Below are 55,532 nucleotides of genomic sequence, written 5' to 3'. Positions count from 1 at the left end.
CTGGGTCGGATTCGACGAACTCGTCGCCGACTGCGATCTCGGACTGCTCGTCGTCGCCCGGTTCCTCGCGCTGCTCGAGCTCTACCGCGAACGTGCCGTCACCTTCGAACAACCCGACCCACTCGGACATCTGCAGGTCGCGTGGACAGGGGAGACCGACGGGGAGGCCATCGATTTCGAGGAGGACTACGGGTGAACGACGACACCGTTGCGCGGGAGCACGCGGACGACACCGTCGCGCGGGAGCACGCGGACGACGCTGCGCCCGAGAGTGACGCTGCGCCCGAGAGTGACGCTGCGCCGGGGAGCGCGGACCACACCGCGCGGGAACGTGACGAAGACGCTGCTGCGCCGGAACGCGCGTGGGACGGTGAACTTCTCGAGATCGCCGCCGACGAACTCACTGCGGCACTCGAGGCACTGTTGCTCGTCGTCGACACCCCCGCGCCGACAGAGCAGCTCGCGACCGCCATCGGGGTCACCGCCGACCACGCCGAGGCCGCACTGCGGCGTCTCGCACAGGACCTCACCGCGCGCGGATCCGGCATCGACCTGCGGTTCGCGGGCGACGGCTGGCGCTTCTACACGCGCCGCGATTTCGCGCCCTACGTCGAGAAGCTGCTGCAGGGTGGCGCGCGCACCAAGCTCACCCGCGCCGCACTCGAGACGCTCGCCGTGATCGCCTACCGGCAACCGGTCACGCGCAGCCGTGTCCGTGCCGTGCGTGGCGTCAACGTCGACGGGGTGATGCGCACCCTGCTCGCGCGGGATCTGATCGCCGAGGCGGGCACCGATCCGGAGACCGGCGGCACGCTCTACGTCACCACGGAGCTGTTCCTCGAACGCCTCGGCCTGGCATCTCTGCAGGATCTGCCGCCCGTTGCGCCGCTTCTGCCCGATGTCGATGTGATCGACGACATCGCCGACAGTCTCGAGTCGGACCCACGATTTGAGAGAATGGGTAGGAACGCGCGTCCCGAGACTCTCTCGCCCGCGGAGTTCGATCCAGAGAACTGACAGGAACCAAGTGAATACACCCGCTCGCCGTGATGGCACACCGGACCGTAGAAGAGACAATCCTCGTAGCGCGAACACGCGCAACACCGGGGGATCCCGCTCGGGACGCGCGGAAGCACCGCGTTCCGGAGGACGCACCGAAGCTCCCCGCTCGGGGCGCGCAGGGGCTCCCCGTTCGGGGGAGCGCACCGACTCACCCCGCTCCGATCGCCGGGCCACTCCCGGCCAGTCGGCCGGGGGCCGCAATCCGGCACAGTCGGCCGGAGGTCGCAAACCGGCACAGTCGGCCGCCGGTCGCAAACCGCACCGCAAGGGCACCTCGACCGGTAAGCCCTCCAAGCCTGCCGCCAAGCGCGTCGCGCAGCGCGTCGTTCCGACCGTGAGCAACGCCCGTCCCGCGCGGCACCAGCATCGCGAGGCCGGCCCCGCCCAGCTGCCCGCCGGTGAAGGCGTGCGGCTGCAGAAGGTGCTCGCCCAGGCCGGCGTCGCCTCGCGCCGCGCCGCCGAGGAACTCATCGCCGCGGGTCGCGTCGAGGTCGACGGCAACATCGTCGTCGAGCAGGGCCTGCGCGTGGACCCGGAGAACGCCGTGATCCGGGTCGACGGCGTCCGCGTCGTCATCAACAAGGATCTCGTGCACCTCGTGCTGAACAAGCCCCGCGGCTGGCAGTCCACGATGTCCGATGATCTCGGCCGTCCGTGCGTCGGCGACATCGTCTCCGAACGCGTCGCCGCCGGGCAGCGCCTGTTCCACGTCGGTCGTCTCGACGCCGACACCGAAGGGCTGCTGCTGCTCACCAACGACGGCGAACTGGCCCATCGGCTGATGCACCCGTCCTTCGAGGTGCCCAAGACCTACCTGGCGACCGTCAAGGGTGTGCTCGCCCGTGGTGTCGGCAAGCAGCTCAAGGCAGGCATCGAACTCGAGGACGGACCCGCCTCCGTCGACGAGTTCTCGCTGCTCGAGGTCCACGAGGGCCAGTCGCTCGTGCGGCTCGTGCTGCACGAGGGGCGCAAGCACATCGTGCGACGTCTACTCGACGCGGTCGGGTTCCCCGTGATCCGGCTCGTGCGCACCAACATCGGTCCCGTGGCGCTCGGCGACCAGCGTCCCGGCACCCTCCGTGTCCTCGGCCGCAACGAGGTCGGGGGCCTGTACCAGGCGGTGAAGCTGTGACCGGCGCACCGGCCGACGCGTTGGTCGTCGCGATGGACGGGCCGTCCGGCACGGGCAAGTCCACCGTCTCCAAGCGTCTCGCGCAGCATCTCGGTGCCGCCTATCTCGACACCGGCGCGATGTACCGCATCGCGACGCTGCACGCCCTGCGCCGCGGCGCCGATCTGACCGATCCGGCCGCGATCGCCGCGGTCACCGCCGGCCTGCCGTGGTCGATCGGCACCGACCCCACCGTCGAGGACATCCGCCTCGACGGGGACGACGTGCGCGAGGTCATCCGCGGTGCCGAGGTCACGGCCGCGGTCTCCGCGGTCTCCGCCGTGCCCGAGGTGCGCACCCTGCTCGTCGAGGCCCAGCAGCGGCTCGGCCGCGCCGAGCACCGCGTCGTGATCGAAGGACGCGACATCGGCACCGTCGTCTTCCCCGACGCGGACGTGAAGATCTTCCTCACCGCTTCGGCGGAGGCCCGCGCGCACCGGCGCAACAACCAGAACATCGCCGAGGGTCGCGGCGACGACTACGAGGCGGTCCTCGCCGCGGTGCAGCGCCGCGACCACCTCGACTCCACCCGCGCGGTGTCCCCGCTGCGTGCGGCGGACGACGCGGTCGTCGTGGACACCAGCGACATGAACATCGACGAGGTGATCGCCGCGCTGCTCGCGGTGGTCACCGAGCAGACTGGAGCGAAGCTGTGAGCGACGACCTGAGTACCGACTACACCGGGTTCGACGGCGACGGCACGTGGTCGGAAGAAGGCGACTGGGACATCGAATTCGCCGAGGGCGGCGACCTCGAGGAGTTCGTCCCGGTCCCGACCGTCGCCGTGGTCGGCCGACCGAACGTCGGCAAATCCACCCTGGTCAACCGCATCATCGGCCGACGGGAAGCCGTCGTCGAGGACGTCCCGGGCGTCACCCGCGACCGCGTCTCGTACGAGGCGTCGTGGAACGGCCGCCGGTTCATGGTGCAGGACACCGGCGGATGGGAACCCGACGCGAAGGGCATGCAGCAGTCCGTGGCCCGCCAGGCGGAGGTCGCGATGCGCACCGCCGACGCGATCCTCGTCGTCGTCGATGCCACCGTGGGCGCCACCAGCGTGGACGAGGCCGTCGCGAAGGTGCTGCGTCGGTCGAAGACTCCGGTGCTGCTCGTGGCGAACAAGGTAGACGACGACCGTGTCGAATCCGAAGCCGCGACACTGTGGTCTCTCGGACTCGGCCAGCCCTATTCGGTATCGGCCACCCACGGTCGCGGCACCGGTGATCTGCTCGACGAGCTGCTCGCCAAGCTGCCGGCCACGCCCCGCGAGGGTACCGGTGGGGAAGGGCCTCGCCGCGTCGCGCTGGTGGGCAAGCCGAACGTCGGCAAGTCGAGCCTGCTCAACAAGCTCGCCGGCGACGAACGGTCGGTGGTGCACGACATCGCCGGCACCACCGTCGACCCGGTGGACTCGATCGTCGAGCTCGGCGGCAAGCCGTGGCGCTTCGTCGACACCGCCGGTCTGCGCAAGCGCGTCAACAGTGCGTCCGGCGCCGAGTTCTACGCCTCCCTGCGCACGCGGGGTGCGATCGACGCGGCCGAGGTGGCGGTGCTGCTCATCGACGCCTCGCAGCCCATCACCGAGCAAGATCAGCGGGTCATCACGATGGTCGTCGAGTCCGGGCGCGCCCTGGTGATCGCGTTCAACAAGTGGGATCTCGTCGACGAGGATCGCCGCTACGAACTCGGCCGCGAGATCGACCGCGACCTGTTGCGGGTGCCGTGGGCATCGCGGGTGAACATCTCCGCCAAGACCGGTCGCGCCGTGCAGAAGCTCGTCCCGGCCATGGAGACGGCCCTCGAGTCGTGGGACAAGCGCATCTCGACCGGACGCCTGAACTCGTGGCTCAAGGAGGTCGTGGCCGCGACTCCGCCGCCGATGCGCGGCGGTCGCCTGCCCCGGGTGTTGTTCGCCACCCAGGCGGCCACGCGGCCGCCGACCTTCGTGCTGTTCACCACGGGCTTCCTCGAGGCCGGCTACCGCCGCTTCCTCGAGCGTCGCCTGCGGGAGGAGTTCAACTTCGACGGCAGTCCCGTGCGGATCTCGGTGCGCGTGCGGGAGAAGCGCGACCGCCGCAAGTGAGCTCCCGACGTCCGGTCGTGAAAACGCGCTGACCAGCCGATTAGTGTTTCGGTCCGTTCCTGTTGTAATCTCTGAGAGCGCTCGGAGAGAGCGCGGACGGGCTGTGGCGCAGCTTGGTAGCGCACTTGACTGGGGGTCAAGTGGTCGCAGGTTCAAATCCTGTCAGCCCGACGTAAACGCCCAGGTGAGAGTAAGTTTCTCGCCTGGGCTTCGTCATGTCCCGGGGGCGTTTTTGCCTGGTCCCCCGGCCGGCCGAGCAGCCGCGTCGGTGCGGTGCGGTGCGCGACGTTGGCTCGGCGGCTTCCTGTGGATAAGGGGACCAGAGCCGCAGCGAAGCGGTCGATCGGCGGTCACAGCCTGCGCCCCTGCCGGGCTCGCGGTGCCTTGGACTTCGCGGCACCGCGAGACGATCTGCTGAGAAGGGCGTTGGCCTGCCGGTAGTCGATTTTCACCTGGGCGAGGGCGGCCTGGAGCCTGAGCGAGTTGGTCCAGGCGTACTCGGGTCCCTGGACACCCCGGCGCCGGCGCACTCCAGCAACAGGCGGACGTTCGCTTCCCGCAGCCCCTCCAAGAAGGCGCCGATATCGCAGCCATAGACCCCGATCGTCATGATCGTGAGCATCGTATGCTCCCCATCTTCCTGCTGCTCGCGCCGGCGAGACCGGCACGAGCAGCAGGAGTGGCAAGGCCGCGTTACGCGACAGCGGTTCCTTCGAGTTCGATCATCTGACCGGGGATCGCCAGCCGCGTCACCCCGAGCATCGTGGTTGTGGGCGCGACGCCCGCGGCGCCGAGCCGCCCGGCGAGCACGCCGTAGTGCGGGAACAGCGCGTCCACGTCGGTGGTGTACACGTTGAGCCTGACGAGGTCTGTTAGGGACATGCCGGCCTCGGCGAGCACGGCTTCGAGGTTGTCCACGGCCAGCGCGAGCTGGGCCGCGATGTCCCCGTCGTGCTCGGGCCGGCCGTCCTTGCTCATCGCGGTCTGCCCCGAGATGTAGAGGGTCCGGGTGTGCCCTGCGACGACCTCGCCCTGGTTGAATCCCATCTCCTGCGACCATGTCACCGGGTTGACCGCTGTTCGTTCCATTGCCACTCCAATCGTTGCGACTGCGAGCGCCCGGCGGCCGGGTGGCCGCCGTCCTCAACGCCCGCAAACTCAGCCTCCCAACAAAACGCGACATCTTGTGTCATGATTTTTGATAGGAATGAAACTATGCGAGCCGATCGGTTGGTCTCACTGGTGCTGCTGCTGCGCCAGCGGGGTCGGATGACCGCGGACGAGCTCGCCGGCGAGCTGGAGGTCTCCGCCCGCACGGTGCTGCGCGACATCGAGGCGCTGTCCACTGCCGGCGTCCCGGTCTACGCCGATCGCGGGCGACACGGCGGGTTTTCCCTGCTTCCCGGCTTCCGCACGGAGCTGACCGGACTGAACCATGACGAAGCCCTCGCGCTGCTGACCGCCGGGTCGGGCCGCGGCGAGAAGGTCTTCGGCCTCGGCACCGCGCTCGCTTCCGCGATGCGCAAGGTGGTCGATGCGCTGCCCGAAGGCCACCGCACCAGCCTGGACGATGCGGCCCGGCGGTTCCTGGTCGAGCCCGACACCGACCTGCTCTCACGACGGCTGGTCACCGAGGACGTGGCGAGTGGCGTGATGGGCGTAGTCCGCCATGCCGTGCTCACCGAGCACAAGCTTCGCTTCCAGTACACCGCACCGGACAAGGCACCCCGCTGGCACGCCGTCGATCCGATCGGTCTGGTCACCGTTCGCGGCCGCACCTACCTGCTGGCCACCAAGTCGGGAGAGGATCGGACGTACCGGCTCTCGCGCATGGTGACCGCCGAGGAGCTTCCGGAACTGGCCGAGCGTCCCGCGCAGGTTGACCTCGACCGCATCTGGGCCGAGCGCAGCGCCCAGTTCTTGTCGAAGAACCACATCCCTGTGCTGGTCAGGGTCGAACCCACGCGACGTGAGGAGTTGCTGAACACCGCGCGAGCTGTCCGCGCCGAGGAACCGGAGGAAGACGGCTGGGTGCGTCTCGACGTGACCTTCGAGGACCTGCGGCACGCTGTCTGGGCGATCTGGCAGCTCGACACCGCCGCCGAAGTCCTCGCACCCGAGTCGCTGCGTGCGGCCCTCCGCGACCGGGCGGCAACCCTCAATGCCAGATACGAGAGCTTTGCCCGGTCACCTGCGGAGCCTTCGCGCGGCTCAACGCCCGACAGCCACTAGGAGTGACGCCCACGCTACGGCGAAACTGACGGGCAGCGAAGTTCGGATCGCCCCACCCCACCCGCTCAGCGATCGTCGTGATCGGCGCAGCCGTAGTGCGCAGACATGCTGCCATTCGCTCGGTCCGGAGCATCGTCGGGTACGCGATCGGAGATTGCCCGAAGGGCGACGACGCCGAGGCAACGGTGTCCGACGGCGACGTCTCGTCGTGGGCGGTCCCGCGACGTGCGGTCGGGCGCGTGCTGGCCGATCTGGTCGACCGACCCGAGTACGCCCGCGCCACAGTGGCGGTCTCCTGACACGGATCGCGCCGAACGCTCCCGGATCCGGTGCGCACCGTCCACGATGAGAAATGCGTCGGCAGACGGTCATTCTTCGTGCGGCACCATCCGTGCCCTGCGGCACCCGCGAAAGGACCACGATGACCACACGATTCAATCCCTATCTCGCATTCCGCGATTCCGCGCGCGAGGCCATGGAGTTCTACAGGTCGGTGTTCGGCGGCGAACTGACGGTGAGCAGATTCGCGGACATGAACGCCTCGCAGGATCCGAGCGAGGACGACAAGGTGATGCACTCGATGCTCACCACCGACCGCGGCTTCGTGCTCATGGCCTCGGACACCCCGAACGGCATGGACTACACGCCCGGCACGAACTTCTCGCTGTCGCTCAGCGGGGACGACGAGAGCGTGCTCCGGGGTTGGTGGGACGCGCTGAGCGACAGCGGTCGCGTCGACATGCCGCTCGAACGTGCCCCCTGGGGCGATCTGTTCGGCATGTGCACCGACCGCTTCGGCGTGTCGTGGATGGTCAGCATCGGCGACCAGCAGGGCTGAACCCGCGCCGCTCGGCGCCCGTCAGCCGAGGCGGGCGTCGAGCTCGCGCACCAGTTTCGGTGGCGCGGTCTGCCGATAGGACATGTCGAGCAGTTCGGCGACCTCGTCCCAGTCCACCTCCGGACGGGCGAGGTCGTACCCGACCCACCCGGACGGCCCGAAATACATCGGCACATAGGTGTGGGGTTCCTCGAGCAGCGCGCGGCGCTCCTCCTCGTCGGGCTTGACGATGAGGGAGCGGGGAAACGGTGCGCGGGTGCCCTTCTCGCCGCCTCCGTAGACCGCGAAGGCCGTCCTGGTGGAGAAGAACGGACGGCCGTGCGAGATCTTCTCGGAGGCGCCGGGCAGGGCCAGCGCGAGCGAGCGCACACGAGCTAGCAGGGGATCCGCCTCGTCGAACATCACCGGATGCGGCATGAGCGGAGCGTACCGAGCGACTACGACAACGGTCGCGAGATCAACTCTTCCGACTCGTCAGCGCATGGATACCGGCGTGCAACAGCGGCTCGACGCCGCGGCCGAGTTCCTCGAACCCGTCGCCGACCGTCTTGCCCTGACGGAACCGGAAGTAGATGCCCTCGAGGATCACCGCGAGCTTGTAGTAGGCCAGGGCGAGGTGGAACGCCATGTCCGACAGGTCGCGTCCACCGGCGGCCTCGTACCGCGCGAGCAGTTCGTCGTCGCCGAGGAAGCCCGGAGCGCGGGACACCGTCGAGACGGGGAATTCCGTGTTCTCCCGCGCCAGCCGCTGGTAGACCAGCAGCAACGCCACATCGGTGAGGGGATCGCCGATCGTGGCCATCTCCCAGTCCAGCACCGCGACCACCTTGTCGTCGTCGTCGACGAGGACGTTGTCGAGCCGGTAGTCGCCGTGCACGATGCCCACCTCGCCGTCGCCCGGCAGATTGTCGACGAGCAGCCGGTGAAGCTCGTCGGCGCCGTCGAGGTCCCGGCTGTGCGAGTTCTCGAGCTGGGTGGTCCAGCGCCGCACCTGCCGCTCGAGGAAGCCCTGGGGGCGGCCGAAATCCTCGAGTCCCACGGCGGACGGGTCCACCGCGTGCAGGGCGGCCAGGGTGTCGACCATCCGCTCGGAGATCACGCGCGTGCGCTCGGCGCCGAGCGGTTCGAGTTCCTCCGCGGTGCGATAGGGCGTCCCCACGACCAGATCCATGAGATAGAAGGGCGCACCGAGCACCGAATCGTCCTCGCACAGCAGGTACGAGCGGGGGACCGGTACCGCGGTGCCGGCGAGCGCGGAGATGACGCGGTACTCGCGAGCCATGTCGTGTGCCGTCGCGAGGACGTGTCCGAGTGGGGGACGGCGCAGCACCAGCCGCCGGTCACCGTCGGTCACCTCGTAGGTGAGATTCGAGCGCCCACCGCTGATCAGGCGCGCGCGGAGGGGACCGGAGAACAGGTGGGGGGCGGAGGTCTGCAGATAGGCATCGAGCGCATCGAGGTCGAGGCCGGCGGGCACGTCGTTCATCGAGCTCCTTTCCGTCGGCTCCCACTATGACCGCGGGTGGGGATCCGTGTTCGGAGAACTCCCACCCCATGCAGATAATCCGGACTGCACGGAAACCATAAATAACCAGAACTCTCCCCCTCAAGGCCGGTGTCACCGACACCGGCCAGGGCATGCGCCTAGCCGCCGGGGCAGTTGTGACGAACTACTGTCGACCCATGCCCGCTGCTCATCCTCTCGACAGAGACAACGTCCGCGACGCGCTGGACGCGTTCGATTCGCGCCGACTGCCGCTCGACGGCCGCCGGCACGCAGCCGTCGTCGTGGCGGTGCTCGACGACGGGAACGGTAACCCCGTCATGCCCCTCACGCGGCGACCGACCCGTCTGCGGGCGCATCCCGGCCAGTTCGCGTTGCCGGGCGGGCGTCTGGACGAGGGGGAGCAGGCCGAGGAGGCCGCCTTGCGCGAGTTGCACGAGGAACTCGGACTCGACCTCGGCCCCGAGGCCGTGCTCGGCCGGCTCGACGACTACATCACGCGCTCCGGTTACGTCATGTCGCCGTTCGTCGTGTGGTCGGACACCGCCGTGACCGATCTGAAGCCCAGCCCCGACGAGGTCGACGTGCTCTTCGCCGTCACCACCGACGAACTCGACGTCGATCCGCGCTTCGTCACCATCCCCGAATCCGACAAGCCGGTGATCCAGTGGCCCTTCCGCGGTCACCTCGTGCACGCACCGACCGCCGCGGTGGTCTACCAGTTCCGCGAGGTCGTGCTGCGCCGGCGGGCCACGCGCATCGACGGTCTCGAGCAGCCGGTCTTCGCCTGGCGTTGACACCCCGGAATCTCCGGTCGCGCGGCTGTGGAAGGCTGGACTCCGTGCCCGAACGGAACTCCGGCGGGGCACCACGAGAACGACCTCACGAGAACACGGAGCGGCCCACCATGACCGATGCGACCGGAACCGCCGACGCGCGCGGATCGGACCGCATCCTCACCGTGCCGAACGTCCTCAGCTTCGTCCGACTGCTGGGTGTGCCCGTCTTCCTCTATCTCGTCCTCGTCGCCCACGCCGATGTCTGGGCGCTGATCCTGCTGGCCGCGAGCAGCATCACCGACTGGGCCGACGGCAAACTCGCCCGGTTGCTCGACCAGACCTCCCGACTCGGCGCCCTTCTCGATCCCGCCGTCGACCGCCTCTACATCGTGGCCACCCTCGTCGCCCTCGTGGCGCGCGACATCGTGCCCTGGTGGATCGCGGTGATCCTCGTCGGCCGCGAACTCGTCCTGGCCCCGACGCTGGCCGTCTACCGGCGCCGGGAACTGCCCCCGCCGGACGTGCTGTACCTCGGCAAGGGCGCCACCTTCCTGCTCATGTGCGCACTGCCGCTGATGCTCGGGGCCGTCGCAGTGCCCGCCTCGGAGCCGATCACCGGCCCGCTCGGCTGGGCTGCCCTGATCTGGGGGACCGTGCTGTACGTGTGGACCGGCCTGCTGTACCTCGGGCAGGCCGTCGTGACGGCACGGATCGTGCCGGCCGGGCGGTGATCCGATGAGCCGCGCATGGGAACGCATCCGGCGCAATCCGGTGCCCTCGCTCCTGAAGTCGCTCCTCGAGGATCATCTCGACCCCGGCTACGCCGCGTCCGCCGCGGACCGGGCGGCAGGGCGCTCGAGCACCTCTCCGCGCGCGTCGCGCGCGTGGCTCGGCGTCGGAGTTCTCCTCGCCGGCCTCGTGATCGGCGTCGCGTACGCGCAGAACGCCGACGTGCAGGCCGGCACCGACAGCACCCGCGCCGAGATCCTCGACTCCCTTCGGGCAGGGGACGAACGCATCGCCGCGCTCACTGCCCAGCGGGACGAACTCGGTGCCGCGGTCGACGAACGACGCACCGCCCTGTTCTCCGACGGAGGCGACGGCGCGACCATCCTCGACCGACTCCGCGACGCCGAGGCCGCAGCCGCGGCAACACCGGTGCGCGGTCCGGGGATCACGGTCACCCTCACCGAACCCACCGCGCGACCGAACCTGTCGGATGCGGCGCGAATCGAGGACCGACCCACCGCGCTCGTCCTCGACCGCGACCTGCAGTCGGTCGTCAACGCGCTGTGGGCGGCCGGTGCGGAGGCCGTAGAGGTCGGGGGCGTGCGGGTGGGTCCCGGGGTGACCATCCGGCAGGCCGGGGGAGCGATGCTCGTCGACAACCGGCCCGTATTCTCCCCGTACACGGTCTCGGCGGTGGGATCTCCCTCCCGACTGCAGACGACCTTCGTCGTCAGCGACGCCTACCTGCGCATCGCGGGGATACAGCAGCTCTACGGGGTGGGATTCACCCTCGCAGAGGAGGACGATCTCGAGTTTCCGGCCGCCACGGTCCGGAAACTCGGCAGCAGTGGAGAAACGGGGTACAGGTGAAGCGACTCGAACACGGTCACGCGCTCTACGCGGTGCTCGCACTGGCGATCGGGATCGGCGCCGGAATCGTGTTCAGCCCACAGGTACCCGATGTCGTGCAGCCCTACCTGCCCATCGCGGTGGTCGCCGCGCTCGACACGGTCTTCGGCGGTCTGCGCGCCTATCTCGACGACATCTTCGACGCGAAGGTGTTCGTGGTGTCCTTCGTCTTCAACGTCCTCGTCGCCGCCCTGATCGTGTGGCTCGGCGACCAGCTCGGCGTGGGCACCCAGTTGTCGACCGCGGTCATCGTCGTCCTCGGCATCCGCATCTTCGGAAACGCTGCAGCCCTACGTCGTCGCCTGTTCGGGGCCTGACCGTGACCGAACCGCAACAACCCCGCCCCGCACCCGACACCGGCGCAACGCCCGAAACCGGCACTGCGCGCGCCACCCGATCGCAACGCGTCTTCCTCGTCCTCGCGGCGATTCTCGTCGTCCTGCTCGGCGCCGGCATCGCCACCCAGGTGCGTACGACCGATACCGGCGACGACCTCGACTCGGCGCGCCCTGCGGACCTGCTCGTGCTGCTCGACAACCTCAATCGCCGCGAAGCCGCTCTCCGCCAGGAGATCACCGAACTCGAGCGCACCCTCTCGAGTCTCGAACAGGAAGGCTCGGAAGCGGCACTCGAGGAAGCCCGCACGCGCCTGTACACGCTGTCGGCGCAACTCGGCACCGAACCCGCCACCGGGCCCGGAGTGGTTCTCACCGTCGACGATCCGCGCGAGGGTGTCGGATCGGAGGTGCTGCTCGACATGATCCAGGAGCTGCGCGCGGCGGGTGCCGACACGATGCAGATCGCCGGGGCGAACGGTGAGACCGTGCGCATCGGGGTCGATTCGTGGGTCACCGGACCGGGCGGCGACATCGTCGTCGACGACCGCCGACTCGATGCTCCGTACACCGTCACCGCCATCGGCGACGGACCGACTCTCGCCGCCGCGCTGAACATTCCCGGCGGAGTGGTCGACACGGTCGCCCGTGCGGGCGGATCATTGTCCGTAGAACAGTCTCCGCAGGTGGAGGTGTCCGCCTTGCGGGAGATCGAGCCACGCCAATACTCTCAGCCCGGTAACTGAATCCGACGTTCCGGTCGAACGTCGTCTCCGAAAGGACCAGTCTTGACCGATTTCGCGACACCCGAGGATCTGCGGTACACCCCCGAGCACGAGTGGGTGCGCAGGACGGGCGCGACGACCGTGCGCATCGGGATCACCGACTACGCACAGTCCCAACTCGGCGACGTGGTCTTCGTGCAGCTGCCCGAGGCGGGCGCCGAGATCGCCGCCGGCGAGTCCTTCGGAGAGGTCGAGTCCACCAAGAGCGTGTCGGACGTGTTCGCGCCGCTGACCGCGAAGGTGACCGCCGTCAACATGGAACTCGACGCGAATCCCGAACTGGTGAACAGCAGCCCGTACGAGGACGGCTGGCTCGTCGACGTGGAGATGGGCAACGAGAACGACCTCGACGAGGCGCTCGCGGAGACGCTCGACGCGGAAGGTTACCGCGGGATCACGGAAGGCTGACGGACCCGACAGGTAACGTGACCGCGACTGTCTGCGTCAGTACCCCCGAGCGGGGTACGGTCGGATATGACGTGTGCCGTGTCGGACCTGAACGGGGCGAACGAATCAGCGACCGTCCGGGATCACCCGGGTGGTCGAACGGATAAGGAGAAACGGTGAGCGAGAACGGCAACGCGGGTTACGAGGAGACTCCTGCAGAGACCACTTCGGTATTTCGCGCCGACTTCCTGAACGAAGTGGAGGGCGCGGGTTCGGCCACCACCGAAGCGCCCGTCTCGGGTGTCGAGGGCCTGCCCGCCGGATCGGCGCTGCTGGTCGTCAAGCGGGGGCCCAATGCAGGATCGCGCTTCCTGCTCGACCAGCCCACCACCTCGGCGGGTCGGCATCCCGACAGCGACATCTTCCTCGACGACGTGACCGTCAGCCGTCGGCACGCCGAGTTCCGCCAGGACGAGGGCGAATTCCAGGTCGTCGACGTGGGAAGCCTCAACGGCACCTACGTCAACCGCGAGCCGGTCGACTCCGCCGTTCTCGCGAACGGCGACGAGGTGCAGATCGGCAAGTTCCGGCTGGTGTTCCTGACCGGTCCGCGAGGTAACCAGGGCGCAGGTAGCTGATGACCGCGGCCCGCCAGCCGGCGCCGGCCGGAATGTCGATCGGGTCGGTGCTCGACCGCCTGCGTCCGGAATTTCCGGACGTGACGATCTCGAAGATCCGGTTCCTCGAGGCCGAGGGACTGATCAGCCCGGAACGCACACCCTCGGGCTACCGCCGCTTCTCGATCGCCGATTGCGAGCGTCTGCGGTACGTGCTCACCGCGCAGCGCGATCAGTACCTTCCGCTCAAGGTGATCAAGGAGCAGCTCGAGGCGATCGACCGCGGCGCCGCCACGGTGGGATCGGTCGAGACCCGGATCACCCGGCCGCGTCCGCTGGCGGTGGCCCGCGGCGAGGTCTCGCCGGAGGATCTGCGCACCGATCGCGAGATCCGGGTGAGCCGCGAGGATCTGTGCACCCGTGCCGGGATCGACGCGGCCTTCCTCACCGAGCTGGTGGGGGCGGGCCTGCTCAAGCCGGGCCCGGCCGGTTTCTTCGACGAGGACGCGGTGCTGCTCGCCCGCACGGCGAAGGCGATGGCGGAGTTCGGCCTCGAGGTTCGGCACCTGCGGGCGTTCAAGCTCGCCGCCGACCGCGAGGCCGCGCTCGTCGCTCAGATCGCCGGCCCGATCGCGAAGGGCCGCGACGCCGGGGCACGGCAGCGCGCCGAGGAGATGGTGCGCGAACTGGCCGCACTGTCGTTGACATTGCACACCTGCCTGGTGAAAGCGGCGGTGCAAGGAGCCCTCGACCGTTAGGCGACGAGTTCGTCGTCGAGTGCGACCACGGCCCTCCGCCAGGTGGTGACCTACGGCACCTGACGGATGCGCTGGAGGACACTAGAATTCCAGGCAGTACCTGTCGGGTGGTCCCACCACCGACGAGCAGCAGGACGGAGGCATCGCGATGAGCGAGATGCGGATAGTAGGGATTCGTATCGAACAGCCGCAGAACCAGCCTGTCCTCCTGCTGCGGGAGGTCGACGGCGATCGGTATCTGCCGATCTGGATCGGGCAGAACGAAGCGACCGCCATCGCCCTCGAACAGCAGGGGGTCGAACCGGCACGGCCGCTGACCCACGACCTGATCAAGAACCTCCTCGAGGCGTTCGGTCGCAACCTCCGCGAGGTGCGCATCGTCGACCTGCGCGAAGGGACGTTCTACGCGGATCTGGTCTTCGACGGAGGGATGCGTGTTTCCTGCCGGCCCTCCGACGGGGTCGCGGTGGCCTTGCGCATCGGCGCGCCGGTCCACGTCGAGGAACCGGTGCTCACCGAGGCAGGACTGGTCATGCCCGACGAACGGGAGGACGAGGTCGAGAAGTTCAAGGAGTTCCTCGACTCCGTCTCGCCCGACGATTTCAAGGCGACGGACGGCTGAGCGCCGTCCGTCGCACGGCGACGAGCGTTGGCGCGCGCGTCGGCCGTGACGGTAGTAATGTCGAACGTTGCCTTCCGGTCGGCGTGTCGCAGCCCGACGCCCAACACCGGAGCGTACGCTGAGTTGATCCGCCAGGGATGACTCGGTGAGCCTGGGAGGGCTCGATGATCGGATGTGGTCGGGGGATCCACCAATCGATCGTTGCGAGGCAGAACTGGGCGCGCGAGAGGGAGTCAGTAGTGCGAGATCGGACGAAGGGACAGCCACTCGGCGTCGATTCCGGCGATCGCTCGAATCCGGCGCCGCGGACGAACGAGACCGACGAGATCCAACCGGGCCTGTTTCCGGACAACTCGGCGCCCGACGAGCTCGTCGGCTACCGCGTGCCCATCGCCTGCCAGATCGCAGGAATCAGCTACCGCCAGCTCGACTACTGGGCCCGCACGAATCTGGTCGTACCGTCCATCCGCGGGGCTGCCGGTTCCGGTAGCCAACGGCTGTACTCGTTCAAGGACATCCTCGTCCTCAAGATCGTCAAGCGCCTGCTCGACACCGGCGTCTCGCTGCAGAACATCCGCGTCGCCGTCGACCATCTCCGCAGCCGTGGGGTGGGCGACCTCGCGAAGATCACTCTTTTCTCCGACGGCACCACCGTCTACGAATGTACGTCGCCCGAAGAGGTCGTCGACCTGCTGCAGGGCGGGCAGGGCGTCTTCGGGATCGCGGTGAGCGGCGCGATGCGCGAGCTCACCGGCAGCATCGCCGATTTCCCCGCCGAACGCGCCGACGGCGGCGGCGTCGAGGAACGCCCCGAGGACGAACTGGCGTCGCGTCGCCGCGAACGCATCAACCGCCGCATCGGCTGACCACACCACTGATGTCGCATCGGCCGACCACATGACCGCTCCACTCCACCGCCGGCGGCACTTTCCGCACCTGCGGTATTTCGACCCCCGCGACGTGAACTAGACTCGAAGACGCGTCGCCATCACGCGGGAGAGACCCGGACACCGAGCCGGGCGCCGAAGGAGCAGCACCTCCCCGTCAATCTCTCAGGCAACCGGGACCGCGTGAGCTCCGACGTCTCTGGAAAGTGGCGGGAGCACCCGCCCGCCCACGGGGAAAGGCTCTGGCCGGCCGAATCTCTCAGGCGCTCGCTCCGCGAGCTCACGACAGAGGGGGAGGAACCACCTCGCGCGACCGCGCGCATGTGGACCTCGCCGACCAGCCCGGGAGCTGCGATGACAGATGCCGTCACCTCGAACTTCGCCGATCGCCACATCGGCCCCGACACCGCCGGCCTGAACCGGATCCTCGACGTCGTGGGAGTCGATTCCCTCGACGCCCTCGCCACCGCCGCGGTGCCGGCCGCCATCCTCGACGACCGTGCAGACAACGTGCCGACCGGCCTCGACGTCCTCGACGCGCCCCGCTCCGAGCACGACGTACTCGCCGAACTGAAGGCACTCGCGTCGCAGAACACCGTGGCGACGTCGATGATCGGCCACGGCTACTACGACACGCTCACGCCGCCCGTGCTGCTGCGCAACATCATCGAGAACCCCGCCTGGTACACGGCCTACACCCCCTACCAGCCGGAGATCAGCCAGGGACGCCTCGAGGCGCTGCTGAACTTCCAGACCATGGTCGCCGACCTGACCGGCATGGAGATCGCGAACTCGTCGATGCTCGACGAGGCCACCGCCGCTGCCGAGGCCATGACCCTGCTGCGCCGCGCAAACCGCAAGTCCAAGAGCCCGCGCCTGGTCGTCGACGTCGACCTGTTCGCGCAGACCGCCGCGGTGCTGGCGACCCGCGCCGAACCGCTCGGTATCGAGATCGTCACCGTCGACCTCGCTGCCGACGGACTTCCCGAGGGCGAGTTCTTCGGCGTGATCCTCCAGGTGCCCGGCGCTTCGGGCCGCATCATCGACGCCGCTCCGATCATCGCGGCAGCCCACGGCCGCGGCGCGCTCGTCGCCATCGGCGCCGACCTGCTGGCCATGACCTTGATCACCCCGCCCGGGGAGCAGGGTGCCGACGCGTGCTTCGGCACCACCCAGCGGTTCGGTGTGCCGATGGGCTTCGGCGGGCCGCACGCCGGCTACCTCGCCGTCGGTAGCGCCCACACCCGCACCCTGCCCGGACGCCTCGTCGGTGTCTCGGTGGACGCGGACGGCAACCCGGCCTACCGCCTCGCGTTGCAGACCCGTGAGCAGCACATCCGCCGTGAGAAGGCCACCAGCAACATCTGCACCGCCCAGGTGCTCCTCGCCGTGCTCGCGGCCATGTACGCCTCGTACCACGGCGCCGAAGGCCTCACCGGCATCGCCCGCCGCGTCGCCGGGCACGCCCGCCGCCTCGCCGACGGTCTGCGCGCCGGTGGCGTCGAGGTTGTCCACGATGAGTTCTTCGACACCGTCCTCGTGCGCGTCCCGGGGCGTGTCGACGCCGTGCTCGCCGCCGCCCTCGAGGCCGGCATCAACCTGCACCGGGTCGACGACGATCACGTGTCGATCTCGTGCGACGAGGCCACCACCGCGGCGCACGTCGACGCGGTCCTGCGCGCCTTCGGCGTCACCGCCGGGGACGCCGCCGAGGGAACGGCGCTGCCGCAGGCCCTTGCCCGCACCAGCGAGTTCCTGCAGCATGCGGCGTTCACCCGCTACCGCACCGAGACCGCGATGATGCGTTACCTGCGGCGCCTGTCCGACAAGGACCTCGCCCTCGACCGGACGATGATCCCGCTGGGCTCGTGCACGATGAAGCTCAACGCCGCCGCCGAGATGGAAGCCATCACCTGGCCCGAGTTCGCGGGTCTGCACCCCTTCGCTCCGGCGGATCAGACGGCGGGGATCCGCCGCCTCATCGCCGACCTCGAAGGCTGGCTCGCCGCGGTGACGGGGTACGACGCCGTGAGCCTGCAGCCCAACGCCGGCAGCCAGGGCGAGTACGCGGGTCTGCTCGCGATCCGTCACTACCACCTCGATCGCGGCGACACCGATCGGGACATCTGCCTGATCCCGTCGAGCGCGCACGGCACCAATGCCGCATCCGCCGTGATGGCGGGCATGCGTGTCGAGGTCGTCGCGTGCCGCCCGAACGGGGATGTCGATCTCGACGACCTGCGCGCCAAGATCGCCGACCACGGTGCGCGCCTGGCCGCGATCATGATCACCTATCCGTCCACGCACGGTGTGTACGAGCACGACATCGCCGACATCTGCGGTGCCGTGCACGACGCCGGCGGTCAGGTGTACATCGACGGTGCCAACCTCAACGCTCTCGTGGGTCTGGCGCGGCCGGGCAAGTTCGGGGGCGATGTGAGCCACCTGAACCTGCACAAGACGTTCTGCATCCCGCACGGTGGCGGCGGTCCGGGTGTCGGCCCGATCGGCGTCCGTTCGCATCTGGCCCCGTACCTGCCGGGCCATCCGGCGGAGCCGGGACTCGGGGGAGCGGGACCGGTCTCGGCGGCGCCCTACGGATCGGCGTCGATCCTGCCGATCACCTGGGCGTACATCAAGATGATGGGTGCCGAGGGGCTGCGTCGCGCGTCGCTGACGGCGATCGCGTCGGCCAACTACATCGCGCGTCGTCTCGACGAGTACTTCCCGGTGCTGTACACGGGGGAGACCGGCATGGTCGCCCACGAGTGCATCCTCGATCTGCGTCCGCTGACGAAGGCGACGGGGGTGACGGTCGACGACGTCGCGAAGCGTCTGGCCGACTACGGCTTCCACGCGCCGACGATGAGCTTCCCGGTGGCCGGCACCCTCATGGTCGAGCCCACCGAGAGCGAGGACATCGCCGAACTCGACGCGTTCATCGACGCGATGATCTCGATCCGCGGTGAGATCGACCGGGTCGGGGCAGGGGAGTGGCCGGTGGACGACAATCCGCTGCGCGGCGCTCCGCACACCGCGGAATGCCTGGTGGGCGAGTGGAACCACCCGTATTCGCGGGAGATCGCGGTGTTCCCGATGGGGAAGAGCCGAGCCAAGGTTTGGCCGGCGGTGCGGCGTATCGACGGCGCACACGGCGACCGGAACCTGGTGTGCGCGTGCCCGCCCCTGGAGGCGTACAGCGGCTGATGCCGGGGATGGCCGACGGACACGTCCGTCGGCCATCGTCATCGATAGGATAAATCCGAACGATACGGAAATCATAGAAAACCAGAATTGTCTCCCTGCCTACAACGAAACTCACCGAACCACTAAGACAAGGCCGTCAGTTCGCGGCGGTCAGCTCGAGGACGGAGATCTCCGGTGGAGTGCCGACCCGCACGGGCGGTCCCCACGCGCCGGTGCCCTGGGACGTGTAGATCTGCGTGTCGCCGAAGCGGTCGAGTCCGGTGACGGTCGGGTTGGCCAGGGAGACGAACGGCCGCAGCGGCCACATCTGTCCGCCGTGGGTGTGCCCGGACAGTTGCAGGTCGACTCCGAGCTCGCGTGCCTCGTCGACGTGCCGCGGCTGGTGGGCGGCGAGGATCACCGGGGTACCGTCCGCGATGCCGGCGAGGGCGGCGGGCATGTCGGGGTGGTGCGGTTCGGGGGCGGTGTAGTCGTGGACGCCGGCGAGCGCGACGACGTCGCCGTCCCGCTCGAGGACGACATGGTCGTTCCGCAGGGTGCGTACACCGAGCGTCTCCCAGTGGTTCAGCCACGATTCGGCGTCGTCGGAGTAGTACTCGTGGTTGCCGCTGACGCCGTACACCCCGAGCGGGGCCTGCAGTTGCCGGAGCGGTTCGAGATCGGAGCCGACGAGTTCGACGGTGCCGTCGGCGAGGTCGCCGCCGAGCACGATCAGGTCGGGTTGCTCCTCGGCGACGAGGTCGACGACACCTTGCACGAAGTCGGCTCCGCGGGAGGGTCCGACGTGCAGGTCGGTGACGAGCGCGATGCGGGCACCGTCGAAGCCGGCAGGCAGGTCCTGCAGGGCGACGGGCACAGTGACGATCTGCGGCCGGTCGGCCTCGATCGTGCCGTATCCGACGGCGGCGACCGCGGCCACGACGAGCACGGCGGTCGCGATACGCAGCCCCCGTCGCGGGGTCTCGACGGTGCCGTCCTCGGTGATCGGCCGGGGTTGCCCGCGTCGGGCGAGGCGGGCGACGAACAACGCGACTCCGATGAGCAGGAGCCCGAGCATCAGGTACAGCACCACCGCCAACCAACTCCAGCCGAGGAACCCGATGGGGCGGGCCCAGGCAGGATCGAGCACCGTGCCCACCCCGGAGGCGCCGAGCGTGAGCACGAACAGGACGACGAGGACGAGATCGGCGGCGAGTGCGGCAGGTCGCGGCAGGCCGGGTGCCCGGACGAGTCGTCGATGCAGCAGGTAGGTGAGGAGGGCAAGGAAGACCCCCACGACGAGAAGTCGGAGCACGTCAGGACGTCAGCTTTCGGAGGAGGTCGGTGAGATCGGCGGGGTCGGTGGTGTCGACGACGGTGAGGCTGCCGTCGGTGGCTTCGGCGGCCTGTTCGAGGACGAGGTCGGCGCGGTCGCCGAGGACGACGACGTCGATCCGCACGGGGGTCTCGGGGGACGAGAGTTCATCGATCGCGGCGCGCAGGTCGCGGGCGGCTGCTTCGTCGGGGTCGTCGCTGTCGACGACGACGAGTACGGAGTTCGGTCGGCCCGGGTCGTAGTTGTCGACGGCGTCGCGGTAGGCGGCGGTGAGAGTGGCGTAGACGGGTTCGCGGTCGACGAGATCGATGTCGTCGAGGATCGAGGACATCGCCGCGCGCTTGGCTGCGGTGAGCCCGTCGCGGATGACGGCGACGCGGTGTCCCTCGGGGGTGTCGGCGAAGACGTACATGCCCATCACCGAGTTGATGGACGCGCGACGCATGGCCTCGCGTACGGCGCCTGCGGTCGCGGTGAGGCGGGTGCCGTCGCCGGCGGGGGTGCCCATGGAGGTGGAGGTGTCGACGACCATCGTGACCTTGCGCGGGGACACCGGGGCGAGACGCAGTGCGACGAGGACGTCGTCGACGGTGGGGTCGGCGGGGGCGAGGACGGTGTCGACGCGGGGCAGCGGAAGTTCCCCGGCGGGTTCGGGGACGGCGTCGGCGGTGCGGAAACCGTGGGCGGTGAGGATGCCGGCCTGCTCGGGGCGCCGCGCGTAGTCGGTGAACTCCGCGGCGGCGCGGGCGAGCGTCTCGTCGACCCAGGGGGCGTCGACGACGGCCGTGGGGAAGTCGACGACGGGCGCGACGCCGATCGGCAGGTGGCCGGTGAGGCCGCGGACCTGTCCATCTGTGAGGGCGCGGTGCAGTTGCTGTTCGATGACCGGCACGGCGTGGATCGGGGCCGCGGTGTCGGGGTGGGTGCCGAGCGCCGCGAGGGTGTCGGCGGTGGTACCGACCGCGCCGAGGGTGTCGGCGCCGAGGGCGAGGGTGCTCACGGCGGTGATGGCGGCGGGGGTGGCGGCCTGTTCGAGGGTGACCGGTCCGGCGCCGATGCCGGTGGTGGCGGCGGTGACGGCTTCGAGGGCGAGGGTGGTGGCGTGGGTCTGGGTGCCGGTGGGCAGGGCGAGGCCGAGGGTGCCCCAGATGTCGAGTCCGCTCTCGCGCATGGCGGCGGGGTCGTTCTGGAGTCGGGGCAGGTCCTGCCAGCGGACGGTGGCGGTGGTGAGGGCGCGGCCGAGGTCGGTGGGGACGGCGAGCACGACCGGGGAGGTGGCGAGGGATCGGGGGGTGCCGTCGATGGCGTCGGCGGCGCGGGCGCTCATACGGGTGTCGAGGGGTACCCACAGGGCGGGTTCGGGGCCGAGCGTCGGATCCCAGGCGTCGGTGCCGAGGGTGTCGGCGGCGGCGAGGCTGTCGACGGCGGTGATCTCGGCGGTGACGCAGTGGTCGCGGATGACGCGGACGCCGCCGTCGGTCCATTGTTCGGCGAGTTCGGTGAGGGCGGGGGCGATGAGGGGGTCGGCGGCGATGTGCAGGACGGTGTCGCCTTCGACGCAGGTTTCGGCGGCGGCGGTGGCCTGGTTGTCGATGTTGTCGCGGAGGCGGAACCAGCCGAGGACGGCGAGCAGGGAGAGTACTACGCCTAGGGTGACCACGATGACGCTGGTGCTGATTCCTCGTCGTCCGCTACCGCGATGTCGCCCGCTCACGTCGTGTCCGCCTCGTTTCGTTCGTCGATCCGATGGTCGAGTCTAGTGAGGGGCGGGATGTGATCCGGCTCCGCCGCGCGGTGCGGGGACGGGCAGGGCCCCGATCCGTGTGGATCGGGGCCCTGTGGTGTCGGTGTGCGGGTCAGGCGTACTTGGCCTTGTACTCGCGGCGACGGCGGTGCAGGATCGGCTCGGTGTAGCCGCTGGGCTGCGTGGTGCCTTCGAGGATGAGTTCCTTGGCGGCCTGGAAGGCGATGCTGTCGTCGAAGTTCGGGGCGAGCGGCCGGTAGCCGGGGTCGCCTTCGTTCTGCCGGTCGACGACGGGGGCCATGCGCTCGAGGGAGGCGACGACGTCGTCGGCGGTGACGACGTCGTGGCGGATCCAGTTGGCGAGGAGCTGGCTGGAGATGCGCAGGGTGGCGCGGTCCTCCATGAGCGCGACGTCGTGGATGTCGGGGACCTTGGAGCAGCCGACGCCCTGGTCGATCCAGCGCACGACGTAGCCGAGGATGGACTGGCAGTTGTTGTCGAGTTCTTCGCGCTTCTCCTCGGCGGACCAGTTGGGGTTCTCGGCGAGGGGAATGGTGAGGATGTCGTCCACGGTGGCGCGGCTCTTGCCCTGGAGCTCGTTCTGGACCGCGAAGACGTCGACCTCGTGGTAGTGGGTGGCGTGCAGGGTGGCTCCGGTGGGTGAGGGTACCCAGGCGGTGTTGGCGCCGGCCTTGGGCTGGCCGATCTTCTGCTCGACCATGTCGCGCATGAGGTCGGTCATGGCCCACATGCCCTTGCCGATCTGGGCCTTGCCCTGCAGGCCGCAGGCGAGGCCGGTGTCGACGTTCCAGTCCTCGTAGGCGGCGATCCAGCGCTGCTGCTTCATGGCGGCCTTGCGGACGACGGGTCCGGCCTCCATGGAGGTGTGGATCTCGTCGCCGGTGCGGTCGAGGAAGCCGGTGTTGATGAACACCACGCGGTCGGAGGCGGCCTTGATGCAGGCGGCGAGATTGACGGTGGTGCGTCGCTCCTCGTCCATGATGCCGACCTTGAGGGTGTTGGTGGGCAGGGAGAGGACCTCTTCGACGCGGCCGAACAGTTCGGTGGTGAAGGCGGATTCCTCGGGGCCGTGCTGCTTGGGCTTGACGATGTAGATCGAGCCGGTGCGGCTGTTGGCGAGCGGGCCGTGGTCCTCGTCGATGTGCAGGCCGTGGATGGCGCACAGGCTGGTGATGAGCGCGTCGAGGATGCCTTCGGGGATCTCGTTGCCGTCGCGGTCGAGGATGGCGGGGTTGGTCATGAGGTGCCCGACGTTGCGGACGAACAGCAGGGAGCGGCCGTGCAGTTCGAGGTCGCTGCCGTCGAGGGCGGTGTAGACGCGGTTCGGGTTCAGCTTACGGGTGAGGGTCTTGCCGCCCTTGTCGAAGGACTCGGACAGGTCGCCGCGGTTGAGGCCGAGCCAGTTGCGGTAGCCGACGACCTTGTCGTCGGCGTCGACGGCGGCGACGGAGTCCTCGAAGTCCATGATGGTGGTGACGGCGGATTCGAGGACGACGTCCTTGACGCCGGCGGCGTCGGTGCTGCCGATGGGGGATTCGGGGTCGATCTGGATCTCGATGTGCAGACCGTGGTTGCGCAGCAGCACCGAGGAGGGGGTGGCCTTGTCGCCGAGGTAGCCGACGAGCTTGTCGGGCTGGGCGAGTCCGGTGACGGTGCCGCCCTCGAGGGTGACTTTCAGTTCGGTGCCGTCGATGCTGTAGCCGGTGGAGTCGGCGTGCGAGCCTTGCGCGAGGGGTGCGGCCTTGTCGAGGAAGTCGCGGGCCCAGGCGATGACCTTGTCGCCGCGGACCTTGTTGTAGCCGGTGCCCTTCTCGGCGCCGCCCTCTTCGGGGATGACGTCGGTGCCGTAGAGCGCGTCGTAGAGCGATCCCCACCGCGCGTTGGAAGCGTTGAGCGCGAAGCGGGCGTTGAGGACGGGCACGACGAGCTGCGGACCGGCGGTCTCGGCGATCTCGGTGTCCACGTTCTCGGTGCCGATGGTGAACGGTTCGGGGGTGGGGACGAGGTAGCCGATCTCTTCGAGGAAGGCCTTGTAGGCGACGGGGTCGTGGGGCTGTCCGGCGCGGTCGCGGTGCCAGCCGTCGATCTTGGCCTGGAGGTCGTCACGCTTGGCGAGCAGTGCCCGGTTCTTGGGGGCGAGGTCGTGGACGATCTTGTCGGTACCCGCCCAGAAGGTGTCCGCGTCGACCCCGCTGCCGGGGATGGCCTCGTTGTTGATGAAGTCGTAGAGAACCTGCGCGATCTGGAGTCCGCCGACCTGCACGCGTTCTGTCATCACCCTCACTCTTTCCGGTTGCTGTGCGGCCGGAAACGTCCCGGCCACACGGAATCGTCGATTATGTTACCCGCCGGTAGTAACGGACGCAGTGGTTCTGTGCGTCTGCAGGACGGTACATCGATTCACCAGCTCTTCTCTCAGAGCTGCGGCGCGACGGGTGAGCGCCGACTGCTCGCGGACGTACTGTGCGCGTCCTGCGGCAGTCTCGATCCTGATGGGCGAGTAGCCGTAGTCCTCGAGATCATACGGGCTCGCCCGCATGTCCAATTCACGGGCTGCGGACGCGTGTCGCAGGCACCGCACCGTCAGCTCCGAATCCGTCAGGGGCAGCAGCTTGTACGCCCACTTGTACAGATCCATGCCGGCGTGCAGACAGCCGGGTTGCTCGGTGCGTACCTGCTGGTCGCGGGTCAGTTCGGTGGCGTTGCGTGGGACGGCGTCGGGGGTGAAGAACCGGAACGCATCGTAATGGGTACATCGGAGCTGCATTGATTCCACCACTGTGTCGGTTCCGGTATGGCCGAGCCGCAACGGCACCGACGAGTGCCGCACCCCGTCGGCTCCCGCCCGGTACACCATCGCCCATTCGTGCAATCCGAAGCAGCCGAGCTGCGGCGGCCGGGAGGCCGTCGCGGTGAGCAGCCCCGCGACGAAGTCGACGGTGTCGGCGCGCCGGTCGAGCACCTCCCGGCCCACCCGCACCCCCGGCTGCCCGTCGACGGTGACCCGCTCGTAGCCCGGATGGTCGCGGTAGCCGCGCACCGCGGCCGCGCCGAGCAGCACGGTGCCGTAACCGGGATGCCAGCGCCGCAGCTGGCTCGGCCGCAGGTTGTAGTAGGTGAACAGGAAGTCGTGCACGGGATGGGTGCGGCCGGCGGCGCGTCGTTCGAGATGCCCGGCGAGCAGCTCGTCCACGGCGGCGTGATGGGCGTCGCGCCGCGCGGTCCACTCGTTCTCGGTGAGGATCGCCGGGCGGTCGGTCACGGACAGGGAGCGGGTCATGGTTCTCGTTCGGTCGATCGGGGTGCGGTGGTGCGGGGGCGGTTGCCCAGCGGATCCGCGACCCGGTGGGTGGCGTCGCGGACCGTTCCGACGAACTCTTCCACGAGGTCCTCGAGCGCGACGATGCCCCGCAGCGTTCCGGTGGTGTCGGTCACCCCGGCCAGATGCGCGTTGTTGCGGCGCAGCGCGGCCAGCGCCTCGTCGAGACCGTCACCGATCCCGATGGTCGGCAGCTTCCGGATCACCGCGGTAGGGATGACGGTCTCGGGACCGGTGGACTGTTCCCGCACCAGATCGAGCACGTCCTTGATGTGCACATAGCCGGTGATCGTGCCGTCGGGTCGGCGCGTGGGATACCGGGAGAAGCCGGTGGTGGTGACCGCGTGCTCGACGTCGCCGAGGGTCGGGCCCGCGCCGGTGTGCGGGACGGTGCGCACCCGGGCGAGCGGGATCATCACGTCGGCGACGGTGCGGTCGCCGGTGGCCAGAGCACGGGTGAGGCGCTTGTGTTCCTCCGCGTCGAGCAGCCCCTCGGAGCGGGATTCACCGATCATCTCGGTGAGCTCCACGGCGGAGACGGAGGTGTCGAGTTCGTCCTTCGGGTCGATGTGCGCCGCGCGCAGGGTGGCGTTGGCGCACAGGTTGTAGAAGGCGATGACCGGCCGGGCGGGTCGCATGAACAGCAGGTGGATCGGCACGAGCAGCATCGCGGCGCGTTCCGGGCCGGCGATGGCGATGTTCTTCGGCACCATCTCGCCGAGCAGGATGTGCAGTACCACCACGATCGTGAGCCCGATGGTGAACGCGATGGGGTGCAGCAGCGCGTCGGGCACCCCGGCCGCATGCAGCGGTACCTCGATCAGGTGCGCGATGGCCGGTTCGGCGACGCGGCCGAGCAGGATCGAGCAGATCGTGATGCCGAGCTGGGAGCCGGCGAGCATGAGCGAGAGGTGTTCGCCGGCGTGGATGACGGTGCGGGCGCGGGTCTTGCCCTGGGCGAGCAGTGTCTCGAGCCGGTCGCGTCGGACGGTGATGAGGGAGAACTCGGCGCCGACGAAGAAGGCGTTGCCGGCGAGCAGCAGAACGGCGAGGACGATCGCGAACCAGTCGCTCATCGACGCTCACCACCCTCGTCGGCAGCGGGGGCGTCGTCGCTGTCGTCCCTGTCCCCATCGCTGTCGCCGTCGGGGTTCTCGGGGTCGGGGGCGGCGCCGGGGACGAGCAGCACCCGGTCGATGCGGTGCCCGTCCATCTCGAGGATGCGCGCGTACCAGGTGAGGTCGCGTTCGCCGCGGCGCAGCGGCAGCTGGATCTCGTCGTCGACCTCGGGGATGCGGCCGAGTTCGGTGAGGATCAGCCCGGCGAGGGTCTCGTAGTCGCCGTCGGGGGCGCGGTAGCCGGTGAGCTGGGCGAGCTCGTCGGTGCGCAGCAGACCCGTGCACGACCAGCCCTCTCCGTCGCGGTGGGCGTCGAGTTCGGTCTCGTCGTGTTCGTCGCGGACGTCGCCGACGATCTCCTCGACGAGGTCCTCCATGGTGATCAGTCCGGCGGTGCCGCCGTATTCGTCGACGACGAGCGCGACCTGCATGCCGTCCGAGCGCACCCGTTCCATGACGGTGTCGCCGTCGAGGCTGGTCGGCACGGTGGGCACGAGGCGGGCGAGGGCGCCGACGGCGGTGGTGCCGCGCGCCGGGCCGGGCACGGTGAACGCGTGCTTGACATGCACGACGCCGAGCGGGGCGTCGAGGTCGCCGTCGACGATCGGGAAGCGGGAGTAGCCGGTGCGGGCGGACAGTTCGATGAGGTCGAGGACGGTGGCGTTGCGGTCGAGGCTCTCGACGGTGCTGCGCGGGGTCATGAGGTCCTCGGCGGTGCGGTCCCCGAACTGCAGGGATCGGTAGACCAGGCGGGCGGTGTGCTCGTCGAGGGTGCCGCTGCGGGCCGAGGCGCGCACCAGCGAACCGAGCTCCTGCGGGGAACGCGCTGAGCGCAGTTCCTCGGCCGGTTCGATGCCGAAGCGCCGCACGATGTGGTTGGCGGCGCCGTTGAGTCCGAGGATCGCCCAGCGGAACAGCAGGGAGAACGCCAGTTGGAGACCGGCGGTGGCGCGGGCGGTGCCCATGGGCCGAGCGATGGCGATGTTCTTGGGGACCAGTTCGCCGAAGACCATGGAGAAGGACGTGGCGATGAGCAGCGCGAGGATCAGCGAGGCGGTCGAGGCGACGGAGGTGCTCAATCCGATCGCGTCGAACAGCGGGGTGAAGAACTGCGCGAGGATCGGTTCGGCGAGATAGCCGGTGATCAGTGTGGTGATGGTGATGCCGAGCTGGGCGCCGGACAGCTGGAACGACAGGGTGCGGTGCGCGTGCTGGACCTGCCGGGCGCGCCGGTCGCCGTCGTGGGCGTGCGCGTCGACGGCGCTGCGTTCGAGGGCGGTCAGGGAGAACTCGGCGGCGACGAACAGGGCGGTGCCTGCGGTGAGCGCCACGAAGCCGAGGAGCGCGACGATATCGAGCAGGACGGACATCAGAGGCGGTCCTGCCGGGCGGGGTGGTGGCCGGGGTGGTGCCCCGGCCCGATAGAGGATCCTTCCGGCCCGGAGTCGCACTCCGTGCAGGGGGAGGAGGTGTCGGGCGGTGGGGTGGCTGTGGGTGCCGCGGGCACCGGTGTCCTCTCGTCGGGTCCGGTCGCGGACGGTGTCTGCTTGCCGGAAGTGGTTTCGACGGGTACCGATTCTACTGAGGGTGGTTGCCGTGTGTTGCGGTGCCGGTGACGGCGCGGCGCCTACGGTGGGGATCGAGCAGGTGTCCCGGTGGAACGAAGGAGCGTGGATGAGCGGCGGCGAGGGTCCGGAACACGGTGGCGGCGAGCGGGTGCCGAGCCGGTGGGAGGAGATCGTGGCGGAGAATCCGGCGCATTCGTCGTGGTACGTCAAACGGTTCCGTGCGATGGTCGCCCAGGGGCAGGACACTGTCGGGGAGGCCCGGTTGATCGATGCGATGGTGCCGCGTGGGGCGCGGATCCTCGACGCAGGGTGCGGGCCGGGCCGGCTCGGCGGTTATCTGCATCGGGCCGGGCACAGTGTGGTCGGGGTGGATGTCGATCCGGTGCTGATCGCGGCGGCGGAGGAGGATCATCCGGGGCCGAGGTGGCTGGTGGGGGATCTGGCCGAGCTGGATCTGCCGGCCCGCGGTGTCGACGCCGATTTCGATGTGATCGTGTGCGCGGGGAATGTGATGACCTTCGTGGCGCCGTCGACCCGGGTGGCGGTGCTGCGCAATTTCGCGGCGCATCTGGCGCCGCAGGGCCGGGGGGTGATCGGTTTCGGGGCGGGCCGTGAGTATCCGTTCGAGGAGTTCTTCGCCGATGCGCAGCAGGCGGGTCTGGCGGTGCAGGTGCGGTTGTCGACCTGGGATCTGCGGCCGTTCAGCGATGACGCGGAGTTTCTGGTGGCGGTGCTGGGGCGGGCGTAGCCGCGGCGTCGGCGGGGGTGTCGGCGGCCTGGGCGCGGGAGAGCGCCACGGTGGTCACGAGCATCACGACGACGGCGGCGCTGACGAGGATCCGTCCGGGGCCGTCGGTGCGCAGGTGTTCGCCGAGCACGGTCATGCCGAGCACGATCGCGGCGAGCGGTTCGCCGACGGTCAGGGCGGGCAGCGATGCGGTGAGCGATCCGGCCTGGAAGGCACGTTGCTGCAGGTAGATCGCGGTGGCGCCGGCGGCGACGAGTGTCCAGGTCTGCCACGAGCCGAGCAGTTGCGGGATGCCGTGTTCGGCGAGGTCGGTGACGTGTTTGGTGAACGCGCTGGTCACGCCGTAGAGGACGCCGGCGGCTATCCCGAACGACAGTGCCCGCCGTCGCGGGGAGAGGAGGGCGACGACGACTGCGGCGGCGGTGACGGCGAGCACCGTTCCGAGCGGCAGCGCCCAGCGGGCGGCGGCGGCATCTCCGGTGCCTTCGCTGGGGTTGCCGGCGAGCAGGAAGATCGCCAGCGCCGCGCACAGTGCGCCGGCGAGTAGCCAGGTGGTGCGGGTGACGCGGCGGCCGGTGGTGGCGGCGGCGAGCGGCAACGCGAACAGCAGTGACGCGACGAGCAGGGGCTGGACGAGCAGCACCGATCCGAAGACGAGCGCGATGACCTGCAGTACGTAGCTGCCGCCGTCGCCGAGGATGCCCGCCCACCAGCGGGGGCTGCGCAGCAGCGAGCCGACGAAGGAGTCGGTGTCGGGCACGGCAGCGGCCGAGGTCTGTTGCGCGACACTGCCGACCGCGATGAGCGCGGCGGCGGCGAGTGCGCACAGGACGGCGACTGCCGTGCCCGTCATCGGGTCAGGCCTGCACTTCGGAGCGGTCCCCGCTCCACAGGGTGTGGAACTTGCCGGGCTTGTCGGTGCGCTCGTAGGTGTGGGCACCGAAGAAGTCGCGCTGGCCCTGGGTGAGGGCGGCGGGCAGCCGGTCGGCGCGCAGCCCGTCGTAGTAGGACAGCGACGACGCGAAGGCCGGGACGGGGATGCCGAGTTGGGTGGCGGTGACCACGACGCGCCGCCAGCTGTCGATGCCGATCTCGATGGCGTCGCGGAAGTACGGTGCGAGGATCAGGCTGGGCAGGGCCGGGTCGGCGTCGTAGGCCTCTTTGATGCGGTTGAGGAACTGGGCGCGGATGATGCAGCCGCCGCGCCAGATCGTTGCGAGCGCGGCGCGGTCGACGTTCCAGCCGTATTCGGCGCTGCCGGCGGCGATCTGGTCGAAGCCCTGCGCGTAGGCGACGATCTTCGACGCGTACAGGGCGGCGCGGATGTCCTCGGTGAACTGCGCGGCGTCGGTGGGGGCGGCGCCGAGGTTGCCGGCGGCAAGGCCGCGGGCGGCGGCGCGCTGGTCGCGGGAGCCGGACAGGGCGCGGGCGAAGACGGCTTCGGCGATGCCGGTGACGGGGACGCCGAGGTCGAGGGCGGCTTTGACGGTCCAGCGGCCGGTGCCCTTCTGTTCGGCGGCGTCGACGATGACGTCGACGAGGGGTTTGCCGGTGGCGGCGTCGGTCTGGCGCAGCACCTCGGCGGTGATCTCGATGAGGTAGGACTCGAGGGTGCCGGTGTTCCAGTCGGCGAAGACGTCGGCGATCTGCCCGGCGTCGTAGCCGAGGGCGTCGCGCAGCAGGTGGTAGGCCTCGCCGATGAGCTGCATGTCGGCGTATTCGATGCCGTTGTGAACCATCTTCACGAAGTGGCCGGCGCCGTCGGGGCCGATGTGGGTGCAGCAGGGGGTGCCGTCGACCTGGGCCGCGATGGTTTCGAGCAGCGGGCCGAGCGCCTCGTACGATTCGGCGGGGCCGCCGGGCATGATGGACGGGCCGTTGAGGGCGCCTTCCTCGCCGCCGGAGATGCCGGCGCCGACGAAGTGCAGGCCGCGGGCGCGCAGGGCGGCTTCGCGGCGGATGGTGTCGGTGTAGAGGGCGTTGCCGCCGTCGATGATGATGTCGCCGGGTTCCATCGCGTCGGCGAGCTCGTTGATGACCGCGTCGGTGGCGTCGCCTGCCTTGACCATGATCAGGACGCGGCGCGGCTTTTCGAGGGCGGCGACGAATTCGTCGATGGTTTCGGTGCGGACGAAGGTGCCGTCGCTGCCGTGCTCGGCGAGCAGCGCGTCGGTCTTGGCGATGCTGCGGTTGTGGAGGGCGACGGTGTAGCCGTGGCGGGCGAAGTTGCGGGCGATGTTCGAGCCCATCACGGCCAGTCCGGTCACGCCGATCTGGGCCTGCGGTGTTTCGGTGCGTTCGACGGTCATGGTCTACAGCTTCCCCCGAAACGGGGGCCGATCGAAATCGGGGCGGGCCGAACGGCGCGGCGTGTCGCGGCTCAGAGGCCGAGCAGCAGGGACAGTTCGGTGAGCCAGGGCACCGCCACGGCGATGGTGGGTACGACGAGGATGGCGGCGGCGGCGGTGTAGGCGGCGGCGGAAATGCCGAGGTTGGGCCCCGGTCCGGTGAGGCGCTGCACGCGCAGCACGGTGCTCGGTCCGCCGACGGCGAGGGCGCCGGTGGGCGTGTGGGCGCCGGCGCAGGCCACGAGGGCGCGGGCCAGCGGTGCGGGGCCGGTCTTGCGGACGGCGGAGTCGTCGGCGAGCAGCTCGACGAGCAGTTTGACCGAGCCGAGCGCCGAGCCGGAGCGCACGACGCGGGGGAACGCTTCGTAGACGGCGGTGAACGCCTCGAGGATGAGGTCGTGGCGGGCGCGCAGGTGGGAGTGTTCGTGGCGCAGGATCGCGCGTAGTTCGTCGTCGCCGAGGTTGTCGAGGGTGCCTTCGCTGAGCACCACCCGGTGCCGCAGCCCGGGCAGGCAGTAGGCGATGGGGTCGGCGGTGTCGAGGATCCGCACGTGCGGGTGGTGGCGGACGGCGGCGCCGCTCTCGCGGCGGTCGAGCAGGTCGACGAGCATGCGGTGGCGGGAGCGGCGGCGGCGGGTGCGTACCGCGACGCGCAGCATGGAGAAGGTCAGGCGGGCACCGATGAACACGGTCAGGGCGAAGACGATGACGTAGGTCAGCCACAGGGGCAGACCGAGGGCGTCGATCTCTTCGAGGGGCCCGGTGGTGGGTCGGCCGTCGGCGCCGGGTGCGAGGAGGCGGGCGGCGATGGCCAGGCCGCAGGAGAACGCGGAGAGCACCGCCGCCAGGGCCACGGACTGCCACAGCACGAGGGCGGCCCGGGGGTTGCGGTGCGGCCAGGTGGCGCGGGCGAGCAGCCCCGGCACCGGACCGGCGAGGAGAAGCGCTGTGGTTCCGAAGAACAGCGCCGTGGTCGCGTTCATGACATCGAGTGTGTCAGCCGGCCCGCTCGGTGTCGTGGCCGGTGCTGTCGTCGCCGTGTTGCGCTTCGAGTTTCGCCAGCGCCGCGCGCAGGGCGGCTGCTTCGTCGGCGCCGACGCGGCCGACGAAGTGGACGAGGGCGGCGGCGCGGCCGGCGGTCTCGTCGGCCTGGTCGAGGGCGTCGACCATGAGGCTGGCGACGAGTTCGTCGCGGCCGTGCACCGGCAGGTAGCGGTGGGCGCGGTCGTCGCGTTGCTGGATGACGAGGTTCTTCTTGGCGAGGCGCTGCAGGACCGTCATGACGGTGGTGTACGCGAGGTTGCGTCGAGCCGAGAGGGCTTCGTGGACCTGCCGGACGGTCTGTGGTTCGGGGGTGGACCACAGGTGGTCCATCACTGCGCGTTCGAGTTCGCCGAGTGCTGCCATGGGTCGATTCTACGGATTTCTCCGACGAATGTGCGTACTACCCCCAGTCGTAGGTTCTGACCTGCGGTGGGACCATCGTCACCTCCGGTGGGGACCTCCGGCGGCGCCGTAGACGTGGCGGGTGCCGATGGGCACGATCAGCGGCCGGTCGGACACCGGATCGTCGATGACCGAGGCGTCGAGGTCGAACACCTCGCGCAGCAGTTCCACGGAGATCACCTCCGAGGGCACCCCGGAGGCGACGACGCGGCCGTCCTTCATCACCACGAGGTGGTCGCTGTAGCGCACGGCGAGGTTCAGGTCGTGCAGCACCATCACCACGGTGCGACCGAGTTCGCTGTGCAGCCGGTCGACGAGGTCGAGGACCTCCACCGAGTGCGCCAGGTCGAGATAGGTGGTCGGTTCGTCGAGCAGCAGGATGTCGGTGCCCTGTGCGAGCGCCATGGAGATCCAGGCGCGTTGCCGTTGCCCGCCGGACAGTTCGTCGATGGGCCGGTCGGCGAGGTCGGCGATGCCGGTACGTTCGAGGGCGATGGCGACCTCGTCCTCGTCGTCGGAGGACCACTGCCGGAACCACGACTGGTGCGGGTGCCGGCCGCGGGAGACCAGATCGGCGACGGTGAGCCCTTCGGGCGCGACGGGGGCCTGCGGCAGCATGCCGAGCACCCGGGCGACCTCGCGGGTGCGCATGGTGGTGATGTCGTGCCCGTCGAGCAGCACGGTGCCGGTGCGGGGCTTGAGCAGCCGGCTCAGCGCGCGCAGCAGGGTGGATTTGCCGCAGCCGTTAGGGCCGATGACGGTGGTGACGACCCCGGTGGGGATGGACAGGTCCAGGTCGTCGACGATGAGCCGTTCGCCGTAGCCGAGGCTGATGTGCTCGGCGACCAGTCGCGGCGCCGCGTGCTCGATCGGGCCGGGGGCCGGGACGGCAGGCAGATGGGTGTCGGTCATCGGGAGACCTTTCGGTTGGAACGCACCAGCAGGTACAGCAGGAAGGGGCCGCCGAGTGCGGAGGTGACCAGGCCGACGGGCAGCGGCACCGGCAGGATGGTGCGGGCGATGAGGTCGGCGGCGACGACGAACAGCGCCCCGGTCAGGGCGGAGGCGATGATCGGGCTGCCCGCCGAGCCGACGAGGCGCAGGGCGATCTGCGGGGCGGCGAGGGCGACGAAGCCGATGGGGCCGGCGGCGGCGGTGGCGACGGCGGCGAGCGCGCACGCCGCGACGAGCAGCAGCGCCTGCTGGGTCTGCAGCTTCACGCCGAGGGAGCGGGCGGTGTCGTCGCCGAGGCGCAGCGCCCCGACGGTGAAGGAGGCGGTCGCGGCCCAGCCGCCGACGAGCAGCAGCGCGATCGCGGCGGGCACCACCTGACTCCAGGAGACACCGTTGAGCGAGCCGGTCAGCCACACCTGGGCGCGGCTGACGTCGTTGATGTCGGCGGAGACGAGCATCCACTGGGTCAGGGCGATGAGCATGGCGTTGATGCCGATGCCGATGAGCACGAGCCGGAAGCCGTCGGCGCCGCGCCGCCAGGCCAGCAGATAGATGACCGTGGCGGTGAGCAGCGCGCCGAGCAGCGCCGACATCGGCAATCCGAGGGTGGCGAGCAGTCCGACGATGGAACCGCCGCTGGTGACGACGATCAGGGCCACGGCGGCAGCGGAGGCGCCGGCGGTGATGCCGAGGATGTCGGGGCTGGCCAGGGCGTTGCGGGACACCGATTGGGTGATGGCGCCGGAGACCGCGAGGGCGGCGCCGACGACCACGGCGGCGATCCCGCGCGGCAGGCGCAGGTCGAAGACGATGAACCGGTCGAGGCGTTCCCCGCCGCCGAGGAGCACCTCGACGACCTGCAGGGGGCTGAGCGGGTAGTCGCCGCGGCCGAGGGAGATCGACAGCAGCACCGCGGTGGCGACGACGATCAGCGCGCACACGATGACCATGCGGGCACGCCAGACGACGGAGACGGAGCCGAGCCGGAAGGCGGGCCGGCCCGGGACGCGGGTGGAGACCTGCGCGGGTGAGCGGCGCTTGTCCGTCGTCGGCTCGTTCGTGTCGAGGGACGGGGTGGGGGTGTCGTTCACAAGGCCACCAGCTTCCGGCGACGGACGAGGGCGATGAAGAAGGGGGCGCCGATGAGGGCGAGCACGATGCCGACCTGCAGTTCGCCGGGGCGCACCACGATGCGGCCGACGACGTCGGCGAGGACGAGCAGTGCCCCGCCGAGCAGCCCGGCATAGGGCACGAGCCAGCGGTAGTCGGGGCCGGTGACCGCGCGGGCGATGTGCGGGACGATCAATCCGACGAAGGCGATGGGTCCGCAGGCGGCGGTGGCGGCGCCGGTGAGCACGGTGATCGCGGCGATGCCGATCACCCGGGTGGTGACGACGTTGGTGCCGAGCGAGCGGGCGACGTCCTCGCCGAGGCTGAGCAGGTTCAGGGCCGGGGTGGAGGCGAGCGCGACGAGCAGTCCGACGACGATGAACGGCAACACCTGCCAGAAGACGTCCATGCCGCGGCCGGCGACGGAGCCGACCACCCAGAAGCGGTAGCCGTCGAGGCTGGTCTGGTCGAGCAGCACGATGGTCTGGATCATCGCCTGCAGGAAGAACGCCACCGCCGCGCCCGCCAACGCGAGACTGAGCGGACTCGAGCCGCCGTTGCCGATGGACGCGAATCCGAACACCACGATGCTGGCGAGCGCGGACCCGGCGAAGGCGAACCACAGATACTGCGCCGGGGTGGAGAGCCCGAACAGGTAGATCGACAGCACCACCAGGAAGGCGGCGCCGGCGTTGATGCCGAGCAGACCGGCGTCGGCGAGCGGGTTGCGGGTGTGCCCCTGGATCAGTGCGCCGGCGACGCCGAGCGCGGTGCCGACCAGCAGCGCGAGCAGGGTGCGGGGGATGCGCAGCGAATGCACGATCACGTCGGTTTCGGAGCCGTCGTTGACGACGAGGGCGTGGAAGACCTCCGCGAAGGTCATCGGGCGGGCGCCGACGGCGATGCTGGCGAGCGCGCCGAGCACCAGCAGTACGAGCAGCGCGGCCAGGCCGAGCAGGCGCCGGCGGCGCAGGGCGGCGACGTTGCCGTCGGTGGGGCGCGGGGTGAACTCGTCGTGGCGGGCGTGGCGTTCGGTGACGATCTCGGTGCCGCGGCGCAGCAGGGCACGGCGGGTGCCGGCCGGTCCGGTGGTGGCGCGGTCGCGCAGCACGAGCCCGGTCCACTGCAGGCCCAGACTTTGGCCGGTGCGGCCGGCGCGGTAGCCGTGGTTCCACCACAGCAGTCCGGCGGCGGCGGCCAGGGCGGCGCCGCCGAAGACGATGCGGTCGGTCTGGCCGCCGCCGTTGGCGTCGGCGAGGGTGTCGACGACGAGGGCGCCGATGAGCAGGGGGATGGCGAGGAGCGCGAGGTCGCACAGGACGGCGGCGATCCGGCGTCCCGGGCGGGGCGGGGCGGTCGGGTCGGCGTCCGGTGGGGCGTGGGGGGTGACGGTCACGGGCGCGGGGTGCTCCTCGGGAAGGCGGTGGTGCGGTTCGGGTCGTCGCGGATCGTGGGGAACGCGAAGGCCTTCGGAGTTAGGTTACGGAATCCTATGTGCCGACGGGAGTAGGGGATGGGGTTGCGCACACCACCCCCGGATGCAATGGTTAGGCTTACCTAATCAAGATTCACCGTCGATCAGGAGGTGTCGGATGACGACGCTGCTGCTGCCGCCCACGGCGGCACCCGTCCGCCCGTTCGAGGACACGCGCGCTCGGCTGCGCGCACTCGCTGCGGGAGCCCCGCGCGTGTATGCGGTGGCCTGTATCGACGAAGAACCCCGCCGCCGCTGGTGGTTCCTCGGCGGCGGTGAACGCCAGCAGCGCATCGAGGCGCTCTACGACCGTGCCCTGCTCGACACCGAGGACCCGCGCATCGCCGTCGAGCAGGTCGCCGGCGCCCTCATCCACGCCGTGGTCGGCCGCGTCCTCGCCCCCTACGCCCTCGAGGGCCGCGTCTGGGATCCGGGTCTGGACAATCTGTGGCTGCACCAGGACAGCGACGGCTGCATCGACTGGGCCGGTCTCGCCGACGACACCCTGCGGGTGCTGCCCGAGGACCGCGCCGTCGGGGAACGCGACGTGGTGGTGCTGCCGTGCGAGCAGGCGATGGCGGTGTGGACCGCGCACCGCGCCGCGACCGCTCTCGATGCCGTCCATCTCGCGCTGCGGTCCCTCGTCCCGCTCGACCGGAACCGCTTCTGGGCGATCGTCGGGCGCACCGTCGTCACCGGCGCCGCCCAGCTACCCGTGCTCGGTGGTGCCTCCCGCCGTACCGCCGCGCGCCGCGGTCAGGCATTGCTCGACGCCTTCGTCGCCGCCGGCTATCCCGTCCGAGGCCTTGCCGGATTAGGGCAGCCTTCCCTATAATCGAATCCGTTCCGACTGCCGGACCGCAGCGGAGTCCTGAGGGCTGCAGTGACTCCCGGTCCCTTCCCGCGGCGGGCCTCACATCCATGTGGGGCCCGCCGTCGTGTGTCCGGAGCACCCCGCGCCCGGCGTGCACGGCAATTCGGTCATGGACGACGCCGGTGCCCGCTTCACACGACGCCGGAGCGAACTCGGCCCCGACGCCACCCCCCGTGAGGCGATCCGCGCGGTCCTGACGGAACTGCTGCCCTCGACGAGCAACGACGCGAGGAGACCCCGGTGCTCGGCGCGTTCGGATGGTCCGCGATCACCGGCGGGGGCATCACCGCCGAGGACACCTTCGCGGCGCCGCGCGCCCTGGCGACCATCGTCGCCGACCAACTCCGGCGGACACGCACCGGCGAGGACGCCGGTGATCCGGAAGCGGGCGCCGATCTCGTCGTCATGGCAGCGGGGGGACTGGCGCAGGGCATGCTGCAGGGATACTCGACCTCACGGACGCCGCTCGACCTCGTCGAGCATCTTCTCGACCGTGTCCTGGGAAGCACCGAGAGATGACCACCCTGTGGATGATCGAAGACCTCGAACCGTGGCCCGACCCGCCTGCTCCCGGCCAGGTGTGTGAACCGACCACCTCCTGGATCACACCGGGCGCGAGCGACTGCATCCGCGAACTCGCGCGGCACGTGCCCGCCCGGGTCGAGCAGGTCACCGTCGACGATCGGGTCGAGCTGCTCGCCCATCTCGGTCACGGCTTCACCACCGTGCTGCCACCGCAGCTCGACACCCTCGGCGACGTCGTGCTCACGGGGCATCTGGTGTGGGACCGCTATCTGTGGATGCTGTACCGCATCCGACCGCACGGGCGCGCCCGGGTCGCCGAACGGCATCCGGTGATCCAACGAACCAGGAGGATTCCGACCGCGGACGCGGGTTGGTACGGCGTCGAGTACGAGGGCCCGCGGACCGTGCACCGGTTCGGGCCGATCCCCGACGGCCACTCGATCGTCGCCTACGCGCTGCTGGTGACCCTGCAGTGACCACCCCGCTTGCCACGGTCGGAGGTGGGCCGGCCGAAAACCGCCATGTCTTACCATCGTTCGACGGCCACCTGTCCCGGCGGCCGGTCGAGACCACGCACGAACAAGGGAAGCCCGTATGAGCGACCAGTCCACCTCCGCCCCGGCCCAGCACGACGTGCAGGCGATCAACGCCGTCAACGACACCGGCTTCAACACTGCCCTCGGCCTCGAGTTCGTCGAACTCGGCCCCGATCTCGCGCGAGCCCGGTGGACGATCACCCCCACGCAGCACCAGCCCTACGGCATCGTGCACGGCGGGGTGTACTGCGCGGTGATCGAGACCGTCGCCAGCGTCGCCGGCGCCAACTGGTTGGGGGACAAGGGCAACGTCGTCGGGGTCAACAACAACACCGACTTCCTCCGCGCCACCCGCGAAGGGGTCCTCACCGCGACCGGCACCCCGGTCCACCGCGGCCGCACCCAGCAGGTGTGGCGGGTGGAGATCGTCGACGAGCAGGACCGTCTCGTCGCGCAGGGACAGGTGCGCCTGGCGAACATCACGAACGCGGACCGCATCGGGCACTGACCCTGTAGCCGGGCGGCTCCGGCCGGGACACCGCGCCCGGCCGGAGCGCCGACGGTCAGCCCGCAGCCTGCGTCCCGCCGCGGCCCTGCCCGGCCGGCGCCTGTGCGGAGCGGTCCCCGTCCTTCGTCGCGCTCTCGCCGTTCTGCGAGTCGCCGTCGGGTTCGTCCGCGCGCATGTGCTCGAGCGCGATCCGCGCGAACACCTGCTGCTCGGTCGCGGCCATCTCGTTGCGGCCGGTGGAGAAGAACGCCTGCGCCCACGACAACAGCGTCGACAGCTTCGACGAGAACCCCACCAGATACAGCAGGTGGATGAACAACCACGCCACCCAGCCGAGGAACCCGCTGATCTCGAGTTTGCCGACCTTCGCGACCGCACTGAACCGCGAGATGGTCGCCATGCTGCCCTTGTCGAAATACTTGAACGGTTCCCGATGGGTCGGGTCGGCGCCGTCGAGGGAGGCGATGATCTGCCGGGCCGCGTACTTGCCGCCCTGCATCGCCACCTGCGCCAGACCGGGCAGCTTGTTCAGCGACATCATGTCGCCGATGACGAACACGTTCGGATGCCCCGGCAATGTCAGATCCGGCAGCACCTCCACCCGCCCCGCCCGGTCGACCTGCGCCCCGGACTGCTCGGCGAGCTGCTTGCCGAGCGGACTGGCCGACACGCCCGCCGACCACACCTTGCACTGCGACTCGATGCGCCGCTGCGAACCGTCCTTCTCCTTGACGACGAGACCGTCGGCGTCGACATCGGTGACCATCGCGCCGAGCTGGATCTCCACCCCGAGCCGCTCGAGGGTGTTACGGGCCTTGCGGCTGAGTTTGCCGCCGTAGACCGGCAACACATCGGAGGCGCCGTCGAGCAGCACCACCCGCGCCTCGGTCGGATCGATGTTGCGGAAGGTGCCCTTGAGGGTGCGGCGTGAGAGCTCGGCGATCTGCCCGGCCAGCTCCACCCCGGTCGGACCGGCACCGACCACCACGAAGGTCAGCAACCGGGCGCGTTCGTCGTGATCGTGGGACAGTTCGGCCTGCTCGAACGCCCCGAGGATCCGGCCGCGCAGCTCGAGGGCGTCGTCGATGGTCTTCATGCCCGGCGCGAACTCGGCGAACTGGTCGTTGCCGAAGTAGGACTGGCCGGCGCCGGCGGCGACGATGAGACTGTCGAAGGGCGTGGTGGTGTAGCGCTCGAGGAACCGGGAGGTCACCGTCCGGTTCTCCAGGTCGATCCTCTCGACGTCCCCGAGCAGCACCTGCGCGTTCTTCTGTTTGCGCAGCACCATGCGGGTCGCGGGGGCGATGTCGCCGACCGACAGGATGCCCGTGGCCACCTGGTACAGCAACGGCTGGAACAAGTGATGGGTGGTGCGCGCCACGAGCGTGACGTCCACATCGGCACGAGCCAGGGCCTGGGTCCCGAACAGCCCACCGAAACCGGATCCGATCACGACCACACGATGACGGCGGGGTTCGGTCTGCTCGACGCTCATGGATGCTCCTTCACGTTGCCGGATGGATCTTGTCCCCAGTCTTGCAGTTGCCGCGCCCGCCCACAGCGCAACCGACGAGCTAGCCCGGCCCGTCGCCGAGCGACCCGAGCAGCCCGTAGACGGGGTTGTGCCGGGCGGCGTGCCGCACCGCATCGTTGGTCGCCGAGGTGTACACCTGCACGGTCTGCAACGACCGGTGCCCGAGCAGCTGCTGCAACTCGACCATCGTTGCGCCGCTGTCGGCCAGGCTCGTCGCGAAGGTGTGCCGCAGCGCGTGGGCGAGCGCACCGCGTTTGCGTTCGGACTCGATACCCGCGCGGCGGTAGATGCGCCGCACCCGGTACTGCAGGGTGCCGCGGGTGATGCGTTTGCCGTCCGCGCCGACGAACAGCGGGTCGGCCGGGTCGTGCCGCTCCCACACGGGCAACTCGTCGCGGTCGCGGGTGCGGCGCCGCGCGGCGGGGAAGCGGGCGTAGCGTTCCTCGAGATAGGCGGTGACGATCGCCGTCCAGCTGTCTTCGAGGGGGATCTCCCGTTCGATCGCGCCCTTGCCGAGCACCCGCAGCACCGGTGCCCGGCAGCCACCGAGGATGCTGCCCACATCGAGCCGGATCAACTCGTCGGAGCGGATCCCGGTGAGCAGCAGGGTCGCGATGAGCGCGAGATCGCGTTGCGGCCAGTCCCGCGCCGACTCCGCGGGGCGTTGCGCCTCCACGGTGACGGTGTCGACGAGTTGGTTGATCGCGGTGGGGGAGAACGCCTTCGGGGTGTGCTGTGGTTTCTTGGGCTGCGCGATCGAAGCCATCGGGTTGCCTTCCGACACCCCTTCGGAGACGAGGAAGTTGCAGAAGTTGTTCCACACCGACCAGGCGCGGCGCACCGACGCCGGCTGCCGCTCGGCGGCGAACGCCGCGAACGCCGACCGCAGCCCGCGTACCGTCACGTCCCCGAGCGTCAACGCGTCCTGCGGCACGGCGGCAGTCGCCGCGAGATGCGCGCGCACCGCGTGCAGGTCGAGCCGGTAGGCCTTGATGGTGTGCGGAGACCGTTTCGCGGTCTGCAAGGTCTCCAGATACGACCCGATCCAGTCCGACAATCCCGGCTCGGTCGCGCTGCCCACCACGATGCCCCTCCCGTGAAGATCCGCTCGTACAGATGTGCGAGTCCAGTGTGACAGCAGGGACCGACGGGACAGCAGAGACCGCGTCCGGATTCGGGGAGACCGGCGCCGGGTACGCGATGGACAACCGACCGTTCGTGGAGAGGAGCACCCCATGCCCGCAGGCGATGTCGAGACGTTCCACCAGGACGGATCCTGGCACAACCGCATCGAGGGCTCGAGCGACCTGCTCGGCACCTATCCCACCCGCGAGGAGGCCGTCGCCGCCGGCCGCGACGAGGCGCGCCGCCGCAAGGTCGAACACCTTGTCCACAACCTCGACGGGACGATCGGCGAACGCAACACCTACGGTCACGACCCGCGCGACATCCCGGGCTGATCGACCCCGAACCGACCGTCGCCGGGGCGATCGATACCGAGGAGGTCAGTCGCGGCGGCGTTTGGCGCGCGCGGCGAACTCGTCGAGCACCCGCACCACATCCTTGGCCTGCCAGATGCGATTGCGGCGCCCCTCGGTGATCTGCGTGAGGATCCCCGCGTCCACCAGCCGATCGATGGCGATCTGCGCGTTGGCGCCGGTCACCGACAAGGCCGCGGCGGCCGACCGGTTGTCGATCACCGGCTGGCGCAGCAGTACGTCCGAGAGCCGGTGCACTGCCGAATCCCGCCGCGCCGTCACCCGGGACCGCCACAGCTCGCGTACCGCCTCGAGATCGGCGACGAGCGTGCGGCCGTTGGCGACCGCCGCGAACGACGCGTCGACGATCGAGTGCACGATCGGCCCGATGTCCCCGGCGCGGTAGGCGCCGAGCGCATCGAAGTACTCCCCGGTGTTGTGCAACAGGCCCGCCGAGACCGGCACGGCGACACTGCGGGTGAGCTGCCCGCCGCGCAACATCGCCTGGATCAGCGCGCGACCCACCCGGCCGTTGCCGTCCGGGAACGGGTGGATGGTCTCGAACTGGGCGTGCGCGACCGCGATCTGCGCGACCACCGGCAGATCCACCCGGTGGGCGAAGGCCACCAGATCGTCGATCAGCTCGGGCACCCGCGCGTGGTGCGGGGGCACGAACTGCGCGGTGTGCGGGCCCAGGCTGCCCCCGCCGATCCACACCTGCTGGGTGCGCCACCGTCCCGCGATGGTCGGATCGTCGTACTCGAGCAGCGCGTGGTGCATCCGCAGGATCGCGGCGGCGTCGATCGCATCGGACAGCTCGAGCGCCGCGCGCATCGCCCGCACGTTGCCGACGATCAGGCGAGCGTTGCGGGAGGCGTGTTCGCCGAGTTCGGCGAGCGCGATCTGCCGCGCCCCGCTGGAGAGGTTCTCGATCTCCGAACTCGACGCGCTCTCGGTGCGCAGCAGGATGGAGGCGAACGGGGCGGTGATATGCCCGACCTCGACATCGAAGCGGGTCAGTTCCGTCGCGGCTTCCTCGGTGAGGGCCTGCAGTTCGCCGTCGAGCGGGAGGGGCCGGTGGGCGATGAGCGGGGGGACCGCGGCGCGGTAGGGGCCGGTGGTCAGGCGTTTCTCCCGCCGCGAGCCGTAGGCATCGCTGCTCACCCACGGGTGCTGTTCGTAGGTGACCGCGGGCCAGCCGGGCGCGACGTCAACCGATGCCATCCCCGGAACATACCATCGGATAGTCGATTATCCGATGGTATGGATCGGGGGTGGGTTCGGATCCGGCCGTTGTGCACGGCCGGAACCGGAGGTTTGGGCCACAGGTGGTTCGGACGTAGGGTGCTGGGCCATGGCATTACCGACCTTCGACATCGACACGCCCATGGCCTATCACGTTGCGCAGCACAACATCCTGCAGAGACTCGATGCCGGCGACGACGCCGGGACGGTGCGGGAGGAATGGCGGCAGGCCATCGAGCGCATCATCGACAACCATCTCGCCGGCCACGACGCGCTGAGCTTCGTGACCGCTCCCGCGCTCGGCCCGGTCGACTGACGCACCGCTCGGTACACCCCGCCCCGCGGACCGGCACGGGCCGCGGAGCGGGGACGCCGGGCTTGCGCACCGCTACACGACGGTGTCGAACAACTGGCCGACCCCGTAGGTCACCACCATCGCGAGCGCACCACCGAACACCACCCGCACCACCGCCCGGCCCCGCCGGGCGCGGCCGAGCCACGCACTGATCGATCCCGTCGCCGCCAGCGCACACAACACCGCCACGAACGTCACCGGGATACGCACCGTGTCGGGCGCCGCGACCACCATCAGCAGCGGCACCAGCGCCCCCAGGGTGAACGACACGGCCGACGACAACGCCGCCACCCACGGATTCGCGAGTTCGGTCGGGTCGATCCCCAACTCCACTTCGGCGTGCGCGGCCAGCGGGTCCCGCGCCGTCAACTCCTCCGCCGCGGCACGCGCCGTGACCGCCGACAATCCCTTCCCCTCGAGCAGGGCGGCGAGTTCGGCGAGTTCGGCCTCCGGCATGGCGGCGAGTTCGCGACGTTCCGTGTACAGCGCCGCGCGCTCGGTGTCGCGTTGGGCGCTCACCGACACGTATTCGCCCAGCGCCATCGACACCGCCCCCGCGGCCAGCCCGGCCGCACCGGCGGTGAGGATCGCCGACTCGTTCGCCGTCGCGGCCGCGACACCGACGACCAGTCCCGCGGTCGAGACGATGCCGTCGTTCGCGCCGAGCACACCCGCCCGCAGCCAGTTGAGTTTGCTCGCCAACCCGGCGGTGTGCGGTTCGCGGTCCTCGTGCGGCCTGCGGGAATCGTTCGGGGACGACGGATCCGGACGTGACATGTCATGAAGCTACACCGGCGGTCGGCGGCGCGGTGGGATACCCACGGCGGAGTATCGGCGCGCCTCCGCGGCGGCGACCGCCCATTCCGGATCCCCGGGCAGCGCACCCATCGGGTCCCGCTGCGCGCACGGCACACTCACATCGGCGGGCAGCACTGCGCGCTGCAGCGCCTGCACGATCCCCACCGGCCGATGAGCGGCCGGGACCAGGCGGCCGATCCACCGACGATCGCGGGCCGTCATGTCGTGTCGCAGGCTCTCCATCAGCGCCGCCACGGTTCCCGACGGCACCTCCGTCAGCCACGAGCCGATCCGGCCGATCACCGCGCCCGGCAATCCGGCGACGGTGACCTGGGCGCGCGGCATGCCCGTGATCTGCCCGTAGAGGCGGAGCAACTCGGGATAGCGCAGCGACTGCCCGCACCCCACGTCGAACGAGTCCGTGGGGGTGTCGGCGACGGCCGCCCCGAGCACCGCGGCGACCAGGTCGACGACCGCGATCGGCTCGACCCGCGAGTCCATCCAGTCGGGTACCACGGTGACGGGTAGGCGCCCCGCGAGTTGGCCGAGCACCTCGAAGCTCGTCGACCCGGAGCCGAGCACCACCCCGGCCCGCAACGTGATGACCGTCCGGTGGGAGCGGGACAGTTCCTGCTCGACCTCCCAGCGGGAGAGCAGATGCTCGGACAGCGCGTCCGGCGCACAGTCGGGGACGAACCCGGAGACGTAGACGACACGCGTCACCTGCGAGGCATCGACCGCGTGCCGGACGGTGCGGGCCGCTGCCAGGTCGAGGTCCCGGAAGTGCGCCGAGCGCATCCCGTGCACGAGATAGACCACGACGTCGACATCGTCGAGCGCGGATGGGAGAGTGTGCGCGTCGGTGACGTCCACTCGCGTGGTCTCGACCTGGTCGTGCCACCAGCAGCCTCGCAGGGACGCGGGGTTCCGGGCGGCGGCGCGCACGGGGCAGCCGATAGCGAGGAAGGCGGGGACGACCCGGCTGCCGACGTAGCCGGATGCACCGATCACGAGAACTCTCATGCGCTGTCCCGTCCCTTGTCGCCTTCGGGAGGATGCACCGTGTAGGACGGCGGTGAAACATCGGGACCGGTTCCCGCCACAAAAATAGTGTTACCGTTGGTCACAAATACAGTGGCCGGTATCGAAGGAGGCCTCCCATGTCGATGCTGCGCGACAGCCCACTCCGACATCGGATCCTGTTCGTCCTCGCCGTCCCCCTCGGCGCCGGACTGCTGTCCGCCCTCGGACATCTCGTCCAGCGCCGCCACGGCCGGCCCACCTCCGTCTCCGAATCCCTCTTCGCCATCGCCAGCAGCCTGCGCCGCCGCACACTGTTCACCCGGCCCACCGGCGACCACCCACCGGCCCCCGAGACGCCAGGACAACCATGACCACAGGACGACCATGACCACCCACACCGTCACCAACGGGCCCGTCCGACTCCACGTCGTCGAAGAAGGCAACCCGCACGGACCGACCCTCGTCCTCGTCCACGGCTGGCCCGACACCCACGCCCTGTGGGACCGCGTCGCACCCCTGCTCGCCGACGACTTCCGCATCCTGCGCTACGACAACCGCGGCGCCGGCGCCTCCACCGTCCCCCGCGAGGTGGCGCACTACCGGCTCGAACACCTCGCCGCCGACCTGCACGCCGTCATCGACGCCCTCGCCCCGAACGACCCCGTCCACCTGCTCGGCCACGACTGGGGCGCCGTGCTGTGCTGGGAAGCGGTATGCGAACCCGACGCCGGCGAGCGCATCGCCTCCTACACCTCGATCTCCGGTCCCAACCTCGACCACCTCGGCCTGTGGATGCGCCGCCGCCTCCGGCACAAACGCCCACTCGGCCCCGCCGAACAGGCCCTCGCCTCCGCCTACACCCTCGCCTTCCAGATCCCCGGCCTGCCGAATCCGGTGCTGCGCGGCCCGCTCGCCCGCCACTGGCCGGCCTTCGTCGGATTCTTCGACCGCACCGACCCCGCCGCGATCGCCCCCGTCGCCCCGACCCTCGCCGACGACATGGTGCACGGACTGTCCCTGTACCGGGCGAACATCCGCACGCGTCTCACCCGACCCCGCGAGCGGCACACCGACGTCCCGGTCCAGCTGATCCAGAACCTGCGCGACCGAGCCGTACGCCCCGTCGGCTACGAGGACACCTCCCGCTGGGTCACCGACCTGCGCATCCACCCACTCGACGCCGGGCACTGGTCGCCGCGCTCCCACCCCCGCAACATCGCCGACGCCACCGCCCGATTCGTGCAGCAGATCGAAGCCGCGCGCACCTGACCGCATGACCTCAGCCGGACGACTCCGCGCGCGGCGCCGACTCCACCGGCGCATCGTCGTCGTGCACCGATAGCCGCCGCGGACCCGGACCCTGCTGCCCGAGCACGTCACCGGGATTCGCGAGCGGACACGACGCCAAACTCAGGCACCCGCAGCCGATGCAATCGGTGAAACTGTCGCGCAACGCGGTGAGATCCTCGATGCGGCGGGTCAGCCGGTCGTGCCACGCCCGCGACAGTCGCGCCCAGTCCTCCGTCGTCGGCACACGACTGTCCGGCAACGAATCGAACGCATCCTTGATCTCCTCCAGGGACACCCCCACACCCTGCGCGACCTTGATGAACGCCACCTTGCGCAGCGTGTCGCGACGATAACGCCGCTGATTGCCCGAGGTGCGGCGACTGGTGATCAGACCACGCGACTCGTAGTAGTGCAGCGCCGAGACCGCCACCCCGGAACGGTCCGCCAACTGCCCGGGTGTCAGCCATATCGCAGGGTTCATCGGCCCCCTCCTCGCCCCGCAGACATCGTGATCGAGTTGTGCTGCACAGTACCGGCCACCGAAGACACCGGGCACCCGGGTCGCGTGAGCGCCCGGGGTCAGAACGACGGCGGCCCGAACTCGGCAGCGACCTCCGGCGCATCCATCCGCAACATGTCGTACGCGGTGTGCGCCAGCGTCCGCACCGACTTCGGGTACGGCCGCTCGAACCGCTCGCAGACCCGCGCCGTCGCCAACGCCGCCTCGAACCGCCACTTACGGGAACCGCTCACGAACGTCCGGGCCTGGAACAGATAACTCGATGCGGGGATCGTCACGTCGACCACCGTAGAACCTCCGACCGGCACAGCGGGGGAGCGGCACCCCGCGCGCCACGCCGATCCCACCCGTCCCGACCACATTCCTAAGGGAGTGTTAGGAACCGCCACAGACCCTTCCGCAACCACTGTGACCCGAACCACTGTGGGGAGCGCACAGATCCACGCAGCGAAAGGAGTCCCGGGTGAGCACCACCTCGACGGGCGAACGCCGAGTCATCGGCAACGTGTTGAAAGGCTCGGTCGGCAACCTGATCGAGTGGTACGACTGGTACGTCTACGCCGCGTTCAGCGTCTACTTCGCGAAGGAATTCTTCCCCGAAGGCGACCCCACCGCCCAACTGCTGTCCACCGCAGCGATCTTCGCCGTGGGATTCCTCATGCGACCGATCGGCGGCTGGATCATGGGCCGCTACGCCGACCGGCGCGGACGGCGCTCGGCGCTGACCCTGTCGGTCACCGTCATGGCCGTCGGCTCCCTCATCATCGCCGTCACCCCGGACTACGCGACCATCGGACTCGCCGCACCCCTTCTTCTCGTCCTCGCCCGCATGATGCAGGGACTGTCCGTCGGTGGTGAATACGCCACCAGCGCCACCTATCTCGCCGAGGTCGCCTCACCCGGACGCCGCGGGTTCTACTCGAGCTTCCAGTACGTCACCCTCGTCGCCGGACAGCTCATCGCCCTCGGCGTCCAGATCGTCCTGCAGCTCACCCTCTCCGCCGAGGCCATGCAGGCGTGGGGCTGGCGCATCCCGTTCGTCATCGGCGCCGTCGCCGCCGTCGCCGTGATGTGGCTGCGCCGCACCATGGACGAATCCGAAGCGTTCACCGAGGAAGTCGCGGCCAAGAGCGCCACCGACCGGCCGGAGAGCACGCCCGAGCAGGGCGGCATCCGGATGCTGCTGCAGTACCCCCGCGAATGCCTACTGGTGTGCGCGCTGACCCTCGGCGGCTGCGTGGCGTTCTACACCTACACCACCTACATGCAGAAATACATGATCAACACCTCCGGCATCTCCAAGGACACCGTCGCCTGGATCAACTTCGCCGCCCTGCTGGTGTTCATCGTCCTGCAACCCATCGGCGGGGCCCTGTCGGACCGCATCGGCCGCCGCAAACTGCTCATCTTCTTCGGGGTCGGCGGCACCGTGCTCACCGTCCCGTTGATGACGATCCTCGGCAGCACCACGAACCCGCTGATCGCGTTCGGGTTGATGATGCTCGGCCTGACCGTCGTCACCGGCTACACCTCGGTCAACGCCATCGTGAAGACCGAACTGTTCCCCACCAAGGTCCGCGCGCTCGGCGTCGGCCTGCCCTACGCGCTGACCCTGGCGATCTTCGGCGGCACCGTCGAAACCGTCGCACTCGCGCTCAAGCGCGCCGGCCACGAATCGCTATTCTTCTACTACGTGACCGGCTGCATCGCCGTCTCGCTCGTCGTGTACTTCTTCATGCGGGAGACCTCCGACGGCTCACCCCTGGACCGCACGAGCACCGACCGCACGAGCACCCACACCGACACCCCCGACGAGCACGCCGACCTGGCCACCTCGCGACACTGACCGAAAGGGACCCACGTGCAGATCGCGGTGGTCGAGGACGACGACGGCGTCGGCGACGCCCTCGTCGAAGCCCTCACCTCCCACGGCCACCGGCCGATCCGCATGCGGCGCGGCGCCGACCTGCTCCTCGGACACCGCGACCTCGACGTCGTCATCCTCGACCTCGGCCTGCCCGACGCCGACGGCCTGCAGGTGCTCCGGCAACTGCGGGCCGTCAACGACGTCCCCGTCGTGATCCTCACCGCGCGCGGCGACGAACGCTCGGTGGTACGCGGCCTGCGCGGCGGCGCCGACGACTACCTCGTCAAACCGGCCCGCCTGGCCGAACTGCTCGCCCGCGTGGACGTCGTCACCCAACGGCGCCGCGCGCTGTCCGAGTCCTCCCGCATCGTCCGCGCCGGCGACGTCGTCGTCGACCTCGACGCCCGCGAAGTCGAGGTGGGCGGCGAACCGGTCACCCTCACCCCGAAGGAATTCGACCTGCTCGCCGTCCTCGTCGCCCGCCCCGGCGCCGCGGTCAGCCGCCAACAACTCATGGACGCCGTGTGGGGCGACGCCTATGTGGCGATCTCCCGGTCGCTCGACGTGCACATGACCGGGCTGCGCGCCAAACTCGCCCGCCCCGGACTCATCTCCACCATCCGCGGCTACGGCTACCGGTGGGGCGGCTGACATGCAGCGACGCGTCCTGGCGGTGCTGCTCGTCTTCGCGACCGTCGCCGTCGTCGCCTTCGCCGTCCCGCTCGCCCTCGCCACCAGCGCCGGCCGCACCGCCGTCCTGGGAGCGAACCGGGAAGCCGACGCCCACCACTTCGCCACCCTCGCCGTCCAGACGCGCGCCCCCGGCAGCACCGCCCTGCTCGACGAGGAGGTCACCCGCTACGACCGGCTCTACGACGAGGGCGTGCTCATCGTCGACGCGCGCGGCGCACCCCGCGCGAGCGCGGGCCTGACCCCGACCGACCCCGGTGTGCCGGAGGCGATCACCGCCGGTCTGCGCAACCAGAAACAGGGCATCGGCGGTCCGCTGACCCCGTGGTCCCCGCACCGGGTACTGCTCGCCGTGCCGGTGGGTACCGGCGCCCAGGTCGAAGGAGCCGTCGTCGTCGACGTGTCCACCGACGCCGCCCGCCACGACATCCGCACCTCGTGGCTGCTCATCGTCACCGGCGCAGCGGCGGCGCTCGTGCTCGTCACCATCCTCGCGACCGCCCTGTCACGGTGGACGGTCCGCCCGCTCACCGCGCTCACCGCGCGGGTCGCGGCGCTCACCGACAGCGTCCCGGCGCTGCATCCACGCTCCCGGACCGGGGACACCACCACCTCGGTCCGGCATCACGGCCCCCCGGAGGTCCGGGAACTCACGCAGGCCTTCGACACCATGTCCGAGGCGGTCCGCACGTCCACCCGCGCCCAGAGACAGCTCATCGCCGACACCGCGCACCAACTCCGGAACCCGCTCGCCGCCCTGCACATCCGACTCGACTCCCTCGAACCGCACGTCGGCGCCACCGGCGTGGAGACCTATCGGCGCACGGCCGTCGAAGTCGACCGGCTCGGCGGCATCCTCGACGGCCTGCTCGCCCTCGCCACCGCCGAATCACCTACCGATATCACCGAGACGGACGGGCACGACGGGTGCGATGTCGGCGCCGTCGTCGCCGACCGCGCGGATGCCTGGTCCGAGGCCCTGGCCGAGGCCGGTATGACCGTCAGCGTGGACGAACCGTCCGGGCAGCGCCTGCAGGCCGGCTTCTCCGCCGACCATCTCGCTCAGGTGCTCGATGTGCTGCTCAGCAACGCGAGCAAGTACGCCCGCGCGGCCACCGGGGTCCGCATCACCACCCGACACCACGACGGGACCATCCGGATCCGCGTCGAGGACGACGGCGCCGGAGTCGCACCCAATGAGCTCGGCGCCCTCACCTCCCGGTTCTTCCGCGGGTCCCGAGCCGACGGGCCCGGCACCGGCCTCGGGCTGTCCATCGCGGTCGCGCTCGTCGAGACCGGCGGCGGCACCCTCGACCTCGCCGCCGCCGACCCGCACGGACTGGCCGTCACCCTGACCCTGCCCGCCGACTCCCGCGCGGAGGCATCATGATCACCCGCCGCGATCTCCTGCGGTCCGTCGCGCTGCTGGCGGTGGGCGGAGCCGCCGCCGGCTGCACGCGCACCGGAGAGCGTGAGGAACTGATCCTGGCGGCAGGGGAGGAGGGTGGGTTCTTCTGGGAGTTCGCCGAACTCACCGCGGCCGCCGCCGACCGGGCGGGCCTGCCCATCGCGATAGTGCCGGAACACACCCCGGGGTCGGTCACCAATCTCGCCGCGCTGACGGCGGGGAATGCGGAGCTGGCGTTGACCCTCACCGATGTCGCGGTGCGTGCCCACGACGAGGGCGCGCGGTTCACGGCGATCGGACGGGTCTACGAGAACTACATGCAGTTGGCCGTGCGTGCGGACTCACCGATCCGGAAGATCGCCCAGTTGCGGGGCGCACGGATCAGCCTCGGCGCTCCCGGATCGGGTGCCGAATTCACCGGCGAACGCATCCTCGCCGTCGCCGGGCTCGCCGAGCCGGGAGCCGTCACCCGGGTGCACCTGTCGATGGCCGACGCCGGTCGCGCGCTGGTGGACGGCGAGATCGACGCGGTGCTGTGGGCGGGTGGTGTTCCTACCCCGTCGTTCGCGAACCTGGGCGTGCCGTTGCGGCTGATCGATCTGTCCGTGCTCCTCGAACCGCTGCGGGCCCGATTCGGTCCGCGATACGAACCGGTGCTCATCCAGCCCGGCACCTACGGGCAGCCGGACGCCGTCGCCACTATCGGGTTGGGCAACCTGCTGCTCGCCGGGGCATCGGTGTCGAACGAGGCCGCCGCCGCACTGGTGGATCTGCTCGTCGACCATGCCTCCGAACTCGTGCCGGCCCAGGCCACCGGCAGTCAGTTCCTCGACCGGCAGTCGCTGATCGTCACGGCCGATGTCCCGCTGCATCCGGGAGCGGTGGCCGCGTACCGGCGTCATCACGGCTGACGAGACGGGCGGACAGGGGAGAAGGGGCCCTGAATCGTGCCGACCCAGGCACATAGTGGGGTGGAAGGCATGCGCTGGTGTCGGTGGGATGCGGTGCGGAGATCGGGCTCGCCCTCGAGGTTCGAGGAGATCGGGACCGGATCGGCTGTGCAGGGGACATGCGCGGGGCACAATGGAACCGTTCACCTCTGTGTGCGTGAAATTCGTTGGCAGCCAACACGATTCATGGATAACGGTGATTATCCATCAAATGTGGAAGAGGCGAGAAGGGGCGATCGGTGGTCGCAGCACCCCGGGGGACGGGATGATCCCGCGCCACCAACATGCGCATCGTCCGCGCGATCTGCGGCGCGCAACGCGCACGCGAGACGACCACACGGTGCTGCCGCAACGCCGCATCGGTGAACCGTGGGTCGGTGCAGTGTGCGCGTCGCTGCGGCATGGCACCCGATGCATGAGCAGCCGAACGCGCGTCGAGCGGATCGGCGGCTCGATCCGGCACGGGCGCCGGCAGGCCGGTCGCAGTCCGGAGGTGAGCCGGACTCGAGCCAGAGGCCGAGTGGCAGGTGGGGCCCATCGCATCGATTCGGGGCGAACCAGGGATCTCCGAACGCCTCGGACGCCCTGCCGCACCTGTCCGGAGGAGGTCCGGTTCCACTCTAGTTAACATAATGTAGATTATCGGCAATTTTGATATGGGCGGTGAACTGGGGTTCGGCACTGATAATCCCGATGCCGCCCAATGACGTCCCCTGATCCGCAGATTCGCGCCGTCGTCGCACACACTGCATCGCGTCGTGCGCCGTGCCGTCCGGCGCGCGTTGTTCCCTCCGCCTCGTGCGACGTGCGAACCGCGCCGCACGACGCGCTCCCGGCACTCGAGCTTGCCGCGCATTCGCCGTGCCCGGCCCGGTCCGCCGCCTGGTGTCGGTTCGCTGCCTCGGACGCCCGATACGACCTTCCGGGCCCGCCACCCTCGCCCCCTGCCTGTCCGCCCAGCCGTCGTGAAAACGTCACAGTGACGTTTTCACGTGGTCTAGCGGGTCCCGCTGTGGACACCTATCTGCGTCGATATCATCGGCGCGGCAGTGACAACGCGATCCGGGAAGGTCGACCGTGACGCAACCACGGCTCCTGCGTTCCTGGGTGGTCTTCGCGATCACCACCGTCCCGTTCTATCTCTGGGGTGCACTCACCGACGGTGAATTCGACATCACCGGTGCGCGTCTGCCGGTCAGTGCGTTGATGTTCGTCTGCCCGGCACTTGCGGCCCTCGCCGCCGGCGGCGGGCGCGAGTCGGCCCGGCGGCGCATGTGCACGCTGCCGCGCGCGCTGTGGCTGATCGTCGCACTGTTTGTATCAGCTGCGCTGGTGCTGGTCGCATCTATCGTGGTCGCCGGTACCGGTCCGTCCGGCATCTCGGTCTCCCTCGTGGCGGTCGTCGGTGCGTATTTCGTTGCGGCGGTGTGCGAGGAACTCGGGTGGACGGTGGACGTTCCTGGCGGCGAGCGGGATCTGCTCGCCTGTCGCGTCCGCGGTGGCCGTCGGGGTCGCCGTGCTCGTCCTGACCTGTCTGTGGGTCGCGTCCCGCCGGGTCGAGGGTGCGGACTCCCCTCCTCCGCCTCGGACGATAAACCCAGAAACGTCACAGTGACGTATTAATCTCGCCTCCCGTGCATTATGACGCTCGCCGCAACCGCCGCAACTGCGCGGACAGATAATCCCGGGCACGGCGATGACCACCGACCCGGACGAGTTCGTCGGCGAGCTTCTCGAGCAGTCGTGACAGCAGCTCCTCGTCGGGTGACCAGCCCTCGCGCTGCCGGCACCGGTCGAGCCATTCGACCGGCGCGATGTGTCCGCGGTCGGCGTTGCAGCGTCGGCACGCGGCGACCTCGTTGGCGGTGATGCTCGGCCCGCCCTTCAGGCGCGGCACCAGATGATCGGTGGTCGGGGTGATCAGCCGCCCGAACTCCCGTCCACACCACAGGCACCGCCCGTCCTGACGGTCCAGGGCGAGCGAGAGTCGAGTGACGCGGTCCATCCTCCGATCGTCGCCTATCGGCGCCGCCGGGGTCGCCGATGAGTCCGATCCGGTGTCCCGGAGACTGTTTCAGGGGCGTGCTTCGAGGACGAGGTTGAAGGGTGTTTCGGTGGCGCGGCGGAAGGTGCCGAATCCGGCTTCGGCCGCGACGTCGGCGAGTCGGCGCTCCCCGGCCTGGGCGCCGAGCCCGAGCGCGACCGGCTGGTCGAGGGACGACGGGGTGCACAGCACCGTCGATGCGGCGTAGTACATCCGGCCGACCGGGTTGAGGTTCTCGGGCAGGCTGTCGCGGGCGAACGGTTCGACGAGCATCACCGCGCCGTCGTCGGCAAGCGCGCCGCGCGCGTACCGCAGTGCGCCGACGGGATCGCCCATGTCGTGCAGGCAGTCGAAGTAGCAGATCAGGTCGTAGTCGGATCCGGGGAAGTCGGTCGCGGAGGCGACGGTGAAGGTGGCGTTGTCGACGCCCTCCTCCGCGGCCAGTTCCGTCGCCCGCGCGATGGACGCGTCGTGGTAGTCGAAGCCGCGGATGGTGGACTGCGGGAACGCCTGCGCGAGCAGGGTCGTGGAGACACCGTGGCCGCAGCCGATGTCCGCGACGGTGGCGCCGGCGCGCAGTGTGTCGACGACCCCGTCGAGGGCGGGCAGCCACACGTCGACGAGGTTGGCGCGGTAGCCGGGGCGGAAGAACTGTTCGGTGCCGACGAACAGTTCGGGATCGTGTTCGTGCCAGCCGAAACCTTCGCCGTTGCGGATGCGTTCGGCGATGCGGCTGCGGTCCTTGTACACGGAGCCGATCAGGTGGAAGCCGCCGGCCAGGTAGACGGGGCTGTCCTCGCGGGCGAGGGCCATGGCGTGTTCCGGTGCCAGGCTGAACGTTCCGGCGTCGGGATCGTAGGTGAGATAGCCGCTGGCGGTCTCGGCGGAGAGCCATTCGCGCAGATAGCGTTCGCGGATGCCGGTGCGGTCGGCGAGTTGTTCGCTGCTGACCGGGCCGGCTTCGTCGAGCGCGCGCCACAGTCCGAGTTCGGCGCCGATGAGCACCAGTGCGCCGTTCATGGCCGCACCCATGTCGACGACGAGTTGTCCGAGGGTCTGCTCGAGTCGTGCTTGGTCGGGTTCGTGCATCTCCGTGGTCATCACGCACCTCCTGGCGATGGGAGTACTCGCTCACGGTAGGTCGCGTGGCCGGTTCCGCGGCGACGGCTCGGGTTCGATCGGGTGTCGATCCGGGTGGCGGTGCGTAGCGGGAGGTCACGAACCGGGTGGTGGCGGGAGGATTCGGGGGGTGCGTGGCGTGTTGCAGACAGCTACGCTTGTAGCAGACTGCAACATCAGGAGGCCGTCATGACGTCATCCACCGACAAGGTCACCCGCTTCGACGCCGAACTCGTCGACAGCGCCATCGCCGAGGGTGGCCGCCAGAACCGCACCGGACGCCAGCAACTCGAATACTGGGCCCGCATCGGCCGCGCGATGACCGCCCACGAGACCGCCTCCCTGCACCGGGTGCACGAGGCGCTGGCCGGGACACGGGAGCTGAGCGAGCTCACCGCCGCCGAGGGACGGCTGTTCGACGCGGAGATCGATGCGCGCCTGGCGGACGGGCTGGCCCGCACCGACTACGCCGAGGTTCTCGCCGCGCGTGGGGTCACCACGGTGGTGCTCGACGACGAAGGCCGGCTGGTCGAGCAGCGTCCCGACGGTAGTCGCCGGGTGCTCGACGACGCATGAGGCGTCTGGATCTGATCGTCGGTCCCAACGGTTCCGGCAAGTCGACGTTCGTCGAGTTGTCCCTCGCTCCCCTGCTGCCGCGCAGCGTGTTCGTCAATGCGGATGTGATCGCGCGGCAGCGC

61 protein-coding genes, 1 tRNA gene and 1 riboswitch (2 of these 63 running past the window's edge) are annotated in these 55,532 nt (G+C 69.9%); of the genes, 36 read left to right on the top strand and 26 right to left on the bottom strand.

The window, feature by feature from the left end:
• The 6 genes from RBB84_RS08650 to RBB84_RS08625 all read left to right on the top strand — a co-directional run.
• On the top strand, positions 1-196 hold the 3' portion of the coding sequence (locus RBB84_RS08650; RefSeq protein WP_052040141.1) for a segregation/condensation protein A. Its footprint begins 638 nt before the window's first position; the window shows 196 of its 834 coding nt (coding positions 639-834); its start codon lies off the left edge, out of view; the stop codon is at positions 194-196.
• A 188-nt stretch (positions 197-384) separates the two neighbouring features.
• Positions 385-1,017, top strand: coding sequence for an SMC-Scp complex subunit ScpB (gene scpB, locus RBB84_RS08645; protein ID WP_052040140.1), 633 nt, complete (start codon positions 385-387; stop codon positions 1,015-1,017).
• Between the two features lie 10 nt (positions 1,018-1,027).
• Positions 1,028-2,194: a pseudouridine synthase gene (locus tag RBB84_RS08640; protein ID WP_197481882.1), complete on the top strand. Its 1,167-nt coding sequence runs from the start codon at positions 1,028-1,030 to the stop codon at positions 2,192-2,194.
• A 32-nt stretch (positions 2,195-2,226) separates the two neighbouring features.
• A complete protein-coding gene (cmk, locus tag RBB84_RS08635) occupies positions 2,227-2,889 on the top strand; it encodes a (d)CMP kinase (RefSeq protein ID WP_033098330.1) in 663 nt (220 codons plus the stop codon).
• Positions 2,886-4,316: a ribosome biogenesis GTPase Der gene (gene der / locus RBB84_RS08630; RefSeq protein ID WP_019289613.1), complete on the top strand. Its 1,431-nt coding sequence runs from the start codon at positions 2,886-2,888 to the stop codon at positions 4,314-4,316. The genes cmk and der overlap by 4 nt, the downstream gene beginning before the upstream one ends.
• A 97-nt stretch (positions 4,317-4,413) precedes the next feature.
• Positions 4,414-4,487 (top strand) — tRNA-Pro (locus RBB84_RS08625).
• Between the two features lie 522 nt (positions 4,488-5,009).
• Here the strand turns inward: RBB84_RS08625 and RBB84_RS08620 are convergent.
• On the bottom strand, positions 5,010-5,405 hold the full coding sequence (locus RBB84_RS08620; RefSeq protein ID WP_006552734.1) for a RidA family protein: 396 nt from the start codon (positions 5,403-5,405) through the stop codon (positions 5,010-5,012).
• A 126-nt stretch (positions 5,406-5,531) separates the two neighbouring features.
• On the opposite strand from RBB84_RS08620, the gene RBB84_RS08615 reads away from it, so the two are divergent.
• Positions 5,532-6,548 carry a WYL domain-containing protein gene (locus RBB84_RS08615; protein ID WP_033098317.1) on the top strand — a complete coding sequence of 339 codons (1,017 nt, stop codon included), beginning with the start codon at positions 5,532-5,534 and terminating at the stop codon, positions 6,546-6,548.
• Here the strand turns inward: RBB84_RS08615 and RBB84_RS08610 are convergent.
• Positions 6,475-6,663 (bottom strand): hypothetical protein, encoded by a 189-nt coding sequence (locus RBB84_RS08610; RefSeq protein ID WP_350247647.1) that lies wholly within the window; start codon positions 6,661-6,663, stop codon positions 6,475-6,477. The two genes, RBB84_RS08615 and RBB84_RS08610, sit on opposite strands and share 74 nt — an antisense overlap.
• On the opposite strand from RBB84_RS08610, the gene RBB84_RS08605 reads away from it, so the two are divergent.
• Together RBB84_RS08605 and RBB84_RS08600 are read left to right on the top strand one after the other, a co-directional pair.
• Entirely contained in the window at positions 6,644-6,847 is a 204-nt protein-coding gene (locus RBB84_RS08605; protein WP_198162591.1) for a hypothetical protein, read from the top strand. The genes RBB84_RS08610 and RBB84_RS08605 overlap by 20 nt on opposite strands.
• A gap of 122 nt (positions 6,848-6,969) precedes the next feature.
• Positions 6,970-7,386, top strand: coding sequence for a VOC family protein (locus RBB84_RS08600; protein WP_033098316.1), 417 nt, complete (start codon positions 6,970-6,972; stop codon positions 7,384-7,386).
• 21 nt (positions 7,387-7,407) lie between these two features.
• On the opposite strand, the gene RBB84_RS08595 is transcribed toward RBB84_RS08600, so the two are convergent.
• Complete coding sequence (locus tag RBB84_RS08595; protein WP_024101105.1) at positions 7,408-7,803, bottom strand: MmcQ/YjbR family DNA-binding protein; 396 nt, start codon at positions 7,801-7,803, stop codon at positions 7,408-7,410.
• A 40-nt stretch (positions 7,804-7,843) separates the two neighbouring features.
• Positions 7,844-8,872 carry a phosphotransferase family protein gene (locus RBB84_RS08590; protein WP_033098315.1) on the bottom strand — a complete coding sequence of 343 codons (1,029 nt, stop codon included), beginning with the start codon at positions 8,870-8,872 and terminating at the stop codon, positions 7,844-7,846.
• Positions 8,873-9,069: 197 nt separating this feature from the next.
• Here RBB84_RS08590 and RBB84_RS08585 point away from each other — a divergent pair, with 197 nt between their 5' ends.
• The 11 genes from RBB84_RS08585 to gcvP all read left to right on the top strand — a co-directional run bounded on the left by RBB84_RS08585 (position 9,070) and on the right by gcvP (position 18,905).
• The gene (locus tag RBB84_RS08585; RefSeq protein ID WP_033098314.1) at positions 9,070-9,687 is read left to right on the top strand and encodes a CoA pyrophosphatase; all 618 of its coding nucleotides are present in this window, start codon (positions 9,070-9,072) and stop codon (positions 9,685-9,687) included.
• Between the two features lie 110 nt (positions 9,688-9,797).
• The gene (locus RBB84_RS08580; RefSeq protein WP_006552741.1) at positions 9,798-10,400 is read left to right on the top strand and encodes a CDP-alcohol phosphatidyltransferase family protein; all 603 of its coding nucleotides are present in this window, start codon (positions 9,798-9,800) and stop codon (positions 10,398-10,400) included.
• 4 nt (positions 10,401-10,404) lie between these two features.
• A complete protein-coding gene (locus tag RBB84_RS08575) occupies positions 10,405-11,268 on the top strand; it encodes a DUF881 domain-containing protein (RefSeq protein ID WP_033098313.1) in 864 nt (287 codons plus the stop codon).
• On the top strand, positions 11,265-11,624 hold the full coding sequence (locus RBB84_RS08570) for a DUF1290 domain-containing protein (RefSeq protein WP_006552743.1): 360 nt from the start codon (positions 11,265-11,267) through the stop codon (positions 11,622-11,624). Before RBB84_RS08575 ends, RBB84_RS08570 begins: the two co-directional genes overlap by 4 nt.
• Before the next feature lie 2 nt (positions 11,625-11,626).
• Positions 11,627-12,388: a DUF881 domain-containing protein gene (locus RBB84_RS08565; protein WP_006552744.1), complete on the top strand. Its 762-nt coding sequence runs from the start codon at positions 11,627-11,629 to the stop codon at positions 12,386-12,388.
• A 42-nt stretch (positions 12,389-12,430) separates the two neighbouring features.
• On the top strand, positions 12,431-12,835 hold the full coding sequence (gcvH, locus tag RBB84_RS08560; protein ID WP_033098312.1) for a glycine cleavage system protein GcvH: 405 nt from the start codon (positions 12,431-12,433) through the stop codon (positions 12,833-12,835).
• A 155-nt stretch (positions 12,836-12,990) separates the two neighbouring features.
• Positions 12,991-13,452, top strand: coding sequence for a glycogen accumulation regulator GarA (garA, locus tag RBB84_RS08555; RefSeq protein ID WP_006552746.1), 462 nt, complete (start codon positions 12,991-12,993; stop codon positions 13,450-13,452).
• Positions 13,452-14,189: a MerR family transcriptional regulator gene (locus RBB84_RS08550; protein WP_006552747.1), complete on the top strand. Its 738-nt coding sequence runs from the start codon at positions 13,452-13,454 to the stop codon at positions 14,187-14,189. The genes garA and RBB84_RS08550 overlap by 1 nt, the downstream gene beginning before the upstream one ends.
• A 148-nt stretch (positions 14,190-14,337) precedes the next feature.
• A complete protein-coding gene (locus RBB84_RS08545) occupies positions 14,338-14,811 on the top strand; it encodes a bifunctional nuclease family protein (RefSeq protein ID WP_006552748.1) in 474 nt (157 codons plus the stop codon).
• A 239-nt stretch (positions 14,812-15,050) separates the two neighbouring features.
• The gene (locus RBB84_RS08540; RefSeq protein ID WP_006552749.1) at positions 15,051-15,677 is read left to right on the top strand and encodes a MerR family transcriptional regulator; all 627 of its coding nucleotides are present in this window, start codon (positions 15,051-15,053) and stop codon (positions 15,675-15,677) included.
• A 117-nt stretch (positions 15,678-15,794) separates the two neighbouring features.
• Positions 15,795-15,890: riboswitch (glycine riboswitch) on the top strand.
• A 162-nt stretch (positions 15,891-16,052) separates the two neighbouring features.
• The gene (gcvP, locus tag RBB84_RS08535; RefSeq protein WP_033098311.1) at positions 16,053-18,905 is read left to right on the top strand and encodes an aminomethyl-transferring glycine dehydrogenase; all 2,853 of its coding nucleotides are present in this window, start codon (positions 16,053-16,055) and stop codon (positions 18,903-18,905) included.
• A gap of 136 nt (positions 18,906-19,041) precedes the next feature.
• Here gcvP and RBB84_RS08530 read toward each other — a convergent pair whose 3' ends face one another.
• The 6 genes from RBB84_RS08530 to RBB84_RS08505 all read right to left on the bottom strand — a co-directional run bounded on the left by RBB84_RS08530 (position 19,042) and on the right by RBB84_RS08505 (position 27,792).
• A complete protein-coding gene (locus RBB84_RS08530; protein ID WP_024101098.1) occupies positions 19,042-20,199 on the bottom strand; it encodes a metallophosphoesterase in 1,158 nt (385 codons plus the stop codon).
• Position 20,200: 1 nt separating this feature from the next.
• The gene (locus tag RBB84_RS08525; RefSeq protein ID WP_183079123.1) at positions 20,201-21,934 is read right to left on the bottom strand and encodes a substrate-binding domain-containing protein; all 1,734 of its coding nucleotides are present in this window, start codon (positions 21,932-21,934) and stop codon (positions 20,201-20,203) included.
• A 142-nt stretch (positions 21,935-22,076) separates the two neighbouring features.
• Entirely contained in the window at positions 22,077-24,260 is a 2,184-nt protein-coding gene (locus tag RBB84_RS08520; RefSeq protein WP_033098309.1) for a malate synthase G, read from the bottom strand.
• 66 nt (positions 24,261-24,326) lie between these two features.
• Complete coding sequence (locus RBB84_RS08515; protein WP_064257024.1) at positions 24,327-25,265, bottom strand: hypothetical protein; 939 nt, start codon at positions 25,263-25,265, stop codon at positions 24,327-24,329.
• Complete coding sequence (locus tag RBB84_RS08510; RefSeq protein ID WP_033098307.1) at positions 25,262-26,380, bottom strand: hemolysin family protein; 1,119 nt, start codon at positions 26,378-26,380, stop codon at positions 25,262-25,264. The genes RBB84_RS08515 and RBB84_RS08510 overlap by 4 nt, the downstream gene beginning before the upstream one ends.
• A complete protein-coding gene (locus RBB84_RS08505; RefSeq protein WP_033098306.1) occupies positions 26,377-27,792 on the bottom strand; it encodes a hemolysin family protein in 1,416 nt (471 codons plus the stop codon). Before RBB84_RS08505 ends, RBB84_RS08510 begins: the two co-directional genes overlap by 4 nt.
• A 304-nt stretch (positions 27,793-28,096) precedes the next feature.
• On the opposite strand from RBB84_RS08505, the gene RBB84_RS08500 reads away from it, so the two are divergent.
• Positions 28,097-28,738 carry a class I SAM-dependent methyltransferase gene (locus tag RBB84_RS08500; protein WP_052040139.1) on the top strand — a complete coding sequence of 214 codons (642 nt, stop codon included), beginning with the start codon at positions 28,097-28,099 and terminating at the stop codon, positions 28,736-28,738.
• On the opposite strand, the gene RBB84_RS08495 is transcribed toward RBB84_RS08500, so the two are convergent.
• The 7 genes from RBB84_RS08495 to RBB84_RS08465 form a co-directional block, all read right to left on the bottom strand.
• Positions 28,692-29,591, bottom strand: coding sequence for a DMT family transporter (locus tag RBB84_RS08495; RefSeq protein ID WP_024101095.1), 900 nt, complete (start codon positions 29,589-29,591; stop codon positions 28,692-28,694). The two genes, RBB84_RS08500 and RBB84_RS08495, sit on opposite strands and share 47 nt — an antisense overlap.
• A gap of 4 nt (positions 29,592-29,595) precedes the next feature.
• The gene (gene gndA / locus RBB84_RS08490; protein WP_006552760.1) at positions 29,596-31,047 is read right to left on the bottom strand and encodes an NADP-dependent phosphogluconate dehydrogenase; all 1,452 of its coding nucleotides are present in this window, start codon (positions 31,045-31,047) and stop codon (positions 29,596-29,598) included.
• A gap of 71 nt (positions 31,048-31,118) precedes the next feature.
• Positions 31,119-32,069, bottom strand: coding sequence for a M56 family metallopeptidase (locus RBB84_RS08485; RefSeq protein ID WP_006552761.1), 951 nt, complete (start codon positions 32,067-32,069; stop codon positions 31,119-31,121).
• Between the two features lie 13 nt (positions 32,070-32,082).
• Positions 32,083-32,493 carry a BlaI/MecI/CopY family transcriptional regulator gene (locus tag RBB84_RS08480; RefSeq protein ID WP_006552762.1) on the bottom strand — a complete coding sequence of 137 codons (411 nt, stop codon included), beginning with the start codon at positions 32,491-32,493 and terminating at the stop codon, positions 32,083-32,085.
• A 78-nt stretch (positions 32,494-32,571) separates the two neighbouring features.
• On the bottom strand, positions 32,572-33,444 hold the full coding sequence (locus RBB84_RS08475) for an ABC transporter ATP-binding protein (protein ID WP_006552763.1): 873 nt from the start codon (positions 33,442-33,444) through the stop codon (positions 32,572-32,574).
• Positions 33,441-34,577: an iron chelate uptake ABC transporter family permease subunit gene (locus tag RBB84_RS08470; RefSeq protein ID WP_019289597.1), complete on the bottom strand. Its 1,137-nt coding sequence runs from the start codon at positions 34,575-34,577 to the stop codon at positions 33,441-33,443. The genes RBB84_RS08475 and RBB84_RS08470 overlap by 4 nt, the downstream gene beginning before the upstream one ends.
• Positions 34,574-35,992, bottom strand: coding sequence for an iron ABC transporter permease (locus tag RBB84_RS08465; RefSeq protein ID WP_006552765.1), 1,419 nt, complete (start codon positions 35,990-35,992; stop codon positions 34,574-34,576). Before RBB84_RS08465 ends, RBB84_RS08470 begins: the two co-directional genes overlap by 4 nt.
• 196 nt (positions 35,993-36,188) lie before the next feature.
• Between RBB84_RS08465 and RBB84_RS08460 the strand changes: the two genes are divergently transcribed.
• From RBB84_RS08460 to RBB84_RS08445, 4 genes are all read left to right on the top strand, one after another.
• Positions 36,189-36,905, top strand: coding sequence for a hypothetical protein (locus tag RBB84_RS08460; protein ID WP_006552766.1), 717 nt, complete (start codon positions 36,189-36,191; stop codon positions 36,903-36,905).
• Positions 36,906-37,184: 279 nt separating this feature from the next.
• Positions 37,185-37,463, top strand: a complete 279-nt coding sequence (locus RBB84_RS08455) for a hypothetical protein (protein ID WP_006552767.1) — start codon at positions 37,185-37,187, stop codon at positions 37,461-37,463.
• The gene (locus RBB84_RS08450; protein ID WP_033098305.1) at positions 37,460-37,945 is read left to right on the top strand and encodes a hypothetical protein; all 486 of its coding nucleotides are present in this window, start codon (positions 37,460-37,462) and stop codon (positions 37,943-37,945) included. Before RBB84_RS08455 ends, RBB84_RS08450 begins: the two co-directional genes overlap by 4 nt.
• Positions 37,946-38,063: 118 nt before the next feature.
• Positions 38,064-38,513, top strand: a complete 450-nt coding sequence (locus RBB84_RS08445; protein WP_006552769.1) for a PaaI family thioesterase — start codon at positions 38,064-38,066, stop codon at positions 38,511-38,513.
• A gap of 55 nt (positions 38,514-38,568) precedes the next feature.
• On the opposite strand, the gene RBB84_RS08440 is transcribed toward RBB84_RS08445, so the two are convergent.
• Both RBB84_RS08440 and RBB84_RS08435 read right to left on the bottom strand, forming a co-directional pair.
• Positions 38,569-40,008: an NAD(P)/FAD-dependent oxidoreductase gene (locus RBB84_RS08440; protein WP_019289593.1), complete on the bottom strand. Its 1,440-nt coding sequence runs from the start codon at positions 40,006-40,008 to the stop codon at positions 38,569-38,571.
• Positions 40,009-40,087: 79 nt separating this feature from the next.
• On the bottom strand, positions 40,088-41,128 hold the full coding sequence (locus tag RBB84_RS08435) for a tyrosine-type recombinase/integrase (RefSeq protein ID WP_006552771.1): 1,041 nt from the start codon (positions 41,126-41,128) through the stop codon (positions 40,088-40,090).
• Between the two features lie 154 nt (positions 41,129-41,282).
• Here RBB84_RS08435 and RBB84_RS08430 point away from each other — a divergent pair, with 154 nt between their 5' ends.
• On the top strand, positions 41,283-41,507 hold the full coding sequence (locus RBB84_RS08430; protein WP_024101088.1) for a DUF2188 domain-containing protein: 225 nt from the start codon (positions 41,283-41,285) through the stop codon (positions 41,505-41,507).
• 45 nt (positions 41,508-41,552) lie between these two features.
• On the opposite strand, the gene RBB84_RS08425 is transcribed toward RBB84_RS08430, so the two are convergent.
• The gene (locus tag RBB84_RS08425) at positions 41,553-42,749 is read right to left on the bottom strand and encodes a Fic family protein (RefSeq protein ID WP_019289591.1); all 1,197 of its coding nucleotides are present in this window, start codon (positions 42,747-42,749) and stop codon (positions 41,553-41,555) included.
• A 130-nt stretch (positions 42,750-42,879) separates the two neighbouring features.
• Here RBB84_RS08425 and RBB84_RS08420 point away from each other — a divergent pair, with 130 nt between their 5' ends.
• Positions 42,880-43,086, top strand: a complete 207-nt coding sequence (locus tag RBB84_RS08420) for a hypothetical protein (RefSeq protein ID WP_033098304.1) — start codon at positions 42,880-42,882, stop codon at positions 43,084-43,086.
• 72 nt (positions 43,087-43,158) lie between these two features.
• Here RBB84_RS08420 and RBB84_RS08415 read toward each other — a convergent pair whose 3' ends face one another.
• Positions 43,159-43,902, bottom strand: coding sequence for a VIT family protein (locus RBB84_RS08415; RefSeq protein ID WP_033098303.1), 744 nt, complete (start codon positions 43,900-43,902; stop codon positions 43,159-43,161).
• 9 nt (positions 43,903-43,911) lie between these two features.
• Positions 43,912-44,946, bottom strand: a complete 1,035-nt coding sequence (locus tag RBB84_RS08410) for an NAD(P)H-binding protein (RefSeq protein ID WP_033098302.1) — start codon at positions 44,944-44,946, stop codon at positions 43,912-43,914.
• A 137-nt stretch (positions 44,947-45,083) separates the two neighbouring features.
• On the opposite strand from RBB84_RS08410, the gene RBB84_RS08405 reads away from it, so the two are divergent.
• Complete coding sequence (locus RBB84_RS08405; RefSeq protein WP_033098301.1) at positions 45,084-45,317, top strand: hypothetical protein; 234 nt, start codon at positions 45,084-45,086, stop codon at positions 45,315-45,317.
• 13 nt (positions 45,318-45,330) lie between these two features.
• Positions 45,331-46,215, top strand: a complete 885-nt coding sequence (locus RBB84_RS08400) for an alpha/beta fold hydrolase (RefSeq protein ID WP_064257023.1) — start codon at positions 45,331-45,333, stop codon at positions 46,213-46,215.
• Between the two features lie 10 nt (positions 46,216-46,225).
• Here RBB84_RS08400 and soxR read toward each other — a convergent pair whose 3' ends face one another.
• Positions 46,226-46,717 carry a redox-sensitive transcriptional activator SoxR gene (soxR, locus tag RBB84_RS08395; protein WP_033098299.1) on the bottom strand — a complete coding sequence of 164 codons (492 nt, stop codon included), beginning with the start codon at positions 46,715-46,717 and terminating at the stop codon, positions 46,226-46,228.
• A gap of 98 nt (positions 46,718-46,815) precedes the next feature.
• A complete protein-coding gene (locus RBB84_RS08390) occupies positions 46,816-47,034 on the bottom strand; it encodes a hypothetical protein (protein WP_231912079.1) in 219 nt (72 codons plus the stop codon).
• Positions 47,035-47,219: 185 nt separating this feature from the next.
• On the opposite strand from RBB84_RS08390, the gene RBB84_RS08385 reads away from it, so the two are divergent.
• From RBB84_RS08385 to RBB84_RS08365, 5 genes are all read left to right on the top strand, one after another.
• Positions 47,220-48,602, top strand: coding sequence for an MFS transporter (locus RBB84_RS08385; RefSeq protein WP_006552781.1), 1,383 nt, complete (start codon positions 47,220-47,222; stop codon positions 48,600-48,602).
• 15 nt (positions 48,603-48,617) lie between these two features.
• Positions 48,618-49,274: a response regulator transcription factor gene (locus tag RBB84_RS08380; protein ID WP_006552782.1), complete on the top strand. Its 657-nt coding sequence runs from the start codon at positions 48,618-48,620 to the stop codon at positions 49,272-49,274.
• A 1-nt stretch (position 49,275) separates the two neighbouring features.
• Positions 49,276-50,703 (top strand): HAMP domain-containing sensor histidine kinase, encoded by a 1,428-nt coding sequence (locus RBB84_RS08375; protein WP_033098297.1) that lies wholly within the window; start codon positions 49,276-49,278, stop codon positions 50,701-50,703.
• Positions 50,700-51,632 carry a TAXI family TRAP transporter solute-binding subunit gene (locus tag RBB84_RS08370; RefSeq protein WP_033098296.1) on the top strand — a complete coding sequence of 311 codons (933 nt, stop codon included), beginning with the start codon at positions 50,700-50,702 and terminating at the stop codon, positions 51,630-51,632. Before RBB84_RS08375 ends, RBB84_RS08370 begins: the two co-directional genes overlap by 4 nt.
• Before the next feature lie 1,116 nt (positions 51,633-52,748).
• On the top strand, positions 52,749-53,294 hold the full coding sequence (locus RBB84_RS08365) for a hypothetical protein (protein ID WP_156666052.1): 546 nt from the start codon (positions 52,749-52,751) through the stop codon (positions 53,292-53,294).
• A gap of 16 nt (positions 53,295-53,310) precedes the next feature.
• Here the strand turns inward: RBB84_RS08365 and RBB84_RS08360 are convergent, their stop codons facing one another.
• Complete coding sequence (locus tag RBB84_RS08360; protein ID WP_064255686.1) at positions 53,311-53,676, bottom strand: HNH endonuclease; 366 nt, start codon at positions 53,674-53,676, stop codon at positions 53,311-53,313.
• Positions 53,677-53,745: 69 nt separating this feature from the next.
• Positions 53,746-54,816 carry a methyltransferase domain-containing protein gene (locus RBB84_RS08355; protein WP_197481790.1) on the bottom strand — a complete coding sequence of 357 codons (1,071 nt, stop codon included), beginning with the start codon at positions 54,814-54,816 and terminating at the stop codon, positions 53,746-53,748.
• A 207-nt stretch (positions 54,817-55,023) separates the two neighbouring features.
• On the opposite strand from RBB84_RS08355, the gene RBB84_RS08350 reads away from it, so the two are divergent.
• Entirely contained in the window at positions 55,024-55,410 is a 387-nt protein-coding gene (locus tag RBB84_RS08350) for a hypothetical protein (RefSeq protein ID WP_016696422.1), read from the top strand.
• Positions 55,407-55,532, top strand: partial view of a zeta toxin family protein gene (locus tag RBB84_RS08345; RefSeq protein ID WP_006552790.1) — the start only. Its footprint extends 444 nt past the window's final position; 126 of the gene's 570 nt are visible here — the first part of the coding sequence; it begins with the start codon at positions 55,407-55,409; its stop codon lies off the right edge, out of view. The genes RBB84_RS08350 and RBB84_RS08345 overlap by 4 nt, the downstream gene beginning before the upstream one ends.

The sequence above is a fragment of the Rhodococcus sp. D-6 genome, assembly GCF_040256695.1.
Lineage (GTDB): Bacteria > Actinomycetota > Actinomycetes > Mycobacteriales > Mycobacteriaceae > Rhodococcus > Rhodococcus pyridinivorans.
This window is presented reverse-complemented; position numbering and strand designations above follow the sequence as displayed.

Coding starts and splice junctions, on each gene's coding strand:
- cmk (WP_033098330.1), top strand. CDS start 2,227: ATGGACGGGCCGTCCGGCACGGGCAAGTCCACCGTCTCCAAGCGTCTC.
- RBB84_RS08620 (WP_006552734.1), bottom strand. CDS start 5,405: ATGGAACGAACAGCGGTCAACCCGGTGACATGGTCGCAGGAGATGGGA.
- RBB84_RS08615 (WP_033098317.1), top strand. CDS start 5,532: ATGCGAGCCGATCGGTTGGTCTCACTGGTGCTGCTGCTGCGCCAGCGG.
- RBB84_RS08610 (WP_350247647.1), bottom strand. CDS start 6,663: ATGGCAGCATGTCTGCGCACTACGGCTGCGCCGATCACGACGATCGCT.
- RBB84_RS08600 (WP_033098316.1), top strand. CDS start 6,970: ATGACCACACGATTCAATCCCTATCTCGCATTCCGCGATTCCGCGCGC.
- RBB84_RS08595 (WP_024101105.1), bottom strand. CDS start 7,803: ATGCCGCATCCGGTGATGTTCGACGAGGCGGATCCCCTGCTAGCTCGT.
- RBB84_RS08590 (WP_033098315.1), bottom strand. CDS start 8,872: ATGAACGACGTGCCCGCCGGCCTCGACCTCGATGCGCTCGATGCCTAT.
- RBB84_RS08585 (WP_033098314.1), top strand. CDS start 9,070: ATGCCCGCTGCTCATCCTCTCGACAGAGACAACGTCCGCGACGCGCTG.
- RBB84_RS08580 (WP_006552741.1), top strand. CDS start 9,798: ATGACCGATGCGACCGGAACCGCCGACGCGCGCGGATCGGACCGCATC.
- RBB84_RS08575 (WP_033098313.1), top strand. CDS start 10,405: ATGAGCCGCGCATGGGAACGCATCCGGCGCAATCCGGTGCCCTCGCTC.
- RBB84_RS08550 (WP_006552747.1), top strand. CDS start 13,452: ATGACCGCGGCCCGCCAGCCGGCGCCGGCCGGAATGTCGATCGGGTCG.
- RBB84_RS08545 (WP_006552748.1), top strand. CDS start 14,338: ATGAGCGAGATGCGGATAGTAGGGATTCGTATCGAACAGCCGCAGAAC.
- gcvP (WP_033098311.1), top strand. CDS start 16,053: ATGACAGATGCCGTCACCTCGAACTTCGCCGATCGCCACATCGGCCCC.
- RBB84_RS08520 (WP_033098309.1), bottom strand. CDS start 24,260: ATGACAGAACGCGTGCAGGTCGGCGGACTCCAGATCGCGCAGGTTCTC.
- RBB84_RS08515 (WP_064257024.1), bottom strand. CDS start 25,265: ATGACCCGCTCCCTGTCCGTGACCGACCGCCCGGCGATCCTCACCGAG.
- RBB84_RS08510 (WP_033098307.1), bottom strand. CDS start 26,380: ATGAGCGACTGGTTCGCGATCGTCCTCGCCGTTCTGCTGCTCGCCGGC.
- RBB84_RS08505 (WP_033098306.1), bottom strand. CDS start 27,792: ATGTCCGTCCTGCTCGATATCGTCGCGCTCCTCGGCTTCGTGGCGCTC.
- RBB84_RS08500 (WP_052040139.1), top strand. CDS start 28,097: ATGAGCGGCGGCGAGGGTCCGGAACACGGTGGCGGCGAGCGGGTGCCG.
- RBB84_RS08495 (WP_024101095.1), bottom strand. CDS start 29,591: ATGACGGGCACGGCAGTCGCCGTCCTGTGCGCACTCGCCGCCGCCGCG.
- gndA (WP_006552760.1), bottom strand. CDS start 31,047: ATGACCGTCGAACGCACCGAAACACCGCAGGCCCAGATCGGCGTGACC.
- RBB84_RS08485 (WP_006552761.1), bottom strand. CDS start 32,069: ATGAACGCGACCACGGCGCTGTTCTTCGGAACCACAGCGCTTCTCCTC.
- RBB84_RS08480 (WP_006552762.1), bottom strand. CDS start 32,493: ATGGCAGCACTCGGCGAACTCGAACGCGCAGTGATGGACCACCTGTGG.
- RBB84_RS08475 (WP_006552763.1), bottom strand. CDS start 33,444: ATGACCGACACCCATCTGCCTGCCGTCCCGGCCCCCGGCCCGATCGAG.
- RBB84_RS08460 (WP_006552766.1), top strand. CDS start 36,189: ATGACGACGCTGCTGCTGCCGCCCACGGCGGCACCCGTCCGCCCGTTC.
- RBB84_RS08450 (WP_033098305.1), top strand. CDS start 37,460: ATGACCACCCTGTGGATGATCGAAGACCTCGAACCGTGGCCCGACCCG.
- RBB84_RS08445 (WP_006552769.1), top strand. CDS start 38,064: ATGAGCGACCAGTCCACCTCCGCCCCGGCCCAGCACGACGTGCAGGCG.
- RBB84_RS08440 (WP_019289593.1), bottom strand. CDS start 40,008: ATGAGCGTCGAGCAGACCGAACCCCGCCGTCATCGTGTGGTCGTGATC.
- RBB84_RS08430 (WP_024101088.1), top strand. CDS start 41,283: ATGCCCGCAGGCGATGTCGAGACGTTCCACCAGGACGGATCCTGGCAC.
- RBB84_RS08425 (WP_019289591.1), bottom strand. CDS start 42,749: ATGGCATCGGTTGACGTCGCGCCCGGCTGGCCCGCGGTCACCTACGAA.
- RBB84_RS08420 (WP_033098304.1), top strand. CDS start 42,880: ATGGCATTACCGACCTTCGACATCGACACGCCCATGGCCTATCACGTT.
- RBB84_RS08415 (WP_033098303.1), bottom strand. CDS start 43,902: ATGTCACGTCCGGATCCGTCGTCCCCGAACGATTCCCGCAGGCCGCAC.
- RBB84_RS08410 (WP_033098302.1), bottom strand. CDS start 44,946: ATGAGAGTTCTCGTGATCGGTGCATCCGGCTACGTCGGCAGCCGGGTC.
- RBB84_RS08405 (WP_033098301.1), top strand. CDS start 45,084: ATGTCGATGCTGCGCGACAGCCCACTCCGACATCGGATCCTGTTCGTC.
- RBB84_RS08400 (WP_064257023.1), top strand. CDS start 45,331: ATGACCACCCACACCGTCACCAACGGGCCCGTCCGACTCCACGTCGTC.
- soxR (WP_033098299.1), bottom strand. CDS start 46,717: ATGAACCCTGCGATATGGCTGACACCCGGGCAGTTGGCGGACCGTTCC.
- RBB84_RS08375 (WP_033098297.1), top strand. CDS start 49,276: ATGCAGCGACGCGTCCTGGCGGTGCTGCTCGTCTTCGCGACCGTCGCC.
- RBB84_RS08370 (WP_033098296.1), top strand. CDS start 50,700: ATGATCACCCGCCGCGATCTCCTGCGGTCCGTCGCGCTGCTGGCGGTG.
- RBB84_RS08360 (WP_064255686.1), bottom strand. CDS start 53,676: ATGGACCGCGTCACTCGACTCTCGCTCGCCCTGGACCGTCAGGACGGG.
- RBB84_RS08355 (WP_197481790.1), bottom strand. CDS start 54,816: ATGACCACGGAGATGCACGAACCCGACCAAGCACGACTCGAGCAGACC.
- RBB84_RS08350 (WP_016696422.1), top strand. CDS start 55,024: ATGACGTCATCCACCGACAAGGTCACCCGCTTCGACGCCGAACTCGTC.